The 57,671-nt window shown below is 66.4% G+C and carries 50 protein-coding genes (2 of these 50 running past the window's edge); 19 read left to right on the forward strand and 31 right to left on the reverse strand.

Going from position 1 to position 57,671, the window contains the following annotated elements; genetic code table 11:
- From CFB40_RS28540 to CFB40_RS28550, 3 genes are all read right to left on the reverse strand, one after another.
- A protein-coding gene (locus tag CFB40_RS28540; RefSeq protein ID WP_089433073.1) for a non-ribosomal peptide synthetase crosses the window boundary here: on the reverse strand, positions 1-2,433 show its start. The gene continues 3,042 nt to the left of window position 1, outside the view; the window shows 2,433 of its 5,475 coding nt (coding positions 1-2,433); its start codon is at positions 2,431-2,433; its stop codon lies beyond the left edge, outside the window.
- Positions 2,430-6,827 carry a non-ribosomal peptide synthetase gene (locus CFB40_RS28545; protein WP_089433074.1) on the reverse strand — a complete coding sequence of 1,466 codons (4,398 nt, stop codon included), beginning with the start codon at positions 6,825-6,827 and terminating at the stop codon, positions 2,430-2,432. The genes CFB40_RS28540 and CFB40_RS28545 overlap by 4 nt, the downstream gene beginning before the upstream one ends.
- A 123-nt stretch (positions 6,828-6,950) precedes the next feature.
- Positions 6,951-7,892 (reverse strand): helix-turn-helix domain-containing protein, encoded by a 942-nt coding sequence (locus CFB40_RS28550; RefSeq protein ID WP_089426919.1) that lies wholly within the window; start codon positions 7,890-7,892, stop codon positions 6,951-6,953.
- A gap of 217 nt (positions 7,893-8,109) precedes the next feature.
- Here CFB40_RS28550 and CFB40_RS28555 point away from each other — a divergent pair, with 217 nt between their 5' ends.
- Genes CFB40_RS28555 through CFB40_RS28570 form a run of 4 tightly spaced genes read left to right on the forward strand, consistent with a single transcriptional unit; the run spans position 8,110 to position 12,270 of the window.
- The gene (locus tag CFB40_RS28555; RefSeq protein ID WP_089433075.1) at positions 8,110-9,762 is read left to right on the forward strand and encodes a (2,3-dihydroxybenzoyl)adenylate synthase; all 1,653 of its coding nucleotides are present in this window, start codon (positions 8,110-8,112) and stop codon (positions 9,760-9,762) included.
- Positions 9,759-10,532: a thioesterase II family protein gene (locus CFB40_RS28560; RefSeq protein WP_089426917.1), complete on the forward strand. Its 774-nt coding sequence runs from the start codon at positions 9,759-9,761 to the stop codon at positions 10,530-10,532. The genes CFB40_RS28555 and CFB40_RS28560 overlap by 4 nt, the downstream gene beginning before the upstream one ends.
- The gene (locus tag CFB40_RS28565) at positions 10,529-10,834 is read left to right on the forward strand and encodes an isochorismate lyase (protein WP_089426916.1); all 306 of its coding nucleotides are present in this window, start codon (positions 10,529-10,531) and stop codon (positions 10,832-10,834) included. The genes CFB40_RS28560 and CFB40_RS28565 overlap by 4 nt, the downstream gene beginning before the upstream one ends.
- Positions 10,831-12,270, forward strand: coding sequence for an isochorismate synthase (locus CFB40_RS28570; RefSeq protein WP_089433076.1), 1,440 nt, complete (start codon positions 10,831-10,833; stop codon positions 12,268-12,270). Before CFB40_RS28565 ends, CFB40_RS28570 begins: the two co-directional genes overlap by 4 nt.
- Positions 12,271-12,295: 25 nt before the next feature.
- Here CFB40_RS28570 and CFB40_RS28575 read toward each other — a convergent pair whose 3' ends face one another.
- Positions 12,296-13,180, reverse strand: coding sequence for a LysR family transcriptional regulator (locus tag CFB40_RS28575; protein ID WP_089433077.1), 885 nt, complete (start codon positions 13,178-13,180; stop codon positions 12,296-12,298).
- Between the two features lie 76 nt (positions 13,181-13,256).
- On the opposite strand from CFB40_RS28575, the gene CFB40_RS28580 reads away from it, so the two are divergent.
- On the forward strand, positions 13,257-14,558 hold the full coding sequence (locus CFB40_RS28580) for an aspartate aminotransferase family protein (protein WP_089433078.1): 1,302 nt from the start codon (positions 13,257-13,259) through the stop codon (positions 14,556-14,558).
- A gap of 129 nt (positions 14,559-14,687) precedes the next feature.
- On the opposite strand, the gene CFB40_RS28585 is transcribed toward CFB40_RS28580, so the two are convergent.
- Positions 14,688-15,437, reverse strand: a complete 750-nt coding sequence (locus tag CFB40_RS28585; RefSeq protein WP_089433079.1) for an SDR family oxidoreductase — start codon at positions 15,435-15,437, stop codon at positions 14,688-14,690.
- A gap of 45 nt (positions 15,438-15,482) precedes the next feature.
- On the opposite strand from CFB40_RS28585, the gene CFB40_RS28590 reads away from it, so the two are divergent.
- The 3 genes from CFB40_RS28590 (at position 15,483) to CFB40_RS28600 (ending at position 17,843) form a co-directional block, all read left to right on the forward strand.
- Positions 15,483-16,460 (forward strand): AraC family transcriptional regulator, encoded by a 978-nt coding sequence (locus CFB40_RS28590; protein WP_089426911.1) that lies wholly within the window; start codon positions 15,483-15,485, stop codon positions 16,458-16,460.
- 73 nt (positions 16,461-16,533) lie between these two features.
- Positions 16,534-17,391, forward strand: a complete 858-nt coding sequence (locus CFB40_RS28595; RefSeq protein WP_089433080.1) for an AraC family transcriptional regulator — start codon at positions 16,534-16,536, stop codon at positions 17,389-17,391.
- Positions 17,392-17,435: 44 nt separating this feature from the next.
- The gene (locus tag CFB40_RS28600) at positions 17,436-17,843 is read left to right on the forward strand and encodes a DUF2000 family protein (RefSeq protein WP_089433081.1); all 408 of its coding nucleotides are present in this window, start codon (positions 17,436-17,438) and stop codon (positions 17,841-17,843) included.
- Between the two features lie 192 nt (positions 17,844-18,035).
- Here CFB40_RS28600 and CFB40_RS28605 read toward each other — a convergent pair whose 3' ends face one another.
- From CFB40_RS28605 to CFB40_RS28615, 3 genes are all read right to left on the reverse strand, one after another.
- Complete coding sequence (locus tag CFB40_RS28605; RefSeq protein ID WP_089426908.1) at positions 18,036-18,386, reverse strand: VOC family protein; 351 nt, start codon at positions 18,384-18,386, stop codon at positions 18,036-18,038.
- A gap of 66 nt (positions 18,387-18,452) precedes the next feature.
- A complete protein-coding gene (locus CFB40_RS28610) occupies positions 18,453-19,376 on the reverse strand; it encodes a DMT family transporter (protein ID WP_089433082.1) in 924 nt (307 codons plus the stop codon).
- A gap of 13 nt (positions 19,377-19,389) precedes the next feature.
- Positions 19,390-19,737 carry a hypothetical protein gene (locus CFB40_RS28615; RefSeq protein ID WP_373452692.1) on the reverse strand — a complete coding sequence of 116 codons (348 nt, stop codon included), beginning with the start codon at positions 19,735-19,737 and terminating at the stop codon, positions 19,390-19,392.
- A 32-nt stretch (positions 19,738-19,769) separates the two neighbouring features.
- On the opposite strand from CFB40_RS28615, the gene CFB40_RS28620 reads away from it, so the two are divergent.
- Positions 19,770-20,621, forward strand: coding sequence for a LysR substrate-binding domain-containing protein (locus tag CFB40_RS28620; protein WP_089433083.1), 852 nt, complete (start codon positions 19,770-19,772; stop codon positions 20,619-20,621).
- 81 nt (positions 20,622-20,702) lie between these two features.
- On the opposite strand, the gene CFB40_RS28625 is transcribed toward CFB40_RS28620, so the two are convergent.
- The 5 genes from CFB40_RS28625 to CFB40_RS28645 form a co-directional block, all read right to left on the reverse strand.
- Entirely contained in the window at positions 20,703-21,404 is a 702-nt protein-coding gene (locus tag CFB40_RS28625) for an ABC transporter ATP-binding protein (protein WP_089433084.1), read from the reverse strand.
- The gene (livG, locus tag CFB40_RS28630) at positions 21,404-22,177 is read right to left on the reverse strand and encodes a high-affinity branched-chain amino acid ABC transporter ATP-binding protein LivG (RefSeq protein WP_069252315.1); all 774 of its coding nucleotides are present in this window, start codon (positions 22,175-22,177) and stop codon (positions 21,404-21,406) included. Before livG ends, CFB40_RS28625 begins: the two co-directional genes overlap by 1 nt.
- Positions 22,174-23,445 (reverse strand): high-affinity branched-chain amino acid ABC transporter permease LivM, encoded by a 1,272-nt coding sequence (locus CFB40_RS28635; protein ID WP_089433085.1) that lies wholly within the window; start codon positions 23,443-23,445, stop codon positions 22,174-22,176. Before CFB40_RS28635 ends, livG begins: the two co-directional genes overlap by 4 nt.
- A gap of 11 nt (positions 23,446-23,456) precedes the next feature.
- On the reverse strand, positions 23,457-24,383 hold the full coding sequence (gene livH, locus CFB40_RS28640; protein ID WP_041493199.1) for a high-affinity branched-chain amino acid ABC transporter permease LivH: 927 nt from the start codon (positions 24,381-24,383) through the stop codon (positions 23,457-23,459).
- Positions 24,384-24,565: 182 nt separating this feature from the next.
- Positions 24,566-25,681, reverse strand: coding sequence for a branched-chain amino acid ABC transporter substrate-binding protein (locus CFB40_RS28645; RefSeq protein WP_089426904.1), 1,116 nt, complete (start codon positions 25,679-25,681; stop codon positions 24,566-24,568).
- Between the two features lie 812 nt (positions 25,682-26,493).
- Between CFB40_RS28645 and CFB40_RS28650 the strand changes: the two genes are divergently transcribed.
- A complete protein-coding gene (locus tag CFB40_RS28650; protein WP_089433086.1) occupies positions 26,494-27,117 on the forward strand; it encodes a hypothetical protein in 624 nt (207 codons plus the stop codon).
- A 257-nt stretch (positions 27,118-27,374) separates the two neighbouring features.
- Here CFB40_RS28650 and CFB40_RS38260 read toward each other — a convergent pair whose 3' ends face one another.
- The 15 genes from CFB40_RS38260 to CFB40_RS28715 all read right to left on the reverse strand — a co-directional run bounded on the left by CFB40_RS38260 (position 27,375) and on the right by CFB40_RS28715 (position 45,823).
- Entirely contained in the window at positions 27,375-27,710 is a 336-nt protein-coding gene (locus tag CFB40_RS38260) for a hypothetical protein (protein ID WP_124578456.1), read from the reverse strand.
- 167 nt (positions 27,711-27,877) lie between these two features.
- Positions 27,878-28,441, reverse strand: a complete 564-nt coding sequence (locus CFB40_RS38265; protein WP_124578458.1) for a hypothetical protein — start codon at positions 28,439-28,441, stop codon at positions 27,878-27,880.
- Between the two features lie 126 nt (positions 28,442-28,567).
- Positions 28,568-29,047, reverse strand: coding sequence for an SMI1/KNR4 family protein (locus tag CFB40_RS28655; RefSeq protein ID WP_089433087.1), 480 nt, complete (start codon positions 29,045-29,047; stop codon positions 28,568-28,570).
- A 10-nt stretch (positions 29,048-29,057) separates the two neighbouring features.
- Positions 29,058-29,327, reverse strand: coding sequence for an HNH endonuclease (locus CFB40_RS39510; protein WP_089426901.1), 270 nt, complete (start codon positions 29,325-29,327; stop codon positions 29,058-29,060).
- Entirely contained in the window at positions 29,284-29,571 is a 288-nt protein-coding gene (locus CFB40_RS38270) for a MafI family immunity protein (RefSeq protein ID WP_143329901.1), read from the reverse strand. The genes CFB40_RS39510 and CFB40_RS38270 overlap by 44 nt, the downstream gene beginning before the upstream one ends.
- A gap of 146 nt (positions 29,572-29,717) precedes the next feature.
- Positions 29,718-30,560 carry an RHS repeat-associated core domain-containing protein gene (locus tag CFB40_RS38915; protein WP_306427033.1) on the reverse strand — a complete coding sequence of 281 codons (843 nt, stop codon included), beginning with the start codon at positions 30,558-30,560 and terminating at the stop codon, positions 29,718-29,720.
- A gap of 505 nt (positions 30,561-31,065) precedes the next feature.
- Positions 31,066-35,313, reverse strand: a complete 4,248-nt coding sequence (locus CFB40_RS28675) for an RHS repeat-associated core domain-containing protein (protein ID WP_256976913.1) — start codon at positions 35,311-35,313, stop codon at positions 31,066-31,068.
- Positions 35,310-35,774 (reverse strand): DcrB-related protein, encoded by a 465-nt coding sequence (locus CFB40_RS28680; RefSeq protein WP_089433089.1) that lies wholly within the window; start codon positions 35,772-35,774, stop codon positions 35,310-35,312. The genes CFB40_RS28675 and CFB40_RS28680 overlap by 4 nt, the downstream gene beginning before the upstream one ends.
- A 17-nt stretch (positions 35,775-35,791) precedes the next feature.
- Entirely contained in the window at positions 35,792-37,930 is a 2,139-nt protein-coding gene (locus CFB40_RS28685) for a type VI secretion system Vgr family protein (protein WP_089433090.1), read from the reverse strand.
- A gap of 133 nt (positions 37,931-38,063) precedes the next feature.
- On the reverse strand, positions 38,064-39,944 hold the full coding sequence (gene tssF, locus CFB40_RS28690) for a type VI secretion system baseplate subunit TssF (RefSeq protein ID WP_089433091.1): 1,881 nt from the start codon (positions 39,942-39,944) through the stop codon (positions 38,064-38,066).
- A gap of 287 nt (positions 39,945-40,231) precedes the next feature.
- Entirely contained in the window at positions 40,232-40,741 is a 510-nt protein-coding gene (locus CFB40_RS28695; protein WP_089429045.1) for an OmpA family protein, read from the reverse strand.
- A gap of 85 nt (positions 40,742-40,826) precedes the next feature.
- Positions 40,827-42,095, reverse strand: coding sequence for a diguanylate cyclase domain-containing protein (locus CFB40_RS28700; RefSeq protein WP_089433092.1), 1,269 nt, complete (start codon positions 42,093-42,095; stop codon positions 40,827-40,829).
- The gene (locus tag CFB40_RS28705) at positions 42,092-42,799 is read right to left on the reverse strand and encodes a YfiR family protein (protein ID WP_089433093.1); all 708 of its coding nucleotides are present in this window, start codon (positions 42,797-42,799) and stop codon (positions 42,092-42,094) included. The genes CFB40_RS28700 and CFB40_RS28705 overlap by 4 nt, the downstream gene beginning before the upstream one ends.
- Positions 42,800-43,080: 281 nt before the next feature.
- Entirely contained in the window at positions 43,081-45,327 is a 2,247-nt protein-coding gene (locus CFB40_RS28710; RefSeq protein WP_089433094.1) for a xanthine dehydrogenase family protein molybdopterin-binding subunit, read from the reverse strand.
- A 1-nt stretch (position 45,328) separates the two neighbouring features.
- Positions 45,329-45,823, reverse strand: a complete 495-nt coding sequence (locus CFB40_RS28715) for a (2Fe-2S)-binding protein (protein ID WP_089426892.1) — start codon at positions 45,821-45,823, stop codon at positions 45,329-45,331.
- A 128-nt stretch (positions 45,824-45,951) separates the two neighbouring features.
- On the opposite strand from CFB40_RS28715, the gene CFB40_RS28720 reads away from it, so the two are divergent.
- Complete coding sequence (locus CFB40_RS28720; protein WP_089433095.1) at positions 45,952-46,845, forward strand: LysR substrate-binding domain-containing protein; 894 nt, start codon at positions 45,952-45,954, stop codon at positions 46,843-46,845.
- 9 nt (positions 46,846-46,854) lie between these two features.
- Here CFB40_RS28720 and CFB40_RS28725 read toward each other — a convergent pair whose 3' ends face one another.
- On the reverse strand, positions 46,855-47,745 hold the full coding sequence (locus CFB40_RS28725; protein ID WP_089426890.1) for a LysR substrate-binding domain-containing protein: 891 nt from the start codon (positions 47,743-47,745) through the stop codon (positions 46,855-46,857).
- Positions 47,746-47,988: 243 nt separating this feature from the next.
- On the opposite strand from CFB40_RS28725, the gene CFB40_RS28730 reads away from it, so the two are divergent.
- The 8 genes from CFB40_RS28730 (at position 47,989) to CFB40_RS28765 (ending at position 56,660) form a co-directional block, all read left to right on the forward strand.
- Positions 47,989-48,891: an amidohydrolase family protein gene (locus CFB40_RS28730; RefSeq protein ID WP_011354246.1), complete on the forward strand. Its 903-nt coding sequence runs from the start codon at positions 47,989-47,991 to the stop codon at positions 48,889-48,891.
- Positions 48,892-48,927: 36 nt separating this feature from the next.
- The gene (locus CFB40_RS28735; protein WP_089426889.1) at positions 48,928-49,833 is read left to right on the forward strand and encodes an amidohydrolase family protein; all 906 of its coding nucleotides are present in this window, start codon (positions 48,928-48,930) and stop codon (positions 49,831-49,833) included.
- Between the two features lie 81 nt (positions 49,834-49,914).
- Positions 49,915-51,309 carry a UbiD family decarboxylase gene (locus tag CFB40_RS28740; protein WP_089433096.1) on the forward strand — a complete coding sequence of 465 codons (1,395 nt, stop codon included), beginning with the start codon at positions 49,915-49,917 and terminating at the stop codon, positions 51,307-51,309.
- Entirely contained in the window at positions 51,306-51,920 is a 615-nt protein-coding gene (locus CFB40_RS28745; protein WP_089426887.1) for a UbiX family flavin prenyltransferase, read from the forward strand. The genes CFB40_RS28740 and CFB40_RS28745 overlap by 4 nt, the downstream gene beginning before the upstream one ends.
- The gene (locus tag CFB40_RS28750) at positions 51,917-53,017 is read left to right on the forward strand and encodes a CobW family GTP-binding protein (RefSeq protein ID WP_089433097.1); all 1,101 of its coding nucleotides are present in this window, start codon (positions 51,917-51,919) and stop codon (positions 53,015-53,017) included. Before CFB40_RS28745 ends, CFB40_RS28750 begins: the two co-directional genes overlap by 4 nt.
- Before the next feature lie 61 nt (positions 53,018-53,078).
- On the forward strand, positions 53,079-54,452 hold the full coding sequence (locus CFB40_RS28755; protein WP_089426885.1) for a nucleobase:cation symporter-2 family protein: 1,374 nt from the start codon (positions 53,079-53,081) through the stop codon (positions 54,450-54,452).
- 85 nt (positions 54,453-54,537) lie between these two features.
- Positions 54,538-55,920, forward strand: coding sequence for an amidohydrolase family protein (locus CFB40_RS28760; RefSeq protein WP_089426884.1), 1,383 nt, complete (start codon positions 54,538-54,540; stop codon positions 55,918-55,920).
- Between the two features lie 14 nt (positions 55,921-55,934).
- Positions 55,935-56,660, forward strand: coding sequence for a maleate cis-trans isomerase family protein (locus tag CFB40_RS28765; RefSeq protein ID WP_089433098.1), 726 nt, complete (start codon positions 55,935-55,937; stop codon positions 56,658-56,660).
- A gap of 65 nt (positions 56,661-56,725) precedes the next feature.
- On the opposite strand, the gene CFB40_RS28770 is transcribed toward CFB40_RS28765, so the two are convergent.
- The gene (locus CFB40_RS28770; RefSeq protein WP_089426882.1) at positions 56,726-57,451 is read right to left on the reverse strand and encodes an SMI1/KNR4 family protein; all 726 of its coding nucleotides are present in this window, start codon (positions 57,449-57,451) and stop codon (positions 56,726-56,728) included.
- A gap of 34 nt (positions 57,452-57,485) precedes the next feature.
- Positions 57,486-57,671, reverse strand: partial view of a PAAR domain-containing protein gene (locus CFB40_RS28775; protein WP_089426881.1) — the 3' end only. Its footprint extends 1,116 nt past the window's final position; 186 of the gene's 1,302 nt are visible here — the last part of the coding sequence; its start codon lies beyond the right edge, outside the window; its stop codon occupies positions 57,486-57,488.

Genomic DNA, 57,671 nt, shown 5'->3' on the forward strand with positions numbered 1-57,671 from the left:
GGTCGCGCCGCCCAGGCTGAACAACGCGCTGTCGGGCCAGCGCCGCCACCAGCGTGCGGGCAGCGTCACCGGAATCCAGTCCCCCGACCACAGCACGCGGCGCGGGCCCGGCACGTCGAGCGCCGGTTCGCCTTCGAGATAGTCGATCAGCATCTGCCCTTGCGCGGGCACCGAGTTCCACAGCGTCACGCGGTGGCGCACCATCAGCTCGGCCCAGTGCGACGGATCGTTGCCGCGCGCCGGATCGGGCAGCACGATGCACGCGCCGCGCGCGGTCGCGCCGAAGAAGTCGTAGACGGACAGGTCGAAACTCAGTTCGGCCAGGCCGAGCACCACGTCGCCGTCGCCCACTTCATGGCGCGCGCTGATGTCGGCGAGCGTGTTGCACACGGCCGCGTGGCTCAGCATCACGCCCTTCGGTTCGCCGGTCGAGCCCGACGTATAGATCACGTAGGCGAGCGCGTCGCCGTCGATTTCATGCGCAGCGCGAGGCGGCCATTGCGGATCGATCGGCAACGTGTCGATATCGATGCGCGTGCACCCATCATGTTCGAAGTCGAGCGCCTGCACGCTGACGACCGCCCGAACCCGCGCATTACGCAGGATCGCCTGCTGCCGCAGCGCCGGCTGGCGGCTGTCGACCGGCACGTACGCGGCACCCGCCTGGACGATCGCGAGCACGGCTGCGAGCTGGTGCGCGCACTTCGGCATCAGCACCGCGACGGTGTCACCCTCGCCGACGCCGGCTTGTTCAAGCGCTGACCGCAACGCCGCCGCGTGCTGCGCGACGTCGCGATACGTGCGCGCCCCTTGTGCATCGATCACCACCGGCGCCTCGGGCGTACGCAACGCCTGCGCGGCGAAGCCGGCCGCGATATGCGTATCGGCATCCGGATGGATCTCGGCGGCGGGCGCGGCGGACGGCAGCACGATGTCACCCTCGCGCGACCACCACTCGGCTTCAGCCGCGAGCCGGCCCAGCAGCGCGACATACGCATCGAACATCGCCGCGGGCATGCCGTCCGGAAACAGGTCGTCGCGCACGTCCCAGCCGATTTCCAGTCCGCCGAACTGGTCGGTCACCTGGCAGTCGAGCCAGACCTGCGGCGTCTGGCTGATCATGTAGAGAGGCGGCTCGGCGCGGGTCGTTCGCTCACCGAGCAGGCGGCCGACACTGCCGATGCCGCTCGTGAACACCACCGGCATCAGCGCCGCGTCCTTGCCGCGCCGCCGCGCGAGTTCGCGCATCACGTCTACACCGGCAAACGCGCGATGGTCGAGGTCGTCGAACATCCGCGCGCCGATCGTGCGCGCACGCTCGACGAAATCGCGCCCTTGCGCTACGTCGACAGCAAGCAGGCTCAATGCGGTGAAATCGCCGAGCACCGCGTCGATGCGCGGATGCACGGGCGGACGGTTCAGCACCGTCAGGTTCAGGCAGAACGCGGGCGACTGGCTCCAGCGGCCGACGACTTCGGCGAACGCGGCCAGCGCGACGCTTGCCGCACTCAGCCCGAAACGGCTCGCGTAGCTGCTCAGCGCAGCCCATTGCGCGCGATCGAGCCGCGCATGCCGGTGCGTGAAGCGCGGCCGCGCGTCGGCACGCATCGCGGGCACCACCGGCAGATCGGGCCGCGCGGGCAGATCGTCGATGCGCGCGAGCCACCACGCCTTGTCACGCGCATGATCGGCGCGCGTGCCGGCCTGGGCTTCATTGACGACGTAATCGCGGAACGTCGCGTCGAGCGGCGCGGGCTGCCATTGCGGATCGTCGTAGCGTCGCCGCCATTCGGCGAGCAGCAACTGCAGGCTCGCGTAGTCGATCAGCGTGAAGTCGATGGACAGGTGCAGTACCGCGCCATCCGGCCCGAGGCTCACTTCCGGCTGCAGCACCGGCCAGCGGTCGAGCGCATGCACCGCATGGTCGAGGCGCTCGCGCACGCGTTTCACGTGCGCGTCGAATGCGTTCGCATCGGCCTCGCGCAGGTGATGCACCGTGAGCGGCTGCCACGGCACGTCGGGCAGCACACGCTGCCATGCGTTGTCCTCGACGATCGCGCGCAGCATCGGATGCCGCGCGACGCACGCATTCCACGCCGCCTCGAAGCGCACGCAGTCGAGATTCGCGGGCTCCCCGTATTCGACATACAGATGGCACGCATTGCCGCCGAACTCGAACGATTCATGCCGGCCGAGCACATACGCGGCCTGCACCGGCGTCAGCGCGAACCGCTCGTGCCGGCGCGCCGGATCGCTGCGCCACGCGCCGTCCTGCAGGAAGCGGATAAACGTATCGCGTTCTGCCTTGATGCGCGCGGCCAGGTCTGCATCGAGTGCGCCGGCCGGCGCGCGATAGCGCAATTGTCCGCCGTCGTCGCACCACAGTTCGATCTGGCGTTCGCGGCAAAGATCGAGCACGTCATCGAAGCTCACAGCACGCCCTCCTCGATCGTCGCAACCGGCGCATCGCCCGCAGCGTGCGAGGGCGGCGCGGCCGGTGCGGCCTCGTCGAGCTGCGCGGCGAGACCCGCGAGCGTCGGCTGCCGGTAGAACGCCGCCATCCCCACCCGCACGCCGAGCCGCTCGCGCAGCTGCGCGAGCAGGCGCGTCGCGAGCAGGCTGTCGCCGCCGAGCGCGAAGAACGTCGCGTCACGCGCATTCGCCGGGCGGCCAAGCGCGTGCTCCCAGCACGCGAGCAGCGTCGCCTGCCGTTCGTCCGCCGGCACGAACGCATCGTGTGCGGCCAGGGTGTCGCCAAGCGCCCGCGCGAGCGCATCGCCCACCGCTCGCCGGTCGATCTTGCCGTTCGCGTTGAGCGGCCAGCGCGCGAGGCACCACAGCGCATCAGGACGCATCGCGTCGGGCAACCGGACGCGCAGCCAGTCGGCCAGTGCCGCTTGCGCGACCGGTTCGCCGACACGGCGCGCGTCGATGCAGGCAAAGGCAGTCGAGCGCCAGCTCCGCGAATCATCCAGCGCAAAGCCGCATGCGTGTGCCGCCGACGCCAGCGCGTCGGGTGCAAACAGCCGCGGCAGCGACGCATCGCCCGTCACGCCCGCGACGAGTTCGCGCAGCGGCGAATCGCGCAGCACGTCGGCGAGCAGCAGGCGGCCATGCTGCGCCAGCAACGCTGCCGCGATCCGGAACGTCTCGCGCGGATCGTCTCGCAGGTGCGCCGCCGCGAAGCTGATCACGCAATCGAACCGGCCGAGATGGCGGGCGGGCAGCAGGCCGTCCTGCGTCGCCTGCAACGTCGGCATCGTTCGTGTGAAGTACGCGTGCGCGTTGTGCAGCAGACCCGGCGACGCGTCGAACAACGTCACGTCGAAGCGCGGATCGTCGAGCACGCCGAGCCCCGCATCGAACCATTGCCCGGCGCGCGCATCGAGCACCGCGACCCGCATCGGTTCGGTGCGCGCGGCGGCCTGGGCCTGCAGTGCATCGCCAAACTCGTGCAGTGCGCGTGCGCCGTCCGGCAGACGCGCCGCGAACGCCAGCGGTGCGATCCGCGGATCGAGCGGCACACGCCGCGCGGCGCCTTCCGGGTCCGCCGCGAGCGCACGCAGCGCGCCGGTCAGGTCGTCGAGATCGGCGGCAAACCAGCCAAGCCGATCGAGCGCGCCGTCGATCGACATCGATACGTCATCCTTTGCATGCCAATGCACGCGCAGCGACGGCGGCAAGCCCGCATCGCCGTCGAGCAGCCGAGCGGCGACCGCGCGCGCGACGGCCGCTTCCGCGTGCAGCGTATCGGCAACGTCCGCTTCCGCGAGTACGGGCGATGACAGCGTTGCATCCGATGCGCGATCGGCCGGCACGAACGCCGCGGCGATGCGCGCGGCCTCGCCGCCGACCACGCTCGCACACGCACCGTCGATCAGCGGATGCGCGGCCAGCGCGGCCTCGATCTCGCCCAGCTCGATCCGGTGCCCGCGCACCTTCACCTGACGATCCTCGCGCCCCAGGAATTCGAGCGTGCCGTCGGGCCAGTAGCGGCCCCGGTCGCCCGTGCGATACCAGCGGCCCGACGCTTGCTGCACGAAGCGCTGCGCGGTCAGCTCGGGATCGTTCCGGTAGCCGCGCGCGAGGCTGTCGCCGCCGATCAGCAGTTCGCCCGGCACGTAGTCCGGCACGTCGCGGCCGTCGGCATCGACAACACGATAGGCCTGCCCCGGCAACGGCCGGCCATACGGAATCGAACGCCAGTGCGGCGGCACGTCGCGCACCGTCTGCACATTCGACCAGATGCCGGCCTCGGTCGCGCCACCGAGCGCATGGAACGCACACGCGTCGCCGCACCGTTCACGCAGGCGCGCCGGCAGATCGAGTGCGATCCAGTCGCCGGACAACAGCGCCGCGCGCACGCTGCGGCACGCGTCGGCCGCGGCCGGCACCGCCAGCGCCATCTCCAGCAGCGCGGGCGCCGAATTCCACAGCGTCACGCGATGCTGCGCAATCAGCTCGATCCAGCGCGCCGCGTCGCGCGCGTCGTCCTGGGTCGGCAGCACAAGCTCGGCACCGGCACCGAGCACGCCGAACAGGTCGTACACCGACAAGTCGAAATCGAGCGCCGATACCGCGAGCAAGCGATCCTGCGCATGCACGCCGAGCAGCGCATCGATCGCATCGATCGTGTTGAGCGCCGCCGCGTGCGTCATCTCGACGCCCTTCGGCACGCCCGTCGAACCGGACGTGTAGATCACGTACGCGGTGGCCTGCGGGGCCACGGCGAGCGGCGCGACCAGCGGTTCGTGCCGCATCAGCGCCGCGACGCCGACATGCGGCAACGCTGCATCGGCGAGCGTCGTGTCGCCGATCACGGCCTTTACCCCGGCCGCGCGTTCGATCAACGCCTTGCGCGCGGCGGGCTGCGCGATGTCGAGCGGGACATAGCATGCGCCGGCGGCCAGTACGCCGAACACCGCGGCCACCTGTGCGGGCCCGCGCGGCAGACTGATCTCGACGGCGTCGCCGTGACCGATGCCCGCCGCGCGCAAGCCGCCCGCGATCGCGAGCGCCTGTGCGGCCAGTTCGCCGCGCGTCACCGCTTGCTCGCCGCACCGCAACGCGACGGCTGCCGGCTCGCGCGCGGCCAATGCGAAGAAGTCGGCATGCAGCGTGCGCGGCCGCCCGGGTGCGGGCACCGCGTTGAGCGCGTCGCGCACGCGTCGTTGCGCGGACGGCAGCTCGACGGCGATCGGCAGCCGCCAGTCGCGATCGCACAGCGCCTGCACGAGCGCGACATACGCGCCGAACATCGCATCGATCATCCCGTCGGGAAACAGGCCGTCGACGCTGTCCCACGCGAGCAGCGCGCCGTCCGGCACGCGATAGAGCTGATGGTCGAGCCACACCTGCGGGGTCTGCGAAATCATGTCGTGCAGATCGCCGAACACGCGCGCGAATGCGTCGGGCACGAACGGCGCATCGCCGAGGTTGCACGAGAACACGACGGGCGCCGCGCGCGGCGTGCCCTGCCGGCGCGCATCGCGCAGCACGTCGAGCGCCGGATACGCGGCCTGCGCGATCGCGCCGTGCAGCCGCTGCTGGAACGCGCGCACCGCGTCGGCCGCGCTCGCGTCGGCGTGCAGGTCGCATTCGACGAGCAGCAGCGTCGTGAAATCGGCGATCACGCGGCCGAGATCGGGCGCATCGCCGTGCCGGTCGAACAACGGCACGTTGAGCAGGAACGCGTGACGGCCGCTCCAGCGTGCGAGCACCGCGGCGAACGCCGCGCCGAACACCGACGACAGCGTGACGCCATGCTGCGCGGCCCGTGCCTGCAGGCGCGCGAGTTCGGCCGTGCTCAGCGTATGCGCGATGCGGCTGAAACGCGGCGCACGGATCGTTTCCGGTGCACGGGCGAGCGGCAGCGCCGGCCCTTCCGGCAGCGTGGCGAGTCGCGCCTGCCACGCATCACGCGCCGTGGCCCGCGCATCGCGCGTATCGGCCGCGCGACGCGCGAGCCAGGCCGGGAACCACGTCGACGGTGCGTCGGGCAACGCCGACGGCTCGGCATAGGCAGCGCCGATTTCCTGCATCAGCAGCCGCACGCTGTCCACGTCGGCCGCGAGCAGGTCGACGCTCAGCCACACGCGATCCTCGCCGCCGGGCATTTGCACGAGCCCCATCATGAAGACCTGCGCGTGCTCGACGTCGAGACATTCGTGCGACCGGCGCGCGCGCAGCGACACCCATTCGGTTTCCGCCTCGGCGGCTGCCCTGTCGCGCCAGTCCGCATGCGCGAACACCGGCGCGTCCGGCGCCGCGACGATCTGCTGGCGGCCCCCGGTGAAGCGTGCACGCAGCATCGGATGGCGCTCGCGCACGAGCCGGCATGCCGCGTCGAGACGAACGGGATCGATCGCACGGCAGCGAAACTCGAGGAACGCATGACAGCTCACGTTGCCGAGCACTTCGCCGTCGCCGCGGCCGAGCCAGTACGCCTGCTGCACCGCGGACAGGTCGAACGGCGCATGCACGTCGACGTCGACGACCTCGGCCGCCTCGGCATCAGGCATCGCCGCGGCGACGCGTGGCGCATTCGCGAGCAGTTCGGCCCACGCGCCGAGCGTCGGCGTACGCGTGAGCGCATCGAACGTCAGCGCGTAGCCGAGGCGGTTCACGCGCGTCTGCAGATACATCAGCCGGATCGAATCGAGGCCGCAGCTCAGCAGGTCCTCGTCATCGTCGAGCGACGCGATTTCGTCGACGGGCTCGTCGAGCAGCTCGGCGATCATCGCGACGAGCTGCGAGCGAAAGGCAATGGGAGAAAAACGGGAAGGATCGGAATGATCGATGCTGGAATCGACAGCGGTCTGGCTCATGGGCACGCCTTGTATGGGTCGTTCGATGGCGGATCCGCGCGGCGGCGGCCACCCGTGAATGAGAATCTATCTCATTCACTCCCATGAGCCTTGTCGATTGCTTTAGGCTGCCGGTCAGTTGTTTTAGATTGCCGCGCGCTCCGTCTCGACGTCGTCGATCGCGTTCGACGACGCACGAATATCGCTCGGCGAAATGCCGTAGCGCTTGCGGAAAGCGATCGAAAAATGGGCCGGGCTATAGCCGACGCGGTACGCCACGGTCGACACGTTCGCGTCCTCCGCGCACAGCATCGCGTGCGCGGTCCGCAGCCGGTATTCCTGCAGGTACGCATACACGCTCGTGCCGAACACCTTGCGGAAACCGGCCGTCAGCTTGCGCGAATTCATCCCCACCCTACCGGCGAGCGCGTCGAGCGTGGGCGGCTGCTGGAGCTCGCGCGTCAGGATGTCGCTCGCCGCATACACGCGCTCGACATCCGACGACGTGACGCGCACGTCGGCCGGCGCGAACTGCCGCTGCGTCGCCAGCAGCTGCGCGCTCAACGCGGTCAGCTCGAAGGCCTTGGCCTTCAGGTAGTACTCGCGCACCGCGCCCTCGAACGGGCAGGTCGCGATCTGCACCGCGAGCGCCTGCAGCGCCTTCGACGCCGGGCAACTGACGATGCGCGGATCGCCGCCCGTCGGCGCGAGCATCTTCTCCGGCAACAGGCTCAGGTTGCGGTCGAGCGCGTCGAGGCCGAGCTGCACGATCGTGTAGCGCAGCGGCGTGTCGCGGTCGTAGATCTGGTGCGTCGTGAATTCGCCGTCGTTGGCGATCACGCACAGGCCCGGCCCCTTGATGCACTGCTCGGGCTGGCCCGGCACACGGCAGCGCAACTGCCCGCTCTGCACGAGGACGAGCTTCAGCCCTTTTTCGAGCGGCTCCTCGTACCAGTCGCGGCTATCCGAGCACAGCGTGCCGCTCATGAGTTTCATGCCCGCGTCGATGTGCACCACGCCCGGATGATTGCCGGGCACGAGCACCGGCGGGTGACGTCGTGACGAAGCGAAGGAGGTCGAGCTCATCGGAGGTCCGTTGGTTAGGCGGCACGCGCGGCCCGGCGCGCGCCGGCGGCAACCGGCCGATTGTCCGGCCGGGCCGGGCGGGCGCCGCGCGACAGGCGCCCGATCGAATGAAATTGCCGCGATATCGAAAGAAACGGCGCTATCGCGGCACTTGTTACAAATGATAATACCTCTCATTTACATTTTCTGACAACTTGCCGGAACCCAAGGTCAGCGCATGCAATCCTCCCTTCCCTCCGTGGCGCCGGCCTTCCCGGCCGACGCGCCCGACTGGCCCGACGACTTCGCACGCCGCTACAGCGACGCCGGCTATTGGCAAGACACGACTTTCTTCGATGCGCTCGACGCACAAGCGCAGCGCGATCCCGATGCGCTCGCCGTCGTCGACGGCGCCTGCCGGCTCAGCTATCGCGACCTGCTCGCGCGCATCCGCCGGTTGGCGGGCGGCTTCGCGCGTCTCGGCCTGACGCGCGGCGACGCGGTCGTCGTCCACCTGCCGAACGGCGCTCGCTTCATCGAGACGTGCTTCGCGCTGTTCCAGCTCGGCGTGCGACCGGTGCTCGCCCTCCCCGCTCACCGGCACTACGAGATCGGCGCGTTCTGCCGCTTCGCCGGCGCACGTGCATATCTGGGCGCGGCGCAACTCGGCGAATTCGACTGCCGCCCGCTCGCGGCCGCGTTGCAGGCCGATTGCCCGACGCTCGAGCACGTCGTGATGGCCGGCGGCGATCACGCGTTCACGCCGTTCGACGCGCTGTACGATGCGCCGCCGCTGCGCGAATGCGCGGCGCGCGCCGACGACATCGCGTGCTTCCAGTTGTCGGGCGGCACGACCGGCACGCCGAAGTTGATCCCGCGCCGTCACCGCGAATACCTGTACAACGTGCGCGCGTGCAGCGCCGCGAGCGGCTTCGACGCCAGCACCGTATATCTCGCCGCGCTGCCGATGGCGCACAACTTCACGCTGTGCTGCCCCGGCACGATCGGCGCGCTGCTCGCGGGCGGCCGCGTCATCACGACCGGGCGGCCCGAGCCCGAACAGAGCTTCGCGCTGATCGCGCGGGAGCGCGTCACGCATACCGCGCTCGTGCCGCCGCTCGCGCTGCTGTGGCTCGACGAACAGCCGCAACGGCGGGCCGACCTGTCGAGCCTGCGCGTGCTGCAGGTCGGCGGCGCGCGACTGATGGACCACGCGGCCGCGCGCGTGACGCCCGTGCTCGGCTGCCAGCTGCAGCAGGTGTTCGGGATGGCCGAAGGGCTCATCTGCTGCACGCGGCTCGACGATTCGCCCGAACGGATCGCGCACACGCAGGGCCGCCCCGTGTCGGACGGCGACGAAGTGCGCATCGTCGACGATGCCGGCGAACCCGTCGCGCCCGGTGAAATCGGCGAACTGCAGGTGCGCGGCCCGTACACGATCCGCGGCTACTACCGGCTCGCCGAGCACAACGCGACCGCGTTCACGGCCGACGGCTTCTATCGCAGCGGCGACCGCGTGCGGCGCACCGCAGACGGCGACCTCGTCGTCGAAGGCCGCGACAAGGACCAGATCAATCGCGGCGGCGAGAAGGTCTCCGCCGAGGAAGTGGAGAACCTGTTGCTCGCCCACCCGCAGGTGCACGACGCGGCGGTGGTCGCGATGCCCGACCCGTTGCTCGGCGAGCGCACGTGCGCGTTCGTCGTCGCCCGTGCGCCCGCACCGTCCCGGCTGGTGCTGAAACGCTACCTGCGCGACTGCGGGCTCGCGGCGTTCAAGATTCCCGATCGCATCGAGTTCATGCCGCGCTTCCCGGAAACCGGCATCGGCAAGACCAGCAAGAAATCGCTGCGCGACCTGCTGCGCCGCCAGTTGCAGGCGGCGGCCGCATGAGCGCGCGGCCGACCGATTCGAACTGGATCCGCGAACTGCGCCTGTCGCCGTGCCCGCGCGCGCAACTCGTCTGCTTCCCGCACGCCGGCGGCACCGCGAATTTCTTTCGCGGCTGGAGCCGCGCGCTGCCGTGGGACGTCGACCTGCTCGCGCTGCAGTACCCGGGCCGCGAGGAACGCTTCGGCGAGCCATGCCTGACGTCGATCGACGCACTCGCCGGCCCCGCCGCCGACGCGCTGCAACGCTATGCCCACGCGCCGCTCGTGCTGTTCGGGCACAGCCTCGGCGCGGCGCTCGCGTACGAGGTGGCGGCGCGGCTCGAAGCGCGCGGCGCGACGCCGCTTTACCTGGCCGTCTCCGCGCTGCCGCCGCCGCATCGCCAGCGCCTGTCGGACCTGCACCTGCAATCCGACGATGCGCTGGTGGGCGATGTCGCACGGCTGTCGGGCGAGCACGCCGCGCTGCTCGCCGATCCGGAAATGCGCGCGCTCTACCTGCCGATGATCCGCAGCGACTACCGCGCGATCGAGACGTATCGCCGCGACCGGCCGCCGCGGCTCACGACGCCGCTCGGCGTGATGCTGCCGCTTGCCGATTCCGAGCTCGACCACGACGAGGCACATGCGTGGCAGGACGTCGCGTCGCGCCCGATCCGCATCGAGACGTTCAGCGGCGACCACTTCTACCTGCGCCACCAATACCCGGCGGTGATCGCGCATCTGGTCGAACGGATCGACCAATCCCTTCGTTACGGAAAGGAGTACACATGAAGACACCGGACGCCTGCACGGGGCTGCCCGACATTCGCGAAGCCATCGATCGCCTGGACGCCGACATCATCGAAGCGCTCGGCCTGCGCATGCAGTATGTGAAGGCTGCGTCGCGCTTCAAGCCCGACGAAGCGAGCATCGCCGCGCCGGAACGGGTGGCCGCGATGCTGCCCGACCGGCGCCGCTGGGCCGAACAGGCCGGCCTCGATGCCGACTACGTCGAAACGCTGTTCTCGGGCCTGATCGCGTGGTACATCGCGCAGCAGACGCAGTATTGGCGGCAACAGCGGGGGCTCGCATGAACGCCGGCCTCCCGCTGCTGCACGACACCTTCGCCCGTGCGGCCCGGCGCGCCGCCGACACCGGCACGCCGACACTCGCGTCGGTGTCGGTGCCGCTGCGCCCGCTCGACTTCTTCGACCTGATCGCCGCGTGGGACGACGGCGCCACGCCGTGGTGCTTCCACGAGGCCGGCGATGCGTCCGTTACGCTGTTCGGCTGGGACGGCGCGCTCGAACTGACCGCCACCGGCGACACGCGCTTCGCGCAGATCGATGCACGCTGGCGCACACTCGTTCGCGATGCGGTGACGGCCGGCCCGCAACCGCCGCGCCTCGTCGGCGGCTTCCGGTTCGACTCGCATGGCCCACGCAGCACGCACTGGGCGCCGTTTCCCGACGCGAGCATGACGGTGGCGAAGCTGCTGATCGTGCGCGAAGGCGATGCGCACTGGGCCGCCTGCCAGCACGTCGTCGCCGCGCACGACGATCCGGCCGTGCTCGCGCATGCGTGCCTCGCGCGCATCGAGTCGCTCGGCACGCTCGCCGCCGCCCATGACGACGATGCCCCGCATCTGCTGCACACGCAGGCGCTGCAGGCAAGCGAATGGCAGCACGAAGTCCGGCGCGCGGTGGACGCGATCCACGGCGGCGCGTTCGGCAAGGTCGTGCTCGCGCGCGACGTGCTCGAGCAGTACGCGCGGCCCGTTGCCATCGCGCCGCTGCTGCGCCGGCTGCGCAAGCGCGACGCGCATGCGCACCTGTTCGCGGTCCGCCGTGAAGGCGCTTGCTTCGTCGGCGCCACGCCGGAACGGCTCGCGCGTGTCGCGGCCGGCGACGTGCGCACGCATGCGCTGGCCGGGACCATCCGGCGCGGCGCCACGCCCGACGACGATCGCGCGCTCGGCGCGGCCTTGATGGATTCCGCGAAGGAACGGCTCGAACACGCGCTCGTCGTCGACGCGATCCGCGCGGCGCTCGCGCCGCTGTCGCGCACGCTCGACGTGCCCGAGCAACCGTCGCTGCACCGGCTGCCGAGGCTGCAGCACCTGAGCACGCCGATCCGCGCAACGCTGAAGGCGGACGCGACGCTGCTGCAGGTCATCGCGGCGCTGCACCCGACGCCGGCCGTGGCCGGCCATCCGCGCGCCGAAGCGCTCGACCACATCCGCGCGCATGAAGGCTTCGATCGCGGCTGGTATGCGGCGCCCGTCGGCTGGATCGACGCGCACGGCAACGGCGACTTCATCGTCGCGCTGCGCTCGGCGCTGGTCGACGGCGGCGCGTGCCGGTTGTTCGCGGGCTGCGGCATCGTCGCCGATTCCGAGCCGGCCAACGAATATCAGGAGACCGAACTCAAGTTGTCCGGCATGCAGGCGGCGATCCGCATGCGCGATGCGGCGGCCGATGCCGACGCACGCGGCCCGGCCACGATGTCGGCCTCGTCGACGGTCGAGTGATGCGTCGGCGCGGCGGCCGCGCGCATCACAACAGCGGCAGCGTGAGCCGGATATGCTCGGCGAACGCCGCCGTCAGATGCGACGGCCGCTTGCGATCGAACTTCAGCGTAATACCCACGGCCGGCAACGGCGGCAAGCGCGGATCGCCGGTGACGATCGCCAGGTCGGCCGGCACCGCCGTCTGCGTCATCACCGCGAACGCCTGCCCCGAACGCACCAGCGCGATCAGCCCCGCGAGACTGCTGCTCGCATACGCGACGCGGTAATCGCGGCCCGCGCGATCCAGCGCCTCGCAAGCCGCGAGGTGATCGAGCGTGTCGCGATCGGACAGCGCCAGCGGCAACGGATCGAAATGCGCGGGCTCGAGCCCTGGATAGCCGATCCAGACCAGCTGCTCGCGGCGAATGATGTCGTCGTTCGCGCCGTCGTCCGGCAATGAAATCATCGCCAGATCGACTGCGCGTTTGTCCAGCTGCTCGATGAGCCGCGGCGTCGGCCCGCACACGACCTCGACGATCGCCTGCGGATGCTGGCTCGAAAACTGCCGTAGCAGCGAAGGCAGCCAGACCTCCGCGTAATCGTCCGGGCAGCCGAAGCGGATCGTCCCCGACAACCCCGTGCCGCACAGGTCGGCCATCGCCTCGTCGTGCAGCCGCAGGATGCGCTGCGCATGCACCAGCAGCCGCTCGCCCGGATGGGTCAGCACCACGCCGCGCCCGGTGCGCTGGAACAGCGGCTGGTCGACGGCCGCCTCGAGCCGCTTCATCTGCTGGCTGAGCGCGGACTGGGTCCGGCCGACGCGCGCGGCCGCGCGGCTGAGCGCGCGCACCTCGGCAATCACGACGAACGAGCGCAGCAGGTCGATTTCGAGCGAAAGCGCCAAGGTATTAGCTCCTTTTCTACCTTGCATTAGAACTATTCGTTTCCATCAAACCAGACGCGCGCCTAGACTGCAAGCGCCCCCTGCCCCTTCCTGGAGACGCCCGATGTCCCTGAACGACGACCCGACCTTCTGGCGCAACGCCACGCAGCACCTGGTCCGCTACGGCGGCACGTTCGAGCCGATGATCATCGAGCGCGCGAAGGGCAGCTTCGTGTACGACGCGGACGGCCGGGCGATCCTCGATTTCACGTCGGGCCAGATGAGCGCGGTGCTCGGCCACTGCCATCCGGAGATCGTGTCCGTGATCGGCGAATACGCGGGCAAGCTCGACCACCTGTTCAGCGGGATGCTGTCGCGGCCGGTCGTCGACCTCGCGACGCGCCTCGCCGACGTCACGCCCGCCGGGCTCGATCGCGCGCTGTTGCTCAGCACCGGCGCGGAGTCGAACGAAGCGGCGATCCGGATGGCGAAGCTCGTCACCGGCAAGTACGAGATCGTCGGCTTCGCGCAGTCGTGGCACGGGATGACCGGCGCGGCCGCGTCGGCCACCTACAGCGCCGGCCGCAAGGGCGTCGGGCCGGCCGCCGTCGGCTCGTTCGCGATTCCGGCGCCGTTCACGTACCGGCCGCGCTTCGAGCACAACGGCGCCTACGACTATCTGGCTGAACTCGACTACGCGTTCGACCTGATCGATCGCCAGTCGAGCGGCAACCTCGCGGCGTTCATCGCGGAACCGATCCTCAGCTCGGGCGGGATCATCGAACTGCCGGACGGCTACATGGCGGCGCTCAAGCGCAAGTGCGAGGAACGCGGGATGCTGCTGATCCTCGACGAGGCGCAGACCGGTGTCGGCCGCACCGGCACGATGTTCGCGTGCCAGCGCGACGGCGTGACGCCCGACATCCTGACGCTGTCGAAGACGCTCGGCGCCGGGCTGCCGCTCGCGGCGATGGTGACGTCCGCGGCAATCGAGGAACGCGCGCACGAACTCGGCTACCTGTTCTACACGACGCACGTGTCGGACCCGCTGCCGGCGGCCGTCGGCCTGCGCGTGCTGGACGTCGTGCAGCGCGACGGGCTCGTCGAGCGGGCGAACGTGATGGGCGACCGGCTCCGGCGCGGCCTGCTCGACCTGATGGAACGCTTCGACTGCATCGGCGACGTGCGCGGACGCGGGCTGCTGCTCGGCGTCGAGATCGTCAAGGATCGCCGCACGAAGGAACCGGCGGACGGGCTCGGCGCGAAGATCACGCGCGAATGCATGAAGCTCGGGCTCAGCATGAACATCGTGCAGTTGCCGGGCATGGGCGGCGTGTTCCGGATCGCGCCGCCGCTGACCGTCAGCGACGCGGAAATCGATCTCGGGTTGTCGTTGCTCGAGCAGGCGATCCGGCGCGCGCTGTAACGGCACGCCGGGCGCGCCGCGCGCGGCATCGCGCCGCCGGCCCGTTGCAGGCCGGCGTCATCCTGCATCACCCAGGCGCCGGTCGCCGGCAAACAACCGCTCGCGCGCGCCGACGAGCCTCGGCCCGCCTCAGCCCGCTTCCGCCGCCCACGCGACGGCATCGGCGCCGGCCGGAATGCGCATCGGGCTCGACGGATCGGTCGCCGCGCGCCATACCGCTTCGGCGACGTCCTGCGCGTGGGTGACCGGCGCGGATTCGTCGACGATGCGCGCAAAGACCGCCGCGGCAAATTCCGCATAAGCCTCGTGCTCGAAGCCATGCATGTGCGCGCGCGCGTTGTCGGCGAAACGCGTGTCGGGCGCACGCCCCGGCAGCACGAGATGCGCACGCACGCCGAACGGCGCGAGTTCGAGCGCCATCGATTCGGTGTACGCATTGACCGCCGCCTTGCTGGCGCGATAGGCGGCAAGCAGCGGCAGCACCTTCAGCGTGACGCTCGACGTGACGTTCACGACGACGCCGGCCCCACGCCGGCGCAACTGCGGCAGCACGGCTTCCGTCACCGCGATCGTACCGATCGTGTTGGTCTCGAACAGCGCGCGCACGGTGTCGATCGGCATCAGTTCGGCCGGTGCGGCCGCGCCGAAACCTGCATTGTTGACGAGCACGTCGATCGGGCCGGCGGCATCGATCGCCGCGCGGATGCTCTCGGGGTTCGTGACATCGAGCGCCAGCACGCGCAGGTTCGGCGACGGCGGCAGCACGCCCTCGCGCGGCGTACGCATCGTCGCGACGACCTGCCAGTCGCGGGCCAGGAAATAGCGGGCGATCTCGAGGCCGAAGCCGGAGGAACAGCCGGTGATCAATACGGTCTTCATGCGAACTCACTCCTGTGACGTGTTGAGCATGTGTTCGTACGATAGATGGCCGGATCCGTATTCGCTACAATCGAAAATCCGATTTTCATTTGTGAGAGTCCGGCGATGATCGATCCGTTAGCCGAGGTCGTGACGCTGCTGCAACCGAGCACGCGGTATTCCAAGCTGGTTCACGGCGCGAGCCCCTGGCGCATCAGCCGGACGGTCGCCGGCGAGCCGTTCTATTGCGCGGTCCTGGATGGAGGGTGCCGCGTCGCGATCGACGGACATCCGCCGATCGAGCTGCTGCCCGGCGATTTCGTGTTGATTCCGGCTGCCTACGGCGTGTCGATCTCCAGCTTCGAACTGCCGCCGCCGGGTGTCGAAACGGCCGCCCCGGTCGTGCTCGACAACGGCGAATACCGGATCGGCGACGCGGACCGCCCGGTCGACACGCGCATGATGGCCGGCCATTGCAGTTTCAGTTCGCCCGACGCTGCGCTGCTGGTGTCGCTACTGCCGCAATACGTGCACGTGCGCGGCGAGCCGCGCCTGACCACGCTCGTGCAACTGGTGCGAGACGAATCGCGTGCGCAGCGGCCCGCGCGCGAACTCGTGCTGTCGCGACTCGTGGAAGTGCTGCTGATCGAGGCCTTGCGATTCTCGGCCGGCACGGATGCGTCGCCCGGCCTCGTGCGCGGGCTCGCCGATAGCCGTCTCGCCGCCGCGCTCCGCGGGATGCACGCACGCCCCGCGCACCCGTGGACGGTCGTCGAGCTCGCCAGGGAAGCCGCGCTGTCGCGCTCGACCTTCTTCGAACGCTTCAGCCGCGCAGTCGGCGTCGCGCCGATGGAATATCTGCTCACGTGGCGCATGGCGCTCGCGAAGAACCTGCTCCGCCGCAACGAGGGCCGCATCGCCGAGATCGCCGGGCGCGTGGGCTACAGTTCCGCGAGCACCTTCAGCGTCGCGTTCACACGCCACGTCGGCCGGCCGCCCGCGCAATACGCCCGCGACGAACAGGCGACGGCAAACGAAGCATGATGCGCACCCGTCCCCGCTGCCCCGCGACCTGCGTACACTATTCGTCACGCAACCACAACGCGCGACGCATCCGATGACGACACCCGCGAAGCACATCGACACAACCGGCCACTGGCTCGTCGCGCGACGCGATGCGGAAACCGGCATCGAAAGCCTGCATGCGCATTTCAACGGCCATGCCTACGATGCGCACGATCATGACGACATGCTGGTCGGCTTCACCGAACAGGGCGTCCAGCAATTCCAGTGCCACCGGTCGGTGCATACGAGCGTGCCGGGCCGCGCGATCCTGATCGAGCCGGGCGCGCTGCACGACGGCCATGCGCCCGAAGCCGGCGGCTTCACCTACGGGATGCTCTACCTGCCGCAAGCGTGGGTCGAGCGCGCGGCGCGCCGGCTGGACCTGCCGGGCCTCGGCGGCGTCGAGGCGTCGTTCGGCCATACGCTCGTCGACGATCGCGGCCTCGTCGACGCGATCCGCCAGGCGTTTGTCGCGATCCACGGCAACGAAGGCAAGCTCGCGCGCGACCAGACGCTCGACCGCCTGCTGATCCGGCTCGGCGGCGAACTGCGCGGGTCGCTCGTGCTGGAAAGCGCCGTCGTGCCGCCCGCGATCGCACGCGTGCGCGATCTGCTGCATGAACACATGGACGACAACATCGGGCTCGATGAACTCGCGCATGCAGCAGGGATCGACCGGTTCCGGCTGACGCGGCTGTTCCAGCGCGCGTTCGGCACGTCGCCGCACGCGTACCTGGTGCGCTTGCGGCTGCGTGCCGCGCGCCGGCTGCTGGCGGCCGGCCGCACGCCCGCGCAGGCGGCCGCGGACGTCGGCTTCGCCGACCAGAGCCACCTGGGCCGCTGGTTCCGCCGCGCGTACCGGATCACGCCGGCCGCTTACCGGCAACTCTGCACAAACGTTCCAGACTGATCGCGCGCGGCAGCCGATCATGAGCGTCTCTACAAGGAGCACTCATGTTCGATACCAAGGTCGCGCTGATCGTGCGCGACGATCTTGCCGCGTGGCAGAAACTCAATGTCGTCGCGTTTCTCGCGACGGGCGTCGCGGCCGAAGCGCCCGAAGCGCTCGGCGAGCCTTACGAGGATGCGGCGGGACGCCGCTACGGCCGCATGCTGGGCCAGCCGATGCTGGTGTTCGCGGCCGACCTGAACGGCCTGCAGGCCGCGCACCGGCAGGCGCTGTCGCGCGAGCTCACGATCGTGCCCTACGTGCATGCGATGTTTTCGACCGGGCACGATGCGGCCAACCGCGACGTGTTTCGCGCCGGCGATGCGGAGAATCTCGACTTCGTCGGGCTGGCGCTGCGCGGGCCGAAGAAGGCGGTCGACAAGGCGGTGAAGGGGTTGGCGTTGCATGCGTGATGCACTGGCGTTCTGGCGACAACATGCGGCCCGCGTTGCCGATTTTGTCTCGATTCGAACGAATTGCCCGGGTGTAGCACAACCGGCTACGATCGAAGCCGATTCGGCTACACATTGACGTCGCTCGGTACGCCCCCCGTCACGCCCAGGCGTGACCGGGCACGACGCAGCTCACCGCGATGTATTTCGGAATCAGCGATGCGCAAGCACGTTGACGAGCTTGCCGAACGGATCGCGCACATAGAACCGCCGCACGCCCCACGGCTCGTCAGCCGGGCCGTACTCGACCGGAATCCCGGCCGCAAGCACGCGTGCGAGTGCGTCATCGACGTCGTCGACCTCGATCGACAGATCGGGTGTCGGCGTGCCCGATCCGCCCTGCGATGCGAAGCTGATCTGCACGTCCATCTGCTCGGCATTGCCGTAGGTCGCGATCCAGCCGTGGTCCATCAGCAGGTCGAGGCCGAAGATCCGTTGGTAGAAGCGCTTGGCGTCGTCGACTGACCGGGTGTCGATATTGGCGACGATCCGTTTGACTTTCATCGGGTTCCTTCGCGGAGCATGACAGTACCGCGACGCTACACCGGAACCGCGCGCGCAACCAGTGCATCAACGGCCGGCCGCCCCCATGTTCTCCCGCCGCGCCCGCGCGGGCCGTTCCACGTGCTTGCCGGCCAGCCACACGCCGATCGCGACGACCACGATGCCGAGATAGGTCGTCACCTCGATCCGGTCACCGAACATCCACGCGGCCCACATCAGCGTCACGGGCGGTTCGAGATAGACGAGGGTCGCCACGCGCGTCGCGGGCATCCGCTTGAGCAGCGCCCACAACGACAGGTACGCGATGAAGGTCGAGAACACGGTCAGCCACACGACGGACACCCACACGTTCGGCTGGGTCGGCACGTGCAGGTCGCCCGTGACGATCCCGCACACCGCGAACAGCACGAGGCTCACGCAGCCCTGCACGAACAGCGGCAGAAACAGCCCATCCTCGTTGCTGCGCGCGGCCGTCAGCGCGCGGCGCCGCTGATAGATCGTCGCGATCGACAGCCCCAGCGCGGACACCAGCGGCAGCAGGTACATCATGAGCCCGACCGACCCGGCCGGCAGCGCATACTGCCCGCCGATCACGATGCCCACGCCGACGAAGCCGACGACGAGCCCCGCCCACTGGCGCGCCCCGCTGCGCTCGCTGCCTTCGAGCGACGTCATCGCGGCCGTGATGAGCGGCTGCATCGCGGCGACGATCGCGGCAATGCCGGGCGGCAGGCCATGCTGAATCGCGACATACACGCAGGCCAGGTAAAGAAATTGCGACAGGAAGCCGATCACCGCGTGATAGCGCAGCTTCTCCCACGTCAGGCGCGCGAGCTGCCGGTTGAGAACGATCGCGAGGCACAGCGTGACGAGCAGGAACCGCCAGAACAGCAGGTTGAACGCGCCGGCCGTCTCCGCGCCGAGCTTGGCGCCGATGAAGCCGGAACTCCACGACAACACGAAAACGAGCTGGAGCAGGAATAGCTGCATGGGGCGACGGCTCTCAGAAAGTTGCCGGGGACAGGCGCGGGTCTGCCAGATCCCCGGGGCGAATCGGTTCGAGCCCGAGGCGGTGATACTGCAGATCGGCGTCGTCCCGGAGGGCGCGCTGCAACGTCAGCCCTTTGACGATGATGCGCGGAATGCCGGCGTTCGCGATCGTGGCGGTCGAGCGTTTCCGCAGTCGATTCGTAGAACGGAAGGTTTCCGCCGTCGTAGCCGGATCGATCCGACGGCACGATGTTCCGCACGGAGCGGGTGCCGTCGGCGTGCCACATGCCCCGCTGTTGCCTGCCGTTGCCTGCCTGTTGACCGAGAATATGGGATGCTCAATAATTCCGTCAATCGACATTACCTGAATCACTGATTCGGAAAAACCAAATCATGCCGCGCACCCTGGACGTCGACCTGCTGCGAACCTTCCACGCCGTCGCGAAGCTCGGCCGCTTCAAGGATGCGGCCGCTCATGTGAATCGCAGCCCGTCGTCGGTCACCGCGCAGATCCAGAAGCTCGAGGAGATGGTCGCGCAGCGCCTGTTCACGCGGAACAACCAGGCCGTCGAGCTCACGCAGTACGGCCACAAGCTGCTGAGCGACACCACCGAGTTTCTGCTGAGCCACGACCGGCTCGTCGAATCGCTGTCGCCGCAGATGCTGACCGGCAAGCTGCGGCTCGGCATCCCCGATTCGTACGCCGCGCACTTCATGGCGGAATTCCTGCCGCGCTTCGCCGCCGACCGGCCGCTGCTCGAACTGACCGTCGAAGCACGCTCCAGCGAAGAGCTGCAGTCGCTGTTCGCGCGCGGCCAGCTGGACATCACGATCGCCGTGGTGCCGAAAGCGACGCCGCACGGCGAGCTGCTCAGCAAGACCCATCCGGTGTGGGTCGCCGCGCGAACCTTCAAGTTCAATCCCGACGCGCCGCTGCCGATCGCCGTGCAACTGCAGGGCTGCCCGTACCGCGACACCGCGCTGAACGCGCTGAAGAAGGCTAAGATCCCGCACCGGATGCTGCTCGAGAGCGCCAGTTCGCCGGCGGTCGAGGCGTGTATCGCGAACGGCCTCGCGGTCGGCCTCATCGAACACGATCGCGTGTCCGGCAACCTGACGAGCCACGTCGCCGGGATCGTGCTGCCCGATCTCCCGCCGCACCTGATCACCATCCTGACGGACGACAGCAATCGCGCCGCGCTGCATCTGCGCGACGTTCTGAAAAGCACGTTCCGGATCGGATGAAGACAAGGCCGGGAACCGGCCTTGCACGAGAAAGCAAAGAGGACGCGCCGCCGGCCCGTTGCAGGCCGGCGGCGTTCGGCATCAACCGCCGAGATACGCCTGCTTGATGCGATCGTTCGCGAGCAGGTTCGCGCCCGTATCGGCGAGCACGACGCGCCCCGTTTCGAGCACGTAGCCGCGATCGGCCACACCCAGCGCCTTGTTCGCGTTCTGCTCGACGAGGAACACCGTGACGCCTTCGTCGCGGATCGTGCGGATGATGTCGAAGATCTGCGCGATCACGAGCGGCGCGAGGCCGAGCGTCGGCTCATCGAGCAGCAGCAGGCGCGGCTTGCTCATCAGCGCGCGGCCGATCGCCAGCATCTGCTGTTCGCCGCCCGACATCGTGCCGGCCCGCTGCGTCGCCCGTTCCTTCAGGCGCGGAAACAGCTTGAACACGTGCTCGATGCCGTCGTCGATCTCGTGGCGGCTCGCGAAGAAGCCGCCCATCTTCAGGTTCTCGAGCACCGTCAGGCTCGGGAACACGCGCCGCCCTTCCGGCGAGATCGCCATCCCCTGCCGCATGATCTGGTGCGTCGACATCGCGATGATGTCCTTGCCCTCGAACAGCACGCGGCCCGACGACGCGCGCGGCGTGCCGCACACGGTCATCATCAGCGTCGTCTTGCCGGCGCCGTTGCTGCCGATCAGCGTAACGATCTCGCCCTTGTTCACCTCGATCGACACGCCCGCGAGCGCCTCGACCGCGCCGTAGTGCGTATGGACCTGTTCCAGCTTCAGCATCACTCTTCCCCCAGATACGCCTTGATCACGCGCGGGTCGTTGCGGACCGCTTCCGGCGTGCCGATCACGATCGGCCGGCCGTGCTCCATCACGAGGATGCGGTCGGACACGCCCATCACGAGGCTCATGTCGTGCTCGATCAGCAGCACCGATACGCCGAACTCGCGGCGCAGCTTGTCGATCAGGTGCTGCAGCTCGATCTTCTCCTGCGGGTTGAGGCCGGCCGCCGGCTCGTCGAGCATCAGGAGGCGCGGCTCGGTGATCATGCAGCGCGCGATCTCCAGGCGCCGCTGGTGCCCGTACGACAGCGTGCCCGCCGGCCGGTTCGCGACCGACGTCAGCCCCATCCGGTCGAGCCACACGGCCGCGCGTTCGAGCGCTTCCTTCTCGGCACGGCGATACGCGGGCGTCGAGAACAGGCCGGGCAGCAGCCCCGCCTTCACCTTGCGATGCTGCGCGACGAGCAGGTTCTCGACGACGGTCAGCGACTTGAACAGGCGGATGTTCTGGAACGTCCGCACGAGGCCCTTCAACGCGATCTTGTGGCTCGGCAGCCCGCCAATCGCGTGGCCGTCGAGCACGACGTCGCCGCCGGTCGGCTTGTAGAAGCCGCCGACGCAGTTGAACACCGTGGTCTTGCCCGCGCCGTTCGGCCCGATGATCGCGAACACCTCATCGCGACGCACGTCGAAATCGATCCCGTCCACCGCGAGCAACCCGCCGAAGCGCATCTGCAGCCCGGCGACCTTCAACAGTTCCGTATTCGCGCTCATTGCGGCAGCTCCACGTGGGGACGGCTCGCGGGCAGCAGGCCCTGCGGACGCCACATCATCATCAACACCATCACGAGACCGAAGATCAGCATCCGGTACTCGGCGAAGCCGCGCGCGACTTCCGGCAGCACGGTCAGCAGGATCGCCGCGAGAATCACGCCGAGCTGCGAGCCCATCCCGCCGAGCACGACGATCGCGAGGATCAGCGCCGATTCGATGAAGGTGAACGATTCAGGATTCACGAGGCCCTGGCGCGCCGCGAAGAACGCGCCGCCGATACCGGCGAACGCCGCGCCGAGCGTGAACGCCGACAGCTTGATGCGCGTCGGGTTCAGGCCCAGCGAACGGCATGCGATCTCGTCGTCGCGCAGCGCTTCCCACGCACGGCCCATCGGCATGCGGATCAGGCGGCTCGTCACGAACAGCGTGAAGCCGACCAGCACGAGCGCGAGCAGGTACAGGAAGATCACCACATGGTCGCCGCTGTATTCCAGCCCGATCAGTTCATGGAAGGTCTTCGCGCCTTCGACGCTCGCGCTGCGCGCCATCTCGTAGCCGAACACGGTCGGCTTCGGGATGCCCGAGATGCCGTCCGGGCCACCCGTCAGGCTCGTCAGGTTGTTCGCGAGCAGGCGGATGATTTCGCCGAAGCCGAGCGTGACGATCGCGAGATAGTCGCCGCGCAGCCTCAGCACCGGGAAGCCGAGCAGGAAGCCGAACGTCGCGGCCGCGATCGCTGCGAGCGGCAGGCATTCCCAGAACGACAGCCCGAAGTACTGGTTCAGCATCGCGTACGTATAGCCGCCGACCGCGTAGAACCCGACATAGCCGAGATCCAGCAGCCCCGCGAAACCGACCACGATGTTCAGCCCGAGGCCGAGGATCACGTAGATCAGCGCGAGCGTCGCGACGTCCACCGCGCCGCGCGAGCCGAAGAACGGCCACACGAGCCCGACCGCGAGCAGCACCCAGACGATCACGCGCTGCTGCTGCGCGCCCATCGCGGGCAGCGCCGGCAGCTTCACCGACGATTTCGCGCGCACGAGCCACGGCTTGAACAGCTGGAACAGGAACACGCCCGCGACCGCGATCCACACCGGCCGCCAGTGCGGCGTGAGCACCACCTGATAGCCTTCGAGCTTCAGTTGCAGCCCGAGCACCGGAATCGTGAGGATCGCCGTCAGGAACGCGGCGGCCACGGCATTTTTCAGCGCCTGGCCGATCGAAGCGTCGGCGGCCGGGCGGCGAACGGAAATGACTTGACTCATCTGCGTCTCCCTCAAACCTTTTCGATGTCCGACTTGCCGAGCAGGCCGGTCGGGCGGAAGAGCAGGATCAGCACGAGCAGGCCGAACGCGACGACGTCCTTGTACTCGGCCGGCATGTAGCCTGCGGCGAAGGTTTCAGCGAGGCCGAGCAGCACGCCGCCGAGCATCGCGCCCGGGATGCTGCCGATCCCGCCGAGCACCGCGGCGGTGAACGCCTTGATGCCCGCGACGAAGCCGATATACGGGTTCAGCTTGCCGATCGTCAGCCCGATCAGCACGCCGCCGACGGCCGCCAGCATCGCGCCGAGCACGAACGTGAACGAGATCACGCGGTTCGTGTCGATGCCGAGCAGGTTCGCCATCTTCATGTCCTCGGCGCACGCGCGGCACGCCCGGCCCATCCGCGAATGCGAGATGAACAGCGTGAGCGCGATCATCAGCACGAGCGTCACGCAGACGATCATCAGGCGCGAATACGGGATGGTCACGTCGAAGTCGCCACCGAGGTGAATGTCGAATGCGCCGGAGATCAGCACGGGCACGGACACGTCGCGCGCGCCCTGGCCGATCTGCACGTAGTTCTGCAGGAAGATCGACATGCCGATCGCGGAGATCAGCGGCACGAGGCGCGGGCCGCCGCGCAGCGGCCGATACGCGACGCGCTCGACCGCGAAACCGTACAGGCCGGTGACGATCACCGACACGATCAGCGCGGCGCCGAGCACGAGCGGCAGCGGATAGCCGGCGGAAATGCCGATGGCAGTCAGGGTCACGAGGCCCACGTACGCGCCGATCATGTAGATCTCGCCGTGGGCGAAGTTGATCATGCCGATGATGCCGTAGACCATCGAATAGCCGATGGCGATCAGCGCATAGATCGCACCCAGCGTCAGGCCATTGACCAGCTGCTGGGCGAATTGAGGAAAGAAGTCAGTCATGTGCGGGAAGCTCCCGTTGGCGTCGTGTCGCCTGCCGTCGCCGGATCACGGCGTGGCCGCGCGCAACGCACGGTGTCGTCTCGGGCCGCCCCATGGCCGCGCAATGGGCAGATGCGCGGCCAATACGCACCCGCCCCGTCCGGGTCTCGGACAGGGCGGCGTGCGCGGGCGGGTACTCCGTCTTACTTGGCGGCGGTCTTCGTCGCGTCCTTGTGCCACGTGTACACGACGAACTTGAACGCCTTCAGGTCGCCCTGTGCGTCATACGCGACCTTGCCGATCGGCGTGTCGAACGTCGTCTTGTGCATGTACGCGGCGACCTTGGTCGGATCGGTCGTCTTCGCTCCGGCGATCGAGTCGGCGATGATCTTCACCGCGGCGTACGACGGCATCTGGAACGGGCCGTTCGGGTCGCGCTTCTTGTCCGCGAACGCCTTCACGAGCGCCGCGTTGGCCGGATCGGCCGAGAAGTCGGCCGGCAGCGTGACGAGCATGCCTTCCGAGGCCGGGCCGGCGATCGCCGTCACGTCCTTGTTGCCCACGCCTTCAGGCCCCATGAAGGTGGCCTTCACGCCCTGCTCGCGCGCCTGGCGCATCAGCAGGCCCATTTCCGGGTGGTAGCCGCCGAAGTAGACGAAGTCGACGCCTTGCGACTTCAGCTTCGTGATGATCGCCGAGTAGTCCGAATCGCCGGCGTTGATGCCTTCGAACAGCACGACCGGAATCTTCGCGGCTTCGAGGTCCTTCTTCACCGACGATGCGATGCCCTGGCCGTACGACTGCTTGTCGTGCAGGACCGCGACCTTCTTCGGCTTCACGTTGTTGATGATGTAGTGCGCGGCGGCCGGCCCTTGCTGGTCGTCACGGCCGATCGTGCGGAAGATGAAGTGGCGCTTCTTGCCTTCCGTCAGCTGCGGCGCGGTGGCCGACGGCGTGACCATCACGATGCCTTCGTTCTCGTAGATGTCCGAGGCCGGAATCGTCGAACCCGAGCACACGTGGCCGATCACGTACTTGATCTTCTGGCTGACGATCTTGTTGGCGACGGCGACGGCCTGCTTCGGCTCGCATGCGTCGTCCATCATCACGACTTCAAGCTTGTTGCCGCCCGCACCGCCTGCAGCGTTGACCTGCTCGATCGCGGTCAGCGCGCCGGCCTTCACCATGTCGCCGTATTGGGCGACCGAACCGCTCATCGGACCTGCGATGGCGATCTTCACGGTTTCCGCTTGCGCGGCGGCGGCGCCGGCGGCGAACAGCACGGCGGCGGAAATGGACGTAAGACGGGACAGCGTCATCTGGGAGCTCCTCGATGTTGTTTAGTCATACGGGCAAAGGCGGCATGACTTGCGCAATCGAACAGCACCCGGGGCGAGGACATGGGACACGCCCGAGACACATAGAAGACGGAACTCCAGCGGAATGTTGCGTAGCGGGGCCCGGCTCTTGCAGTCCCCGAAGGGGACGTCTGGTTCGGAAAGACATCGTGATGCGTCTTGCATTGCGCAAGCGTTTCGCCTGCCCCGCTTGCCAAATCGCTTGTTCGGAGGGATGGTCCGACAGCCATTGGCAAGGCAGTCGAAATTATATGGGCGTTTTTAAATCGTCTGTCAAAAATGCCGGTCGACCGAGGGAAAACACGGAGGGTTTTGCAGGTGGCGGTGGCGATGGGGGCGCAACCGCTTGAGGGGCGAGAACGTTTGCTTGGGGTGCAATTGGGTTGCTATGGGGTGGGTCGGATCGGGTGGTTTCCTTGCTGCGCTTGGCTTTCGGCGATCTTGGATTTCGTGCGGCGCGTTTTCGGGCTGCTAAGGGTCTGATCGCCGAAAATCAATCAACTGATGATTGCTTTGGTGGGCACCAACTCGGGGCGGTCGGTCGAAGCGGTCAATCCTACTGTTTACAAACAAAACTAAACACTTGGAAGCTAGTTGTTATTTTTATGAAATAATACGAATTCGCTTCTGCAATCCAGCCAGCCTTCCTGTGAGTCGCGTACGCAGCGCCTCGCAGTCGCTTCAGGGCCGCTTCGACGCCCGTCCGTCGCCCAGCCGCCAGCCAGTGATCTGCCGTTTTTTTCTCATCGCATATCACCTGCTTCGGAACGCTGATGAATCACCCTTTCTGCCTCTCTTCCGCCACCGCGATCGCGTGTGCGCTTTCTGTTTCTGCCGTCGATGCTTCCGGGCGCGATTCGCTGACCGATCGGTCGGTGGGTGCCAATGTGTTTCGGTCGGAGCGTCGGGCTGCGGCTCGAGATGACGGGCATGCGGCGCGGATGGGCCACAGTCGCCTGGAGTACGCAGCACCGGCGGAGCGCGGTCCGTTCGATACGCCTGATACGCGGCCGTTGCGGGTGACGAGCGATGCGCTTGTGGTGCCGACGCCGTCGGTTGAGCACGAGCCCGATTTGGTATTGACCTCGAACCGCGTGGCGATTGGTGCGGGTGGGAAGGATAGTTTCGGTCGCGCGGTGCCTGGATATGAACAGCGCGCGGAGAACTGGAATGAATACCTGCGCGCTAACGGATCGCGGCCTGCTGGTAGTGGCGGTTCGTATGCGCCGCAGCGGCCGTACGATGCGCCGCGCGGTCCGCATGGCGCGCCGAATCCGTTCGATCCTTCGGTGCCGCAGCCGGAAACGCGGACGTTTTATGACAACGGCGCGGGGACGAAGTGCACGGCTACGGGCGGTGCGGGGACGTCGCGGTCGTCTTGCAATATCGGTTGGTGAGGTGTTTGGGGGAGGCCGGCTGTGGCTGCCCTACTCGGCACGGTGCGCGACTTCGCACAGCGCGACCGTATCGTGCGACGTTGGCCCTTACAGTTGCGTGATGATCAGCCTGCCCATCCAATCAGGATCCGCACATCGCGCCCGACACAAAACATGCATCATCGATTAGCCACATTCCACCGATCTTCGGACACGAATAAGACTTGCGCGACCTGAGGGAGGGTGATTTTCACGGGTATCCCACATTTCCTATGTCGTTAAGAAACGTTTCCCACGGCAGCATTCCAGGCGCGCTCGAAATCCTCCTCGTTGATTTCGTCATGTGGTGAGATTTCAAGCTCGTCCTTCATCCCGTCAAATAGCAAAAAACCAATATCAGGATTCCAATCGTGCCGGGATGACGACGCGTAGACAGATCCATTGTCAGGTCGACTAATCTGGCGCGTCGCGACACCATCAACAAATTCCGTGAAAATCTCTCCGAGGCCACATGGAAACTCTGTTCTGGAACAGAAATATTCTTTCCTCATAAGCAACCGATCCGCTTTATTTACGCGCTTCAAAACATCACGTGACCTCTTCTCTTCAACCAAGGAGGTTCCAAGATGTGACCCGTCTCCTTGTCCTCACATTGCCCCCGCGGTGCCGGTGCCTATGGCAGCGGGTGCATCACATCCTCTGCAGGACTTGCATAGAGTCCCGGCGATACTCCCGCAGCACACCGCCGCTATTTACAACGCTCGCTGCACAGGTTTGTTGTTCAAGGTGTTCCGAGATTGAATAGCCACTCGTGATATTTCCTCTTGTCCTGATCGGACAAGATTCCTGCTACAAGATCCCTGGCAAAGTTCTTCTGTGCGTTCATTTCATTTTCAACCGGATTCATCGCATGCCCACCAATCAACTCGAAACTTTCCAAGTAGTCAATCCGATTTATCAGAACCTCGGCGCATGCAACCAATCGTTCAACATTGTGCCCAGTACACCATTGAGCCAAAAAGGATAGCCCCGCCAGCAAATCAGTCGCCCCCTGGGCCGCAGCGTCGTCTTCCATTTCGACTGCATCAGGATCCCAGTCCACCTGCTCCAGATCACTTAGCGGATTGGAGTTTTCGTTTCCGTTCCACACTTGATCCAGGTAGTCGCCGACTCTCTGTCTGATCTGTGCGCCTGCACTTCCTGCATGCGTAGCAAGGAATTCGAATATTGAATCATCGTGCGTAAGTCCAATACAGCACCAAACACCAAAACGAGCAAGGTTATCGAGCTTTCCAGCAGCAAGAACTGATTCGAGATATTTTTTATGTGACTCGATATCGAACATACTCACTTCCTAATGGCATCTGGTGAAAGGTGCGGCCGGTCAGCGACTTGGCGAGCTTGATCAGTTTCAACTTTCTTACAAATGTTCGCCCAGCCGTGGATTGCCATCGCTTCGCAGGACCGAACGCTAGCCGAATGCCTCGTCTTCAGAAACGAGCGAGCTGATGAATTGGTCAAATGAATCAGTCAGACGCCGATCAGCTTTCTGGCGATTCTCCAAGTCCGTCAACATTTCGTCGTAGGTGTCGGTCAACCAATAATGTACGGCACCGCTATCAGTGTCGATACAGAAAAGATTACCGCCAGGATCAGTGGCAAATGGAACAAAGGTTCGAGGGTATCCTCCCTGACCCGCGACTCGCGCATAAATGCTTTGAACGTTAGGCTTGCTAGCGTCCTGCGTTCCGATAGGAAGGAATTCATGGATCCATATCGGCTCCCAATCATCCTCCATTGGAAACCAGTCGAGAACTGGCATGCCACCATTGAACTTCAGGTAGTGCCCCTTCATCGCTTCCGGTAGCTGGACGCCTAAATCGCTCTCGAGCTTCTCTATGCCCGATCGGTCAATTGCGGGTCCACACTTCGAGAACTCATTTTGCTTCATACTTCCTCCGTTAGCATCCTCGTTTGGGACTACGCCCCTTCAACCATCCCTGCTCTTGGGCGACCCGTACGGCCTCGGCGGAATCGTATGCAACGCCAAAATGCTTTGCAAATTGATCCGCCGAACCCGCATGCGGGAAAGTGTCGATATGTGCTTGCGTTTCAACCAGTTGCATCGTCGTGCGCCCCGTCTCAGGATTGAAGTCGTTCAGATGGTGCCACGTATATCCGGTGGCATCAGCCTTTGAAATATTCGCTTCTTTGAATGCCTGAACATAGATTTTTCAAATATGAGATTATTTTCTTTCCAAGAGGAGAACCAAAAATCTCATTCAGAGAAACTATCTCACCATACTCTTCTCTCGACACCTCAACATCATGCTCACAAATATAATTGCACAAAGCATCAAGCGCCAAAGGAGCCTCATTAAAATCGATGTACCCCAAAGAAAAACTTATAACCTGATCCGGAAGACGATTCTTAAATCTTCCTCCAAGCACCCTCAATCTCTCCAAATCCTTCATTTACTTCGCCTCCGGCAAAATCGGAATAGGTCCACTATCAGGGAACGCCGTCACTATCCTACCGATAGCCGGCTGATAAACTGTGCGAATTTGCACGCCATCTCGAACTTCCCAAGACACCCATGTGGCCCGCTCCCCTGCCTTAGTTAGAGCCCCCCAGTTCCTGTCTGGGCATACCATTTAGTGCTCGGGGAATTAACAATACCATCGACCTCCGAAATTATCTTTGTCGCATTCCAAGATTCCGGAAATACGGTTTTCCCCGGATTACCGGGCCACATATGCCCACCGCTGGTAGGGCTATCACCATAAAGAATGTGCTTACGTGCCTTGGGATCACATCCGAACAACCCAAGCGGATCAACCCAGTTTATCGGATTACTATTAGCGTATTGATATAGGTTAGTTCCACCGACCAACTTGATCGGATCCGGGCTGATATAGCGTCCAGTATCAGGATCGTAGTATCGAAAAAGGTTGTAGTGCAGCCCCGTCTCTCGATCCAGATATTGTCCTTGGAAACGCAGATTCTGCGGCCGCGGCACGGAAACCGCTACCGACGACGTCCCCTGTACACCCCTCCAAGTCGGCATCGATCGCTGCGGCATCCGCGCGACCCATTCCTCCGTTACCGCGTTACCCCAAACCTTGTAGCGAGCCTGCCAAACCAGCTCGCCACCCGCGTCGGTCAGTTCCTCCGGCAATCCCGAAACATCGTTGTGGAAGTAATAAACCGCATCCCGCACATCCGCATCATTGGCCGCCGCCTTCCCTTGATCGATCCGGGCAAGCGGCACATAACTATTGGACTCGTACAAGTACGTCAGCGCTTCCTCGCCCTGACGGTCGTGATACGTCTCCTGCACCAACCGCATGCCGTCCCACAGGAAATCCGTACTCGCATAACTGCCATTGAGCTTCCGGATCCGCCGGCCAAACGCGTCGTACTCGAAATGCGTCGTCGCGATCCCGAGCCGGTCCTTCGTCACGACTGTCTTGAGCCGGTTCCAATCGTCGTATTCAAGCGTGAGCTCTTTAGCCGGGCCATGCCCACTGAGCTTGCGAACCAGCCACCGGATCTATGGCCACGACGCACGGGCACTGTGGACGTGGTGACATATGCCCCCCAGCACAGCGCCATTTTCCGCTGTGCCCGCACGATGCATTCTTCTTAATTTACATTAATCAAGTATAGTTACCTCCGCGACCTTCTTGGGACCCTCATAAATATCAAATGTTTTATGATTTATCATTCGCTCCTTCGGGGCATTATCCACGAGAAAATCAACCTCACCAAGACTCACCATTCCTTCATTTGACTCAAAAGGATCACCCAAATCAAAAACAACACTCCACGCATTATTTTGCCAATTAACATCCTCAGAAAATCGAGACACAGAATAATATTTTCCTGCCGCGGGAGGCTTTTTCCTCCCCCCCTTCGCCTCAGAAACCCAAACCACTCTAACGGAATGCACTTGACACCTCCAACCCTTACCTACAGCCAGAATAATTAACCTCTTTACTCCAAGTAACCCTTGATCTCGGATTATTGAGATCTTCTATCTCAGCATATCGTGCAGGCCCAATTCCATCGAGGTGTGGATCCTTGTGCATTTTTCCTGCTATATCATCAGGCACGTCTACTTGCACCACACTAAAAGCCCCCTCGCCATGTCCCATCGTATTACCCCACCTGACCGCATCCTGGTAAGACTCAGCAAACCACTTCCCTTCCATATTGCCATTAATAGTCCATTTACCGGATTCCATAAGCCCACTATACTCATCAAGACTCATGGACCGATACAAAACCATTAACCCAAGAGGATCAATCCATGTCAGTGAGTTAGGTGCGTACTGATATAGGTTTACGCCACCATTCAGACCAATAGGGTCTTGTGTAATAAATCGACCAATATCCGAATCATAGAACCGGAACGTGTTGTAGTGCAGTCCGGTCTCGCGGTCCAGATACTGCCCTTGGAAGCGCAGGTTCTGTGGTCTTGGTACTTGGGCCGACGGCAGCGCAGCTTCTTGCGTCTGGCCCCACACCGCTGTCGGCCGCTGCGGCATCCGCGCAATCCACTCCTCCTGCACCGCATTGCCCCACACCTTATAGCGCGCCTGCCAAACCAGCTCGCCACCCGCGTCGGTCAGTTCCTCCGGCAACCCCGATACATCGTTGTGGAAGTAATAAACCGCATCCCGCGCATCTGCATCATTAGCCGCCGCCTTCCCCTGATCGATCCGGGCAAGCGGCACATAACTATTGGACTCGTACAAGTACGTCAGCGCTTCCTCGCCCTGACGGTCGTGATACGTCTCCTGCACCAACCGCATGCCGTCCCACAGGAAATCCGTACTCGCATAACTGCCATTGAGCTTCCGGATCCGCCGGCCAAACGCGTCGTACTCGAAATGCGTCGTCGCGATCCCGAGCCGGTCCTTCGTCACGACTGTCTTGAGCTGGTTCCAATCGTCGTATTCAAGCGTGAGCTCTTTAGCCGGGCCATGCCCACTGCGCTTGCGAACGAGCCGCCCATACGTGTCGTACTCGAACCGCTTGTCCTCGAACATCTTGAGCCGGTTGTGCTCGACATACCCGCCCGGATGATCGCTCGACACCAGGTTGGCCGCCGCATCCCAGCGAAATACTTCCGACGGCAACCCCGGCCCTGCCGCCTGTTCGATACGCCCTGTCGGGTCATACCGATAGCTCGTCGTGCCGTAACGCTGATCGCGCTTCTGGATCACGTCGCCAGCGGCATCGTATTGCCACTGCTTCGCAAGCAACTCACTGCCCGCCGCGCCGCGCTGCGCACTTTGCCGCGCGCGGCGCCCCACCGCGTCATATCCGAAGTGACTCGTCAGCTTGCCCTGCGTCCGCAGCACCTCACGATGCAGATCGTCCCGTTCGATGTCCGCAACCGCGGCACCGTCGAAACGAATCTGGTGCACGTGTCCGGACCCATAATGCAGCCAGTCGATCGTGCGCTCGCCGGAAATCGTCGTGCTGACACGATTGCCAAGCTCGTCGTACGTGTGCGCGAGCCAGCCAGTCGGCGTGTATTCCTCGACGACATCTCCACGCTTGTCGTACTTCAGGCTGACCCGATTCTTCAGCGATGGTCCACGAGCGGCAAGCGTGTACAACTCGGCCGACGTGATCCGGCCGGCCTCGTCATATAGGTATTCGCAACGCTCGTGCGCGGCTTGTTTCGCCGTCAGCTGCCCGATCGCATCGCGCTCGTATCGCGTCTCGAGCTGCCCATCGCGTACGATCGTTCCTTGACCGCACACGTCGTACTCGTACGTACGCTTGTGGCCATCGAGACCGATCTGCGCGGAAACGAGATCGCGACAGTCGTACTGAAAGCGATACGTCTCACGGTTCTCGTTGGTCAGGCTCGCCAACCGGAACGCGTCGTCATAGCCGAACTGCACGACCCGGCCCGCCGCATCCGTGCGAGACAAGAGCAATCCGCGCGGATTGAGTTCATAGCGCGTGCTGCGCTGGTTCGGATCGATGACCTCAACCAGCCTTCCGGCCGCGTCGTAACGGAACATCTGACGTGCGCCATCAGCCGTCCCGATCCCCGTAACCCGCCCCATCGCATCCGTTTCGTAAACGGTGGCCTGCCCGGCCGCATCGGTCACCCGCGCGAGCGCACCGCGTGCGTCATACGCAAACCGTGTGACCTTGCCGGAACAATCGGTATACGAGGTCAACTGCGCCCGGCCATTCCATTCGAGGAACTTGTACCCGCCGCGCGCATCGCGAATCGTATGCACGAGCCCGCGCTCGTCCCGGTAATACTCGGTCGCGAAACCCGCCGGATCGCGTGCCATCGTCAGGTTGCCGCGCGCGTCGTAACGATAGATCCATCGGGCGTTGGTCGGATCGATTTCCGCAACAGGCAAATCGTAGTGTCCGTTCCATTCTGTCCGCTCGACCTGGCCGAGCGCGTCGATGCGCTGCGTCTGCCGCCCGCGCTCGTCGTACTCGAAGCGAGTGACATGGCCCGCCGGGTCGGTCGTGCTCACCAGCTGCCGCATCGTATTCCATTCGAACTGCCAGACATGCCCTTCGGCATCCGTGTAGCGCGTCGGCTGCTGATCCTCGTTCCACGTCCATTGCGTCACGCGTCCGATCTGGTCGGTGATCGTCACCGAACGCTGCGCGAGGTCTGCGTCGAACGTGTACGCCTCGCCGTCGTCGGTCCAATGGCGCACGACACGCGCGTCGCGGCCGACACCCTGCCACGCATAAAAGCAGTTCAAGCCGCCGGGCAGCGTGTGCTGGACCATCAACCCATGCTCGTAGGCGAACCGTCGCCCGGTGTGGCCGCTGCGATCGGTCACGGTCACGAGTTGGCCGGCGTCGTTGTACGCATAACGCACCAGCGTGTCGGGTTGTTCACCGTCGACACCGCGCGTCAGTTCGATCGTGGCAATGCGTCGAAGATGCGGTTTCTCGTAACCCAGCGTCAGCACGCGACCCGCGCTGTCATGCAACCGCACCGGCCGCACGACCTCATCTGCCGCTTCCTGCTCGACCTCGATCCAGTTGCCGTTGCGATCCTCCAGCCGCCGTAGCTTGAGCGTCTCGCTGTCGGCATCGCTGCCCGCGCGGCCGAAATCGCGATACACACCATCGACCGTTTCGACCACATAGTGACCGCCAGCCGTACAAATCAGGTAAATGCCTTCCGGCACGCTGAAATGACTCTCCCCCGGCGGCACCGCCGGGAACTCGATATCGCGCCCCTGTTCGTCCCAGTACGTGATCGACGTGACGACGCCGTTCTCTCGCGCCAACCTCAACTCGACACTGATCGGCACGCTCCAGCCGGCCCCGAACAGGCCATCGGCGCGATCGTCGTGGCTGCTGTAAAAACGCCGCCAGACGATCGGCAGCGGGCCCGGCAACACGAAGTCCGTATCGTCGCTGCCGTCGAGAATCTTGCCGCCGGTGATCACGTTGACCGGATGGCCGGCCGACGGCTGCATCTTGCTGCCGAGCCATGTACCGAATAGGCCGGCCGCGAAATTCATCGCGAGACACGGCAACTTGCCCTTGACGAAATCGCCCCAGCTTCCCTTGCCTCGACCACAGAGCGCAAGCGCGATACCGATCGCCGCGCCGAGTCCGGCGACCCACGGCCGCGCTGCACTGATGTCGCGCACGGTCTTCGTGCCGCCGCCGAAGAAAACATCCGGCGAGCCCTTCGAGATCGTGCCGTCACAGGTGGTCTTGTCGTCAACGCGCGCCGCCGGCAGATCGTTGATGAACACCACGTCCGACCCTTGCGCGACGAATTGCGGGCCGGGGTGATCGCTGCACAGAACCGGATCCATGTCCGCGCCGTCGGCCGCGCGTGCGGCCGGCTTCCCGTTGACGAACACATCGGGCGAGCCGTTCTGGATCGTGCCCTTCTCCTCGGGCGGAGAAATGGCATTGCCAAGCCCCTTCGCGGCCTCATCGATCTTGTCGTTGAGACCCGAGCCTTGCATGTAGGCGGCCACGCCGACACCGATCGCCAGCACGATCGGCGTCGCCAGCCCGCCGGTGCCGATTTCGAGCGCACCCAATGCACCGAACACGAGGCCTTCCGCTATCGTGGTCAGCGCCCATCCGATCCCTAGGCCGCCCAGCAGCGACCCGCCCATGCCGAGCAGGTCGCCCGCGAGCGTCGTGTGGGTAAAGGGATCGTCCTTACGAGCGGCCGGCTGACTCATGGGCGGCCGGCATCCGAAACCAGCGTGGGCGCAACCGGGCGCGGCTGGAAGCTCTCCAGCATGCGCGCGGCGAGCGCACGTTGTTCGTCGTCGAGCGGCGCTGCATTGGTCAACGTCATCACGATCACCTGCCCGCCGGCATCGAGCCGAAACGCCGTCTGCATCTGGTGAAAGGTGCGGCCGTCCTGTTCATGCGTCGATTCCGTTTGCACGCCGGGGCATTCCGCTCGCCCGACCGTCACCGGGCGTCTCGACTGCACGTTCAGATTCTGCGCGGTGCGCGACGCCTGCGCCCATTCGCGCTCGACGAACGCATCGATCGACTCCTGCTCGCGCAGCCGGCCGCGGGATACGACGAGGCTCAGCCCGCCCGGGCCGACGGGAAGAATCAGCATATTGACGGTGCGATCGAGCGCCGCGTCCGGCAGTTCGAATGTGCCTTCATGGATTGCGTAGTGCATGGCTGGTTTCGTTCGTATTATTTGTTGAGATCGATGCGCTTGCCGTTGACCATCACGCCGTCGTCGGTCATCAGGATCACGGAGCCCTTGTGCTCGAGGCGGATGCCTTCCGGCGCGAGCGAGATGGAGCTGTCCTTCACCTTCAGCAGGATGCCGCGCTCGGCCATGTAGACCTGCGTACCGCCGCCGCCATCCTTGGCCGGCGTCGTGACCTCGACAGCAGTCGCCGTGGTGCTGCGCTTCTCGGCGATCGTCTCGGTCAGGTTGCCCTGCGGGATCTGCTTCTCTTCGCTCCCCGTTGCCACCAGCACGGTACGCATCGGCCCCAGCACCTTGTGCGTCTCGTTGTTCTCGACGACGGTGTTCATGTCCTTCTGCGCGTGCATGAAGAATTCCTGCATGCCGTTCGTGTCGGTCATGCGGATTTCGTTCGACCCCTGCCCCTTGTGCGTCTGGCTCTTGATCCCCATCGTCTGGCCGGCCGCGCCGTGATACGGGTTGCCCTGCTCGCCGTTGAACACGCGGCCGACGATCACCGGGTTATCCGGATCGCCCTGGTTGAACGCCACCAGCACTTCCTGCTTGATCCGCGGAATCGCGGCCGCGCCCCAGCCGTCGCCCGCCCACGGTTGCGACACGCGCACCCACATCGAATCGGAGCCGTCCTTCTTGCCGCGCCGGTCCCACGGGAAATGCACCTTCACCGCGCTGCCGTTCGTATAGATTTCCTCGCCCTTCGGACCGACGACGATCGCCGACTGCGTGCCGTGAATCACCGGCTTCGGCGTCGCGCGCGGCGCACGGTACGGGATCTTCTTCGGCAGCAGCGAGAAGCTGTTGCGGTACGGCAGCTTCGCGCTGTGCTGCGTATAGTCGTTCACGGCCTCGTGACGCACGTGCAGGATCACGTAATCCTGGTTGTTCTCGAGGACGGGGTGATTCGCGACAGTCACGGCGCCGGCCGTCGTCATGCGCCACGCGTAGCCGCCGCCGGTATAGCGATGGGCTTGCGCCTCCTCGGCCTCCATCGCGAAACGCGCATAGCGGTGGCCGTCGTCGCCGTGGTCGTACAGCGACTGGTGCTCGAAGCGCTCGGTCGCATCGAGCCGCGCGTGCTTGAGGTTTTGCGGCCCGGCCTCCACCAGCATCAGCGGCGACGACGGATTCTGGTGATTGAAGTCGCGGAACGTGACCTTGCCGACGCCGAAGCGCCGGCCTTCATGCAACTGGTCGATGCCGCTGTCCTCGCTGGCCTCGGTCGCGGCGAACGGCACGGAGGCGAGCCCGTCGATCGGGCGGAACAGCAGGTTCGTGTCGCCGATCACGAGAAAATGCTTGTCCTTCTCGTAGCGGTGCGTCCACACGAGCCCCTCCTGCTCCATCAGCCGCGCGCAGAAGTTGTAGTAGCTCTCCTGGTACATCACGACGTACTCGAGCGGCTTCTGGTTCGTCCGGATGTCGAACACGAAATCGGAGAAACCGTGTTCCTGGAAGATCTCGGTGAGGATGTCCTGCGCGGTCTTGTTCTGGAAGATCCGGCAGTCGGTCGAGCGCGTCAGGAACCAGAACCACGGCACGGCCGTCAGGTGGTATTGCGTGACGTTCCCGGGGTTGCCGGCCCGGTCGAACGACGCGACGTAGCCGTCGAAATAACGGTCGTTGTCGGCGGCGCCCGATGCAACGACGCGTTCGAGCGTCGACAGGCGCGCCTGCTGGTCGAAGCGGATCTTGACCTGCTGGCCGATCAGGTCCTCGGGGCGCAGGTCGTGGCGATGCGACAGCAGGTCGAGGTGGATCTCCGGCAACCGGTTCACGTGCTCGTCGACGACGGCCGCGCTGACCAGCAGCACATCCGGGCCGAGTGGTGTATCGAGCGTGACGTAACGATTGAGCTGGGTCAGGCGCGCGGGGTTGGCGGCGCTGTTGATCGCTTCGGCGATCGCGCCGGGCGTCTTGTCCATCAGCGAGAAGCCGGTCTGCGCGAGTTGCATCGCGCGCTGGACGGTGTCGACGTGCCCGGCCAGGCCGGCGAGCGGCCCGACGCTGCCGGCCACGCTCGACGCCACAGGGCCGGCGAGCCCCCCGAGCGCGCTCAACGAGCCGAGCGCACCACCGCCCAATCCACTGGGAATACCCCCGTTCGGAGCGAAACTCATTCTTGTTCCTTGCGTGTGATCTCAGGTTCCATGAGCCGGCTCGCCGGCCCGCAGCCCCGATAATGTAGGGTAAAACCCGAACGCTTGAAAGATACCCGCAAACGTTTTCGTTCGGGCCCTGAAAATCGAAAAACTAGACCAGCGGCTGGGTGCCCGGACGCGGGGCGCCGCGCCGAAGCGGCGCGCCGGTAGCGGCCGAAAACAGCACGACCTGCACGAAACTGGTGACCGGCACGTAGGGCGCGAAAAAGCGGTCCATCACCTGCGCGAAGCCGCTCAGGCTGAACGCGGCGAACCGCTGCTCGTCCACGACCAGCCGCACTTCCAGCCCGTGCACGAAAGCCGACGCCGGCTTGCCGGGCAGCCAGCACCGCACGCGCGCGGTCGACAACGACACGAGCGCATCGAAGCGCCGGCCGGTGTCGACGGCGTCTTCCGCCCAGCGTCCACACAGCCGCCTGAGCTGGGTCAGGCCGCCCTTGTCCAGCCGGATCGCCTGCGGCACGAGGAGCGACAGCAGGTCCCACAACTCCCCGTAGCGGAAAGCGGGCGGCCGGCTCGACGTCGGCCGGTTCAGCAGCATGACCGTGCCCGCCGGATCGCCCGCGGGCAATGCCAGTTCGCGCTCCTGCATCCCGGACAGATCGCCCTGCGTACACGACAGCCGGATCTCCAGCTTGCGATGGCCGGGATCGGCGGGGCGCCCATCCTGGTCGACCAGTTCCAGTTCGACACCGCGGAGCGACCCCGCAACGTCGGCCGGAGCCGGCGGCGGGGCCACCTCCGTCTTCTTGGTCCGGGGATCGACAGGCTCCCTCGGTGCCCGCCTTGCCTCGTCGCGCAACATCGTCCAGAACAACCCGGCACGCCTGTCCGTGCCATGCCGCAGCGACCGGAACGGCGCAAGCGTCGACGTGCCCGAGTCGGAAACTTGACGCACGGTATCGATCGACCAGATCGCCGTGCGCGGCGCGCCCGCCTGCGCGAGCGCCGTCACCGCGTAATGGGCGCAACCGGCACGCGTCTCGATCGGCTGCGCGTCGTCGGGAAACAGGTTGACGACCGGCGTGCAAAACAACCGGACGTGGCCGGCCGTGGCGGCAGCCAGGCGCTGTGCGCGGTGCGAATCGGGATGCACGCCCGCGATCGCGAGGTGGAGCGCGACGCGATGGCTGCCACCGGCGATTCGCTTGATCGCCCGCATGTCCAGGTCGACAAAGTCGAAGCGCTCCGGCACCGCGCAATACGCCATCAGCAAGTGGAACGGCCAGAGCGCGTCGTCCGGCTGCACGTCGAGCAGCGCATCGGCGGGCTCGAAGCCGACGGCCGTGAATGCCGCGTCCGGCAGGCGCTTCCAGCGCGTTGAATCGCCTGCTTCGGCGAAGCTTCGGCCGGCAAGGAGCAACACGGCATCGGTGAGCGCCGCGACGATTTCTCGCGCACCGGTGAAGTGCAGGCGCACGGTGTCCGGCACGATGGCGAACGTCGCCTTCGGCGTAGTCAGCTCGAACGTGAAGGTCAGCAGACCGGTCGTTTCAGGCGGCAACGCGACGTCGCGCGGCGCGATCGACGATGTCGTGTAACGCACCGACGACACCGTCAGCGGCACGATCGCGATGTCGTCCGCGACGCGGAATACTTCCTTGCCGACGGGCGCGATCAGCCGATCGCCGCGCGGCACGACGCGTGGCGCAGTGAGTTCGCTGCTGCGGTCGCCATGAAATTGCGCAATGGCGCACGATGGAAACGGGCGCAGGAAAGCGCCGTGCAGCGTGTCGAGAAAGCCGTGCGTAAACGCAGGCACGTCATCTTCGAGACGCATGTCGTGACACGCCGCCATCAACGCGAACGACTGCAACAGGCGTTCGACGTGCGGATCGTCCGAATGCTCGCCGGTGATCGCCAGCCGAGCGGCTATCTTCGGAAAACGTTGAGCAAACACCTGCACCGACCGGCGCAGCAGCATCATCTCGCGTTCGAAGTGCGGCAGCAGATCCTTGGGTTCGATGGCCATACTCGTTCCGTCCGTCGCTGCATGCGCGTCCGGCGATGCAGCGTTCATGAAAGCGGCACGATCTTATTCGGGCAATCCGGCTTTTGATTTCCAATGAATCGAGCGGCCACCCGTTGGCGACGACGAATTCGGTCGATGAGCGTCCTGTATTCCGCGAACATCAAGGCTCGTCGCCTGCACACGACCGCTCGGACATGTTCGGGCCAATGATGGCAAACCGTTACAACGGGCGGTATGCCGTGCGCGTCGGCACGGCATACCGACACGCCACGCGCCGCCTCATCGGCTCACCGCGGCGACACCACGATCGCCGCCCGCCGGTTCTGCGCCCTGCCTCCCGGCGTCTTGTTGTCCCCGACCGGATCGCTCTTCCCTTTCCCGACGACCGCGATGCGCTTCGCATCGAGCCCCACGTCGACCAGTTCAAGGGCGACGACCTCCGCCCGCCGCCTGGACAATTCGACGTCATACTTGTCCACGCCTTCCTGGTCCGAATATCCATAAACCCGTACCCCGTTGATCCCCGCCGAGTGGAGCGTGCGACCGATCCGTTCGACGATCCGCCGCACATCGGGCTTGAGGTTGTAGCGATCGAAATCGAACAGGATCGGCCCGGTCGAGCCGAACTCGAAACCCTGCTGGGTTTCCTGGAAACCGGCCGACTTGAGCGCGGTGACCTGCGTCTGCGTCAATCCACGATGAAGCGGCGGCGTCTTGCAGCCTCCCAGCAGCATGCACAAAAGCAGCGCGCTGCCGACGCACATGCGCCCAATGCCCACCGGAAACGTGTTGTTCATCATTGACCCCTTCGATTGCACGCGCATCGCGAGCGCTCTTCCAACCCACTGCCGCGGCCTCGCCCGCAGCGTGAAACGATGGACCTCAAGCCGCCCCCGCGACCCCTTCGGCCAGTTGCCACGAGCCTGGCCGGGCGCGCTTGGCGCGGTACATCGCGGCATCCGCCGCCCGCAGCAAGCCGCTCGCGTCCGACGCGTGATCGGGATACAGCGCAACGCCGGCACTCATCATGGTGGCCACCACGCGGCCGTCGGACAGCTCGATCGACGGCGCCATACCGGACAAGATCTCGTCAGCAATACGACATACGCTACCCGCGTCGCGCACGGCCGGCAGCATGACCGCGAATTCGTCGCCGCCCAGGCGCGCGACCAGGTCGGTCTCGCGCACCTGCGTGCGCAGCCGTGACGCGATGCCGATGAGCACCGCGTCGCCGGCGTCGTGGCCGAGGCAGTCGTTGATTTCCTTGAAGCGGTCGCAATCGAGATACAGGATCGCGACCCGCTGCCCCGTCACCCCGGCTTCGCCGAGGGCGAGTGCGAGACGCGACTCGAACTGCACGCGGTTGGGCAGCCCCGTGAGCGCATCGTGCGTCGCCTTGTGTTCGAGCGACGCGTTCTCGTCGCGCAGCGTGTTCTGCCACTCTTCGAATTCGTCGAGCAATGCATTGAAGTCGTCGCCGAGCTGGTTGAGTTCGGCAATCGATGCGGGCTCGACGCGCTGCGCGAACGCACGTTCGCGCCGCACCGCGTGGGCGACGCCCGCCAGCGCGCGCAACGGCGAAACGATGCTGCGCAGCAGGCGCTGCGAGCTGATATACGCACCGATCACGCTGACGGCCAGGCAACCGAGAATGCCGCCCACGCCGCCAAGCAGGAATCCGAAGAACTGATGCCCACGGCCGCGCACGACGACGTGGCCGACGACGATGCCGTCGTGCACCACCGGCGCGGTCACGGGCCCCGGCAACGCGAGGTCGGCGACGACGCGCTCGAGCCGCGCGATCCCGCTGCCGGCAGGCAACTGCCACGTCGCGAACGGCTGGCCCCGGCTATCCGTGACCACGACCTGCGCGACATCCTCATCGCCGGCGATCAGCCCGATCGCCTCGGCCGCCGCGACGCGGTCGCCGAACACGAGCGCGGCCTCCACCGTATACCCGAGCGAGCGGGCCAGCAGGTTCAGGTTGTTGCCGGCATACGCACGCAATGCAATCACGGCCACCACGATCAATGACACGGCGGCCATCGTGACGGCGACGAATGCGAGGCGCAGGTGCGCGCGACGCAGCACGCTTTGCAGCGTCGGGCGCGACACGCGCGACAGGGGGACCGGAGGGGCGCGCCGTGTCATGGTGCCCCCGGCCGTCGCGCAAGATTGAGCACGTTCGGATGCACGCGCACGCCACTGCGTGCGACCGCGTCGAGATTGATGTCGAACGACACGCGCTCGCCATCGACGTTGAGACAGAACATGCCGCCCGCGGTGCAGGATGGATCGTGTTCCGAAATTGTCAGCACCGGATGGCCGGCCACCGCCGCCCCCACGCGCGCGCGCTCCTCTGCGCCCAGGTTGCCGAGATAGACGATGTCGCAGGCGATGCCGAGCGCGGGATCGTCGAAGCGCACACGCTGCACGTCGAGCAGCGTCGAGCCGGCCTGCAGCGTATCGGTCAGGCCGCGCGCATAGTCGGTCCGGCCCGTGACGCACAGATGCAGGCGCACGGGTGTCGTCGGCCAACGGGTGAAACTGACGATGCCCAGCACGACTTGACGCACGGCCGTGTCGGATGTCGCCCCGCCCGGACCGGCGGGATCCGCGGGGCTTGCGGGCGCAACGATGCGCACCGTGCCGGCGGGATCGAGCGCCTCGGCGGAAGCCCCGGCAAGCACGGCCTGTGCAGCCCCCAGAACGCAAACGATTGCGACCAGCGCCTGGCGCAGCGGAGCGGTTCGACCCGGGCAGCCGGGCACCGTTCGCGCGGCGATTGCCGCCGCGTCCGCTGGCGTCGCTGCAGTCGCGAGACTGGCAGCCGACGCGCACACTTTCGCATCCATGATGGCAACATCCGCTGGCGTCGCTCCGGCGCTGCCTCCCGCCTCCCTCCATGCACGTGCAGGCACCGAATTACGCGCATGATGGCTTCATCTTAGGTAAAAATTCGCATCACCAACCAGTGGGAAACACCCGCGAGCAGCGCGAGAACTTGTGCGGAATCGGCGCTTGCGCGCGACGATGCGGGCGAACGCATGCGCCGACGTCGACCCGGCTGCGACGTCGGCGCATTGATCAGCGGAATAGCGGCCGATGCGAGTCAAACTTCATACGTTCGGTCACGCTACGCCACCGCCGACAAATCGAAAGGCGTCTCCCGCAACCGCTTCCCCGTCAGCCGGAATACCGCGTTCGCAATCGCCGGCGTCACCGCCGGGCTCGACAGCTCACCGACACCGCCCGGCTTCGCCGGATCGCCCTGCACGATGTGAATGTCGGTATCGGGCATGTCGCTCATCCGCATCACGCGATACGTATCGAAGTTCGACTGCTGCACGCGGCCGTGCCGGAAGTCGATGCGATCGGACGTCGCGTGGCCGAGCCCCCACATCAGGCCGCCGTACAGTTGCTCGTCGACGCCGGCCGGCGACACCGCGATCCCGCAATCGGCGACACACGTCAGCTTCTCCACGCGCACCGCGCCGTCCTTGCGCACGACCCGCGCGACCACCGCGACATAGCTGTCGTACGCCTGGTTCGTCGCGATGCCGAGTGCGACACCGTCCGGCAGCGGCTGGCCCCACCCCGCTCGTTGCGCCGCTTCACGCAGCACGGCCGCATGGCGCGGCCGGTCGCGCATGTGCGCGAGCCGGAACTCGACCGGGTCGCGCTTCGCCGCGTGCGCGGCCTCGTCCATCACCGATTCGACCGCGAACACGTTCGGGATGTAGCTCACCGCGCGGAACCAGCCGGTCGGCACGCCCGTCTCCATCCTGATCCAGCCGATGTCGCGATGCGGCGCCGCATACGCGAACTCCCATTTCGTGATGGCCTCGGTCGTGCTGAAATCCATCCGGTCGGCGCGCTCGAGATAGCCGGGCTCCCACTGCTGCGGCGAGGCGGGCATCACGGCGCGCAGCCACAGCGACGCGAGATTGCCCTGCGCATCGAGCACCGCGTGCGCACGGTGGTAGCTTGCCGCGTGATAGAACAGCGCGCGCATCTCGTCCTCGCGGCTGTTCATCAGCTTCACGGGCTTGCCGGTCTTCATCGCGAGCCACGTCGCCTCGAACAGCCAGTACTTCGATTCGCGCGCGCCGAAGCTGCCGCCCGACACCAGCTCGTGCAGCGTCACCCGATGCGAAGGAATGCCGCCGATCACCTCCGCCGCTTCGATCGCGGTCGACGGCACCTGCAGCCCGCCCCAGTACTCGATGCCGCCGTTGCGTGCCCACACCGTGAGGTTGATCGGCTCCAGCGGATTCGCGGCCTTGTGCGGCATCGCATACGACGCCTCGATCGTGCGCGCGCCGGCCGCATGGGCCTTCGCCGGATCGCCGTCGGCGATCGTCGGCACGACGCGCGCGGCCGGATCGTCGAGCCACGCGGCCTGGCGCGCGGCGAGCGTGCTGCTGTCGAAGGTTTCGAACAGGCTGTCCTCCCATTCGATCGTCAGCGCGGCCTGCCCTTGATGTGCGGACCAGTAGTCGTCCGCGAGCACCGCGACGCCGGCCTGGTTGCCGCCGAGCACGTCGGGGCGCGGCGGAATCTGCAGCACGTCGCGCACGCCGGGAATCGCGAGCGCCGCCTTCGCATCGACGCTGCGCACGCGGCCGTCGATCGCCGGCGCACGCGTGACGACCGCGACCAGCATCCCCGGCAGCGACACGTCGATGCTGTACGGAAACGAGCCGTCGGCCTTCTGCGCGGCGCCGCGCTTCTTGCGCAGCTTGCCGATGTAGCGGAACTGCGCGGGATCTTTCAGCGCGACCTGCTTCGGCGCCGGCAACGGCGAGGCCGCCTGCGCGAGCGCGCCGTACGTCGCCCGGCGGCCGCTCGACGCATGCAGCACGGCGCCGTCTGCCGTCGTACACGCAGAAGCGGGCACGCCCCATTGATGCGCCGCCGCTTCGACGAGCATCGCACGCGCGGTCGCGCCCGCTCGACGCAGCCGGTCGTACTCCATCGCGACACTCGTGCTGCCGCCGGTCGAGAACACTTTCCACAGCGGATGAAGGTAGTCGGCGAAGAACGGATCTTCCGGCGTGATCACGTCGACCCGGAACGGATCGACGTCGAGCTCCTCGGCCACCACCGCCGCGAGCGCGGTGCGCGTGCCGGTGCCCGAATCGTGCTTGTGCACGACGAGCTTGATCGTGTCGTCGGGCAGCACGCGCACCCACGCGTTCGGTTCGAATTCGCCGGCGGCCGGATGCGGATCGCCGCTCGCGTGCTTGCCGGCGGCCGCCGCGTCGGGCATCCGGAAGCCGATCGCGATGCCTGCGGCCAGCAGCGCCGAACCCTGCTTGAGAAAACGCCGGCGCGGCGTGCCATCGCCATGCGGTGCATCCGGTGCGTGATCGTCGCGCATGTCACGCCTCCTTCGCGGGTTCGGCCGCGGCCTTCAGCGACGGATCGCCGGACGCCGCACGCTTGATCGCGCGGTGAATGCGTGCATACGTGCCGCAGCGGCAGATATTGCCCGACATCGCCTGCACGATCGCGTCGTCGTCCACCGGCTGCCCGCCCTTCAGCAGCGCGGCCGCCTGCATCAGCTGCCCCGGCTGGCAATAGCCGCATTGCGGCACGTCCTCGGCCACCCATGCGAGTTGCAGCGGATGCCGCCCGTCCGGCGACAACCCCTCGATCGTCGTCACGTGCCGCCCGTGCGCGGCGACGGCCGGAATCAGGCACGCGCGCACGGCCTGCCCGTCGAGATGCACGGTGCACGCGCCGCACAGGCCCTTGCCGCAGCCGAACTTCGTGCCGGTGAGCTTGAGCCGGTCGCGCAGCACCCACAGCAACGGCATATCCCCCGGTACATTCTCGAGCGAATGGCGTGTATCGTTCACGACGATGTCGATCATGCGCGGTCTCCTGATTCGCATTCCTGGGTCGGCCCGCGCCCATCGCGCGGTTCCGGAGCATTATCGAAACGCGATGCGCGGGTGCGCCAGCGATCATTTCGTCGAATCCCTGTCAGTCGGACTAACAGATGCTCAAGCGATACCCTTCGATCCAGTCGATGCAGGCGTTTCTGCACGCTGCGCGGGTCGGCAGCTTTTCCAGCGCGGCACGCCAGCTGGCGCTCACGCACAGCGCGATCAGCCAGCAGATTCGCTCGCTCGAGGAATTCATCGGCCAGCCGCTGTTCGCCCGCGCCGGCGGCCGCGTGATGCTGACCGATGCCGGCACGCTGTTCGCGAACCAGTTGTCGGACGGGCTCGAGCAGATCGATCGCGCACTGTCGTCGGTGAAGGGGCGCACGACCGGGCCGTCACTCCGGCTCGACGTCGATCCGGAACTGATGCAGGGCTGGCTGCCCGCGCGGCTGCCGGCATTGATGCGCACGCTCGACGGCACGACGCTGACGGTGCTGTCAGCGCCGCGCCATGATCGCGATGCATTCGACCACGTCGATGTCGCGCTGCGCTATGGCTACGGCGAATGGGAAGGCGTGGACAGCGCGCTGGTCTGCCCCGACCGGCTGACCGCGATGGCCGCGCCGGCGCTGCTCGAACGTTACGGGCTGACCGCGCCGCTCACGCCCGAACAGGTGTTGGAGCTGCCGCTGCTCGGCTATACGAAGCGGTCGTGGATTCCGTGGCTCGAAGCGGCGGGCCTCGAACCCGTCGAACCGGACACGATCGCCGTGTTCGACAACGCGGCGGGGCTCGTCGCAACGCTCGCGTCCGGGCTCGGCGCCGGGCTGGTGCGCGGGCTGCTCGCCGCGGATGCGCGCCGCGACGGACGGCTCGTCGAACTCTGCACGATCGCGATTCCGACGCACTACAACCTGCACGCGATCTGGCCGCGCGAGCGCCATGCGCGCGTCAAGCCGCTGGTCGACGCGATCGGTACGCTGGTCGCGCAGTCGCTCGCATGTTGATGCGCGCCGCTACGCGCTGAACTCCGCCGCGACCTCGCGCACGGTGTCGAGGAACGCGCCGAGCACCGCGGACGTATCGTCCGCGCGGTAGCGCGCCTGCAGCGACACCTCGAGCGCCGGCGGCAGCAGCGGCACGAACGCGACGCCGCCCGTCGAGATCTGCCGCGACGACGCGGGCAGCAGCGCGACGCCCAGCCCTTCACGCACCAGCGACAGCAGCGTGTGCACCTCGACGACCTCGTGCGCGATCCGCGGCGTGAAGCGCGCATCGACACAGCTCTGCTGCAGGAAGCGCGCCAGTTGCGAATGCCGCAAGCCGAATGACACGAACTGCTCGCCGGCCAGCTCGCCGAGCGCGATCGCGTCGCGCGACGCGAGCGGATGGCCTGACGGCAGCACGGCCACGGCCGTTTCGCGCACCACGATCTCGCTGCGGATCGCCGGATCGTCCTGGAACAGCCGGAAGAAGCACACGTCGAGCCGCTTCTCCTTCAGCGCATCGATCTGCGCGGCCGGCGTCATCTCGTGCAGCGACCAGTGCACGTGCGGATGGCGTTCGGCGAACACGCGCAACGCACGCGGAATCGGCACGACCATCGCCGAGCTGATGATGCCGACCGCGAGCCGCCCCACTTCGCCGCGCCCCGCGCAACGCGTGAGATCGATCGCGCGATCGAACTGCGCGACGATCAGCGGCACCTGCTCCTTCAGTGTTTTCCCTGCCTCGGTCAATTCGACGCGATGCTGCGAGCGTACGAACAGCGCAGTGCCGAGCTGCTCCTCGAGCAGCCGGATCTGCTGGCTCAATGGCGGCTGCGAGATATGGAGCCGCGCGGCCGCGCGCCCGAAATGCAGTTCGTCGGCCAGCACCGCGAAGTAACGCAACACACGCATGTCCATATCGCAAACGTATCAAGAGCGTCAGTAAAAAATATTGTACAGAGCACATTCGGCTGGTGACACTCGGTCTCAAGCAGCAGTGCACGTCGCAGTGTGTCACTCGATGCCGGCGAGGGGAAGGCGCAAAAAAATAATGCGCCTTGCAAAGGGCCGCATGAATCCGACCGACAGGTCGCTTCATCGACGTGCCTGCCCGCGATACGGCAACCGGCCTTTCCGGTTCCTCTCAAGGAGATCGAGTAGATGATCATCGACACCAGCTGTTACCCGACGAATCTCGTCGACCTCGCATGGCGTCACGACGGCCCGCCGTTCACCGGCGAGCGCCTGATCGAGACGATGAACGGCCCGTTCCTCATCAACGGCAAGCCGCGCCGCGTCGACAAGGCGTTCATCCAGCCGCCGCAAGGCAACACCATCTATACGTATACCGACGGCGAGAAGTCGGGCACCGAATCGATCGACGCGTACATGGCGTACACGGTCGAGATGGTGCGCAAGCACCCCGACCGCTTCATCGGCTGCTTCGTCTACAACCCGCGCTGCGGGGTGGAGAACGGCGTGAACGCGATCGATCACTACGTGCGCAAGCTCGGCTTCAAGATGGTGCAGTTCCAGGCCAACATGCATGCGTACCGGCCCGACCGCGCACTCGACTGGCTGCGCCCCGCGCTGAAGAAATGCGCGGAACTCGGCGTGCTCGTGAAGCTGCACACCGGCGACGGCCCGTACAGCATCCCGACCGAGTGGGTGCCGATGATCAAGGAATTCCCGACGGTCAATTTCATCATGGCGCACTTCGGGGTGCAGACGGGCGGCGTCTACTGCTTCGAGCCGTTCCAGCTCGCGATGGACCTGCCGAACGTGTATTGCGAATCGGGCTGGTGCCTGCAGTCGCGGATCGTCGAATTCGCGAAGGTGCTGCCGAAGCACAAGATCCTGTTCGGCTCCGACACGCCGCCGAACGAACCGGGCATGTGGCTGCGGCTGCTCGAGGTGCTGTGCTTCGATCCGCCGCAAGGGATGAATCTCGACGAGGACACGCTCGAGGATTACCTCGGCAACAACACCGCGCGAATGATCGGCCTCGAACCGACGCCCGCGCCGCGCACCGTCGACGAAGCGAAAGCCCTGCTCGCCGCCTGACGCCCGCGCCCCTCTCTCCCGATTCCGGAGCATTGCATGATCATCGATACGCACCTGCACCCGACCAACCTCGTCGACGAGGCCTGGCGCCACACCGGCGAACCGTTCACCGGCGAACGCCTGCTGAAGATGATGGACGGCCCGTACATCATCAACGGCAAGCCGCGCCGCATCGACATGGGCTTCATCCAGCCGCCGCCGGGCAACACCGGCTATCGCGACGGCAACCGCCGCGGCCGTGAAGGCATTCGCGACTACATGGCGTATATCGCCGAACTCACGCAGAAATACCCCGACCGCTTCATCGGCAACTTCACGTACAACCCGCGCTGGGGCCCGGAGAACGGCGCGGCGGAACTCGAATTCCACATCAGGGAGTACGGCTTCAAGATGGTGAAGCTGCACGCGAACATGCACGGCTACCGGCCCGATCGCGCGCTCGACTGGCTGCGCCCCGCGATGAAGGTCTGCGCGAAGTACAACATCGTCGTGCTGATCCACACCGGTGACGGCCCGTACACGATCCCGACGCAGTTCTATCCGATCATCCGCGAGTTTCCGATGGTGAACTTCATCATCGGTCACTTCGGGATCCAGACGGGTGGCAACTACTCGTTCGAAGCGTTCTGGATGGCGATGGATACGCCGAACGTGTACTGCGAATCGGGCTGGTGCTACCAGTCGCGGATCGTCGAGTTCGCCCGCGAGCTGCCGCGCAACAAGATCGTGTTCGGCACCGATTCGCCGCCGAACGAACCCGGCATGTGGCTGCGCGAGCTGGAAATGCTGTGCGGGCCCGCGCCGCAAGGGATGGATCTCGACGAGGACGGCCTCGAGGACTACATGGGCAACAACATCGCCCGCCTCGTCGGCATCGAGCCGACCAGGCCGCCGAAGGATCTCGACGAAGCGCAGAAGCGCCTCACGTCGACCTACCTGTAACGCGCCGGCAGCCGGATCGCGTGCCGCATCGAACACGCGTGCGATCCGGCCTTTCCCCTTCCGCATCCGACGGAGTGCATCATGGCGTCCAGCTTTTTCGCCGAGCAGCAGGATTTTCATCACTTCGCGAACGCCTATCGCGAACGCTTTCCGGACGACGTGCTGACGCTCGCGCAGCCGCTGTCCGCCGACCAGGACGTCACGGCCGTCGTCGCGTCGCTCGCCGCGCGCGGGCGGCACGAGATGCTCGTCTGCGAGCGCGTCGACGGTGTGTCGACACCGCTCGTCACCAACGTATTTGCGTCCCGCACGCGCATCGGCCGGCTGTTCGGCGTCGATGCGAACGGCCTGTTCGACGCGTGGCAGCAGCGTGCGAACGCGCCCGTCGCGCCGGTCGTCGTGCCGCACGGCCCCGTGCTCGATCAGGTGACCGAAGGCGACGCGGTCGATCTCGCGCAGTTGCCGATGATCCGCCACTTCGAAACCGATCGCGGGCCCTACGTGACCAACGCGGTGATCGTCGCCGAAGATCCGGTGACGGGCGTCGCGAACCTCAGCTACCACCGCTCGATGCCGCATGCGCGCAACGCGCTGGCGACGAGCCTGCATTCGCGCGGCCATCTGTGGCGGATGCTGCAGACCGCGAAGGCGCGCGGCGACACGCTCAAGGTGGCGATGGTGATCGGCGCGCATCCGCTGTTCATGCTCGCGGCCGCCGCTCGCGTGCCGTTCGGCGCGGATGAGCGCGCGATTGCCGGCGGGCTGTTCGGCGCGCCGCTGCAACTCGTGCGCACGCCGCGCCACGGCATCGGCGTGCCGGCCGCCGCCGAGTTCGTGCTCGAAGGCACGATCGATCCCGACGCGCATGCGGAAGAAGGCCCGTTCGGCGAATTCACCGGCTACTCGTCGGACCGCTCGACCAACAACGTGCTGCGCATCGACGCGATGATGCGACGCAAGGATGCATGGCTCATCGACGTGGTCGGCGGCCCGTACGCGGAACACCTGACGCTCGCGCGACTGCCGCGCGAAGCCGAGATGAGCGAGAAGCTGAAGGCGCGCTTTCCGGCCGTCACCGCGATCCACTATCCGAATTCCGGCACGCACTTTCACTGCTACGTCGCGCTGAAGCAGTCGCGCGACGGCGAGGCGCGCCAGATCATGCTCGCGCTGCTCGGCTGGGATCCGTACCTGAAGAACGTCGTCGCGGTCGACAGCGACGTCGACATCACCGACGACGCGCAGGTGCTGTGGGCCATCGCGACGCACTTCCAGCCGCACCGCGACCTGTTCGTCGTCGACGGCCTGCCCGGCAGCCCGCTCGATCCGTCGTCGTCGGCCGACGGCACGACGTCGCGGATGGGGATCGACGCGACGCGCGGCTCGCGCTTCGACGGCGTGCGCGCACGCGTCGGCGACGCCGCGATGCAGCGTGCCGCACACGTGATCGCGCAACTCGGCGGAGCGTCGCGATGAGCGCGCGGCGGCTCGTGGTCGGCATCAGCGGCGCATCCGGCTTCGTGTACGGGATGCGGCTGCTCGCGCTGCTGCGCGACCTCGACATCGAGACGCACGTCGTCGTGTCGCGCGCCGCCGCACTGACGATGGCGCACGAGACCGACTTCCGGCTGTCCGACATCACGGCGCTCGCGAGCGTGCTGTACCGCAGCGACGACATCGCGGCGCCGATCTCGAGCGGGTCGTTCCGCACGCTCGGGATGATCGTCGCGCCGTGCTCGATGAAGACGCTCGCCGAGATCGCGAGCGGTCTTTCCTCCGGCCTGATCTCGCGCGCGGCCGACGTCGTGCTGAAGGAGCGCCGCCGGCTCGTGCTGCTCGCACGCGAGACGCCGTACACGCTCACGCACCTGCGCAACATGGCCACCGTCACGGAGATGGGCGCGATCGTCGCGCCGCCGGTGCCGGCGTTCTACGCGCGCCCCGCTTCGCTCGACCAGATGATCGACCACACGCTCGGCCGCGTGCTCGACCTGTTCGACCTCGATTCCCGCACCGTCCATCGCTGGAAAGAAAACGCATCACAGCCGAACCCGCAGCCCAACCGACTCAACGGAGATGCATCATGACCCACATCCACACCACCCACAGCAACGTCGAGAAGATTCCGGTCACCGTGCTCACGGGCTTTCTCGGCGCGGGCAAGACCACGCTGCTGAACTACATCCTGCGCGAGAAGCACGGCCGCAAGATCGCGGTGATCGAGAACGAGTTCGGCGAGATCGGCATCGACGGCGGCCTCGTGCTCGAATCGACCGAGGAAATCTACGAGATGACCAACGGCTGCGTGTGCTGCGTCGGCGCGGTGCGCGAGGACCTCGTGCGGATCGTGCGGATGCTCGTCGCGCGCCCCGACCGGCTCGATCACATCATCGTCGAGACGAGCGGCCTCGCCGATCCGTATCCGGTCGCGCAGACCTTCTTCCTCGACGATCCGATCGCGAAGGAGGTCGCGCTCGACGCGGTCGTCACGATGGTCGACGCGAAGCATATCCGCGCGCACCTCGACGATCTGGTGCTCGACGGCCGCGACAACCAGGCGGTCGACCAGATCGTCTGCGCGGACCGCATCGTGATCAACAAGGTCGACCTCGTCGACGCACCGGACGTCGATGCGCTGACCGCGCGGCTGCGCGCGCTGAACACGACGGCGGAGATCGTCACGTCGAGCTACGCGCAGGTCGATCTCGATCGCATCCTCGGCATCGGCGCGAACGAATTCGCGCAGATCCTCGTCGAGAGCGACGGGCTGCAGGCCGATGCGCCGCATGCGGGCGAACACGAGCACGCGCACGAGCACGAGCATGAGCACGACGACCACGCACACGACGACGATCACGATCATCACGAACACGACGCGAGCGTGTCGTCGGTCGGCATCGAAGTGGAGGCGGACGTCGATCTCGACGCGCTCGAGGCGTGGCTCGGCGAGCTGCGCCGCGCCGATACCGCGAACCTGTTCCGGATGAAGGGCATCCTCGCCGTGCAGGGCCGCGCGCAGCGCTACGTGCTGCAGGGCGTGCACGGCGTGATCGAACTGCGCGCCGCGCAGGCGTGGGGGTGCGAGCCGCGCTCGTCACGCATCGTTTTCATCGGCCGCGACCTCGATCGCGCCGCGCTGACCGACCGCTTCCATGCCTGTCTCGCCGCGGCGGTCGCGGCCTGACGGGCACGCCAGGCGGGCGCATCGCGCGCCCGCCCGCAAACGAACCTCAGGAGACTCGCCCATGAACGCTGCTTCACATCCCGTCGATCGGGTCCTGCCGCGCCGCCAGATGCTGACGCTCGGCCTGCAACACATGCTCGTCGCCTATATCGGCGCGATCGCGGTGCCGCTGATCGTCGCATCGGCGTTGAAGATGTCGCCCGCCGACACGACCGTGCTGATCAGCACCGCGCTGTTCTGTTCCGGCATCTCGACGATCCTGCAAACGGTCGGCGTCTGGAAACTCGGCGTGCGCCTGCCGATCCTGCAGGGCGTCGCGTTCAGCAGCGTCGGCCCCGTGATCGCGATCGGCCTGACGCCGGGCGTGGGATTCGCCGGCGTGTGCGGCGCGGTGATCGGCGCGGGCATCATCACGACCTTCGCCGCGCCGCTGGTCGGCCGGTTGCGCCGCCTGTTCCCGCCGGTCGTGACCGGCTGCATCGTCACCGTGATCGGGCTGCAGCTGTTTCCGGTCGCGTACCAGTGGGCCGGCGGCGGCGACGCGGCGAAGCTGCAGTTCGGCGAGCTGTCGTTTCTCGCGGTCGCGCTCGTCGTCGCGGTCGTAATCCTCGCGGTCAACCGCTTCGCGAACGCGTTCCTGCGCAACCTGTCGGTGCTGATCGGGCTCGTCGCGGGCAGCCTGCTCGCGATCGCGCTCGGGATGGGCAACTTCACGAACGTCGCCGCCGCGCCGTGGTTCACCGTGCCCTACCCGTTCCACTTCGGCACACCGGTGTTCGCGATCGTGCCGGTGCTGACGATGGTCGTCGTGATGATCGTGCAGATGGTCGAGTCGATGGGCCTGTTCGTCGCGATCGGCGACATCGTCGAGAAGCAGGTGAGCGAGGAGGACGTGGTGCGCGGGCTGCGGGCGAACGGCGTCGCGAGCGCGATCGCCGGCACGTTCGCCGCGTTCCCGTTCATCGCGTTCATGGAGAACGTCGGGCTCGTGATCCTGACCGGCGTGCGCAGCCGCTGGATCGTCGCGGTCAGCGGCGTGCTGATGTGCGTCGTCGCGCTGGTGCCGAAGATCGGCGCGATCGTCGCGTCGACGCCGTCGGCCGCGCTCGGCGGTGCCGGTATCGCGATGTTCGGCGTGGTGGTCGCCGCCGGCGTGCAGACGCTCGCGAAAGTCGACTTCGAAGGCAACCGCTACAACGTGCTGATCGTCGGCTTCACGATCGCGACCGCGCTGATTCCGGTGATGGCGCCGAAGGTGTTCGCGCACATGCCCGACTGGACGCAGCCGTTCCTGCACAGCGGCGTCGTGCTCGCGTGCCTCGTGTCGGTGCTGCTCAACGCGCTGCTCAACGGTGTGCCGGCGGCCGCCCCCGTTGAATCGCACGTCCACGCCGACGCCGCGCACGGCAGCCCGATGGCGCGCGAGTGCGACTGACGGGCTGCATGCCGCGCGCGGCATCGAGCCCGCGCGGCGCCTGACGAACAACAACCCGACTATCCGTATCCGAGGAGACCCGACCATGAGCGTTCCTTCTTCTTCGCTGCTGATCCGCAACCCGATCGCGGTCATGAGCGGCCGCACCGGCGACGCCGCGCGGCTCGGCCAGGCCGACCTGCGCATCCGCGACGGCCGGATCGAGACGATTGCGCCTGATCTCGCACCGCTGCCCGGCGAACGCGTGATCGACGCGACCGACTGCGTCGTCTACCCGGGCTGGGTCAACACGCATCACCATCTGTTCCAGAACCTGCTGAAGGCCGTGCCGGCCGGGATCAACGCCGGCCTGCAGGAATGGCTTGCGGCCGTGCCGTATCCGCGTGTCGCGCGCTTCACGCCGGCACTCGCGCGCATCGCCGCACGCCTCGGCTTCGCGGAGCTGCTGCTGTCCGGCGTGACGACCTGCGCCGATCACCACTACCTGTATCACGCGGGCGGCACGACCGAGACCGGCGACCTGCTGTTCGACGAAGCGGCCAGCTTCGGGATGCGTTTCGTGCTGTGCCGCGGCGGCGCATTGCAGGCGGCCGGCGATCATCCGGGCTTCGCCGGCACGGCATTGCAGCCCGAGACGCTCGACCAGATGCTTGCCGACATCGAGCGCCTGAAGGCGCGTTATCACGACGCGGGCACGGCATCGATGCGCCGCGTGGTCGTCGCCCCGACGACACCGACCTTCTCACTGCCGCCCGACCTGCTGCCCGAAGTGGCACGCGCCGCGCGCGGGATGGGCCTGCGGCTGCATTCGCACCTGTCGGAGACGACGCGTTACGTGGACTTCTGTCGCGAGCGCTACGGCAAGCTGCCGGTCGAATTCGTCGCCGAACACGAATGGCTCGGCCCCGATGTGTGGTTCGCGCACCTCGTCCATCTCGAGGAGAACGAAATCGCGCTGCTCGCCGAAACGGGCACCGGCTGCTCGCACTGCCCCGTCAGCAATGCGCGGCTCGGCAGCGGCATCGCGCCCGCGCCGCGCATGGCGGCGGCCGGCGTGCCGGTGTCGCTCGGCGTCGACGGTGTCGCGTCGAACGAATCCGGCAGCATGACGCACGAAGCGAATTTCGCCTGGCTCGTGCATCGTGCGGCGCACGGTGCGGCGGCCACCACCGCCGAGGAGGTGCTGCACTGGGGCACCCAAGGCGGCGCGCGCGTGCTCGGGCTGAACGCGGTCGGCACGCTGGAACCGGGCCAGGCCGCCGATCTCGTGCTGTACGACGTGAGCGGGCCGCGCTTCAACGGCTTCCACGATTACGCAATCGCCCCGGTTGCGGCCGGCGAGCCCGCGCCGGTGAAGTACAACATCGTGAACGGCCGCGTCGTGGTGGACAACGGCGAGATTCCAGGCCTCGACCTGGCCGCGCTGCGCCGCGAGGCCGTTGACGCCGTGCGGCAGTTGCTCGATTGAACGGACGCCCCGCGATGAATCCGCGCATCCACATCGGCATCCTGACGCCGTCGTCGAACACCGCGCTCGAACCGCTGACGACCGCGATCGTCGCCGGGCTGCCAGACGTCAGCGTGCATTTCGCGCGCTTCACCGTGACCGAGATTGCGCTCACCGAGGCCGCGCTCGACCAGTTCGACGCGGCGCGCATGCTCGTCGCGGCGCGGCAGCTCGCCGACGCGCGCGTCGACGTGATCGGCTGGAGCGGCACGTCGGCCGGCTGGCTCGGCTTCGAACGCGACGCGGCGCTGTGTCGCGTCATCGAGAAGGCCACCGGCATTCCGGCGACGACGTCCGTGCTTGCGTTGAACGAACTGCTCGAACGCACCGGCGTGCGGCGGCTCGGCCTCGTCACGCCGTATCTCGACGACGTGCAGCAGCGGATCATGCGCCAGTATGCGCAACTCGGCATCGAATGCGTGGGCGAACAGCATCTCGGGTTGCGCGACAACTTCAGCTTCGCGGAGGTGCCCGATACGCAGCTTGCGGCGCTGATGCGCCAGGCTGCGCGGGCGCGACCGGATGCGGTGGCGACGTTCTGCACGAACCTGCATGCCGCCCATCTGGTCGGGCCGTTCGAGCAGGCGACCGGGATCGCCGTTTATGACACGGTGTCGACCGTGGTGTGGAAAACGCTGAGGATGGCGGGGGTCGATACGCGCGTGCTGGCGCGATGGGGGAAGCTGTTCGAAATGAGCTGACGACGGACGCGCCGGACGGCCCACGCCGACACGCCCGGCGCCCGAAAGGCGCCGGGCGTGTCTCATCATCGCTTGTCGGCTTCCTCGACGAAAATCTCGAACCACGCGTTCATCACGGCCCAGAAATCCACCGGCTCGAGTTCGGTCGGATTCTCATGCCACCAGATCCGCCCTGCGTCGCTGCCGTCGCCGGCGCTGTCGCGCAGGTCGAGGCACAGATAGTCGCCGCCGCCATTCTGGAACACCGTCCACACGAGATCCGGATTCACGCCGAGCTGGCGCGTCTCGTCGGGCGTCAGGTCGAGCTTGTCCGTCAGCGCGGTCTGGTCGCCGATCGGCAACGGGCCCATCGAGTTCGCAGGGAAGAACGTCCAGCCGTTGTGCGTGAACTGGTAGAAGCTGCGCAGATCGTCGGGCAATGCGCGCCACAGCGGCATGTCATCCGATACGAGATCGCCGAGCGGCGGATGGCCGATGAAGAAGTTCAGGTCGTCCTGTTCGACCGTGTACGGATAGAGCAGGCACAGATCGCCGTTCTCCTTCTGGAACACGGCGGGGCGCCGCAGCTTCTCCGCGAAGAACTGCTCGACCGCCGGCAAGCGGCCGGCGACGCCCGCCCACATCTTCGCGAGCCAGTTGCCCAGCGCGGCGTCGGGCGTATCCAGCAGCACGCGCCATGCGGTCGGCACCTGCACGTCGGCGGGAATCTCGTTCGCTGCAAGCCAGACCTGGCCGCGCAGCTTGAAGCGCTTCAGTTCGGCCGTGTAAGTCGTTGCGGATAGCTCAATCATTGCCACTCACCCTTGAATTCGTCGTCGACACATTCTACTTGGGCTGATCGCCAAGCAAATCCTTGATCTGCTGCTGCAGCATCGTCCGGTTGTCGGCCTCGCGCTGCATCATCTGCTGCCTGAATCCTTCGTCGACCTTGATGCCGCCCTTCTTGTATTCGGTCCAGTCGGCATAGGACTTCGACCCCTTCGACGTGTTCGCCGTCTCGCTCAGGCCCGT

The organism is Burkholderia sp. AU31652 (assembly GCF_002223155.1).
Lineage (GTDB): Bacteria > Pseudomonadota > Gammaproteobacteria > Burkholderiales > Burkholderiaceae > Burkholderia.

Excerpts from the sequence above, each read along its gene's own strand:
- CFB40_RS28545 (WP_089433074.1), bottom strand. The coding sequence starts at position 6,827 with ATGAGCCAGACCGCTGTCGATTCCAGCATCGATCATTCCGATCCTTCC.
- CFB40_RS28550 (WP_089426919.1), bottom strand. The coding sequence starts at position 7,892 with ATGAGCTCGACCTCCTTCGCTTCGTCACGACGTCACCCGCCGGTGCTC.
- CFB40_RS28555 (WP_089433075.1), top strand. The coding sequence starts at position 8,110 with ATGCAATCCTCCCTTCCCTCCGTGGCGCCGGCCTTCCCGGCCGACGCG.
- CFB40_RS28560 (WP_089426917.1), top strand. The coding sequence starts at position 9,759 with ATGAGCGCGCGGCCGACCGATTCGAACTGGATCCGCGAACTGCGCCTG.
- CFB40_RS28565 (WP_089426916.1), top strand. The coding sequence starts at position 10,529 with ATGAAGACACCGGACGCCTGCACGGGGCTGCCCGACATTCGCGAAGCC.
- CFB40_RS28570 (WP_089433076.1), top strand. The coding sequence starts at position 10,831 with ATGAACGCCGGCCTCCCGCTGCTGCACGACACCTTCGCCCGTGCGGCC.
- CFB40_RS28575 (WP_089433077.1), bottom strand. The coding sequence starts at position 13,180 with ATGCAAGGTAGAAAAGGAGCTAATACCTTGGCGCTTTCGCTCGAAATC.
- CFB40_RS28580 (WP_089433078.1), top strand. The coding sequence starts at position 13,257 with ATGTCCCTGAACGACGACCCGACCTTCTGGCGCAACGCCACGCAGCAC.
- CFB40_RS28585 (WP_089433079.1), bottom strand. The coding sequence starts at position 15,437 with ATGAAGACCGTATTGATCACCGGCTGTTCCTCCGGCTTCGGCCTCGAG.
- CFB40_RS28590 (WP_089426911.1), top strand. The coding sequence starts at position 15,483 with ATGGCCGGATCCGTATTCGCTACAATCGAAAATCCGATTTTCATTTGT.
- CFB40_RS28595 (WP_089433080.1), top strand. The coding sequence starts at position 16,534 with ATGACGACACCCGCGAAGCACATCGACACAACCGGCCACTGGCTCGTC.
- CFB40_RS28600 (WP_089433081.1), top strand. The coding sequence starts at position 17,436 with ATGTTCGATACCAAGGTCGCGCTGATCGTGCGCGACGATCTTGCCGCG.
- CFB40_RS28605 (WP_089426908.1), bottom strand. The coding sequence starts at position 18,386 with ATGAAAGTCAAACGGATCGTCGCCAATATCGACACCCGGTCAGTCGAC.
- CFB40_RS28610 (WP_089433082.1), bottom strand. The coding sequence starts at position 19,376 with ATGCAGCTATTCCTGCTCCAGCTCGTTTTCGTGTTGTCGTGGAGTTCC.
- CFB40_RS28615 (WP_373452692.1), bottom strand. The coding sequence starts at position 19,737 with ATGTCGATTGACGGAATTATTGAGCATCCCATATTCTCGGTCAACAGG.
- CFB40_RS28620 (WP_089433083.1), top strand. The coding sequence starts at position 19,770 with ATGCCGCGCACCCTGGACGTCGACCTGCTGCGAACCTTCCACGCCGTC.
- CFB40_RS28625 (WP_089433084.1), bottom strand. The coding sequence starts at position 21,404 with ATGCTGAAGCTGGAACAGGTCCATACGCACTACGGCGCGGTCGAGGCG.
- livG (WP_069252315.1), bottom strand. The coding sequence starts at position 22,177 with ATGAGCGCGAATACGGAACTGTTGAAGGTCGCCGGGCTGCAGATGCGC.
- CFB40_RS28635 (WP_089433085.1), bottom strand. The coding sequence starts at position 23,445 with ATGAGTCAAGTCATTTCCGTTCGCCGCCCGGCCGCCGACGCTTCGATC.
- livH (WP_041493199.1), bottom strand. The coding sequence starts at position 24,383 with ATGACTGACTTCTTTCCTCAATTCGCCCAGCAGCTGGTCAATGGCCTG.
- CFB40_RS28645 (WP_089426904.1), bottom strand. The coding sequence starts at position 25,681 with ATGACGCTGTCCCGTCTTACGTCCATTTCCGCCGCCGTGCTGTTCGCC.
- CFB40_RS28650 (WP_089433086.1), top strand. The coding sequence starts at position 26,494 with ATGAATCACCCTTTCTGCCTCTCTTCCGCCACCGCGATCGCGTGTGCG.
- CFB40_RS38265 (WP_124578458.1), bottom strand. The coding sequence starts at position 28,441 with ATGTTCGATATCGAGTCACATAAAAAATATCTCGAATCAGTTCTTGCT.
- CFB40_RS28655 (WP_089433087.1), bottom strand. The coding sequence starts at position 29,047 with ATGAAGCAAAATGAGTTCTCGAAGTGTGGACCCGCAATTGACCGATCG.
- CFB40_RS38270 (WP_143329901.1), bottom strand. The coding sequence starts at position 29,571 with ATGAAGGATTTGGAGAGATTGAGGGTGCTTGGAGGAAGATTTAAGAAT.
- CFB40_RS28675 (WP_256976913.1), bottom strand. The coding sequence starts at position 35,313 with ATGAGTCAGCCGGCCGCTCGTAAGGACGATCCCTTTACCCACACGACG.
- CFB40_RS28680 (WP_089433089.1), bottom strand. The coding sequence starts at position 35,774 with ATGCACTACGCAATCCATGAAGGCACATTCGAACTGCCGGACGCGGCG.
- CFB40_RS28685 (WP_089433090.1), bottom strand. The coding sequence starts at position 37,930 with ATGAGTTTCGCTCCGAACGGGGGTATTCCCAGTGGATTGGGCGGTGGT.
- tssF (WP_089433091.1), bottom strand. The coding sequence starts at position 39,944 with ATGGCCATCGAACCCAAGGATCTGCTGCCGCACTTCGAACGCGAGATG.
- CFB40_RS28695 (WP_089429045.1), bottom strand. The coding sequence starts at position 40,741 with ATGAACAACACGTTTCCGGTGGGCATTGGGCGCATGTGCGTCGGCAGC.
- CFB40_RS28700 (WP_089433092.1), bottom strand. The coding sequence starts at position 42,095 with ATGACACGGCGCGCCCCTCCGGTCCCCCTGTCGCGCGTGTCGCGCCCG.
- CFB40_RS28705 (WP_089433093.1), bottom strand. The coding sequence starts at position 42,799 with ATGGATGCGAAAGTGTGCGCGTCGGCTGCCAGTCTCGCGACTGCAGCG.
- CFB40_RS28710 (WP_089433094.1), bottom strand. The coding sequence starts at position 45,327 with ATGCGCGACGATCACGCACCGGATGCACCGCATGGCGATGGCACGCCG.
- CFB40_RS28715 (WP_089426892.1), bottom strand. The coding sequence starts at position 45,823 with ATGATCGACATCGTCGTGAACGATACACGCCATTCGCTCGAGAATGTA.
- CFB40_RS28720 (WP_089433095.1), top strand. The coding sequence starts at position 45,952 with ATGCTCAAGCGATACCCTTCGATCCAGTCGATGCAGGCGTTTCTGCAC.
- CFB40_RS28725 (WP_089426890.1), bottom strand. The coding sequence starts at position 47,745 with ATGGACATGCGTGTGTTGCGTTACTTCGCGGTGCTGGCCGACGAACTG.
- CFB40_RS28730 (WP_011354246.1), top strand. The coding sequence starts at position 47,989 with ATGATCATCGACACCAGCTGTTACCCGACGAATCTCGTCGACCTCGCA.
- CFB40_RS28735 (WP_089426889.1), top strand. The coding sequence starts at position 48,928 with ATGATCATCGATACGCACCTGCACCCGACCAACCTCGTCGACGAGGCC.
- CFB40_RS28740 (WP_089433096.1), top strand. The coding sequence starts at position 49,915 with ATGGCGTCCAGCTTTTTCGCCGAGCAGCAGGATTTTCATCACTTCGCG.
- CFB40_RS28745 (WP_089426887.1), top strand. The coding sequence starts at position 51,306 with ATGAGCGCGCGGCGGCTCGTGGTCGGCATCAGCGGCGCATCCGGCTTC.
- CFB40_RS28750 (WP_089433097.1), top strand. The coding sequence starts at position 51,917 with ATGACCCACATCCACACCACCCACAGCAACGTCGAGAAGATTCCGGTC.
- CFB40_RS28755 (WP_089426885.1), top strand. The coding sequence starts at position 53,079 with ATGAACGCTGCTTCACATCCCGTCGATCGGGTCCTGCCGCGCCGCCAG.
- CFB40_RS28760 (WP_089426884.1), top strand. The coding sequence starts at position 54,538 with ATGAGCGTTCCTTCTTCTTCGCTGCTGATCCGCAACCCGATCGCGGTC.
- CFB40_RS28765 (WP_089433098.1), top strand. The coding sequence starts at position 55,935 with ATGAATCCGCGCATCCACATCGGCATCCTGACGCCGTCGTCGAACACC.
- CFB40_RS28770 (WP_089426882.1), bottom strand. The coding sequence starts at position 57,451 with ATGATTGAGCTATCCGCAACGACTTACACGGCCGAACTGAAGCGCTTC.